The organism is Pontibacter sp. HSC-14F20, assembly GCF_019599265.1.
Classification (GTDB): Bacteria; Bacteroidota; Bacteroidia; order Cytophagales; family Hymenobacteraceae; genus Pontibacter.
This window is the reverse complement of the sequence record NZ_JAHZTC010000020.1, coordinates 1-57,671: the sequence shown is the minus strand read 5'-3', so window position 1 is coordinate 57,671 and position 57,671 is coordinate 1. Positions and strand designations below refer to the sequence as shown.

Annotated in this window: 46 protein-coding genes and 1 tRNA gene (1 of these 47 running past the window's edge); 39 read left to right on the top strand and 8 right to left on the bottom strand. The window is 48.1% G+C overall.

Features of this window, described 5'->3' with window-relative positions:
- The 5 genes from K3G39_RS17230 to K3G39_RS17210 form a co-directional block, all read left to right on the top strand.
- A protein-coding gene (locus K3G39_RS17230) for a hypothetical protein (RefSeq protein WP_220627415.1) crosses the window boundary here: on the top strand, positions 1-9 show its 3' end. Its footprint begins 177 nt before the window's first position; only the last 9 of its 186 coding nucleotides appear in the window; the start codon falls outside the window, past its left edge; its stop codon occupies positions 7-9.
- Positions 10-128: 119 nt separating this feature from the next.
- Entirely contained in the window at positions 129-875 is a 747-nt protein-coding gene (locus K3G39_RS17225; RefSeq protein WP_220627414.1) for a beta-phosphoglucomutase family hydrolase, read from the top strand.
- Positions 876-911: 36 nt separating this feature from the next.
- The gene (gene otsB / locus K3G39_RS17220) at positions 912-1,733 is read left to right on the top strand and encodes a trehalose-phosphatase (RefSeq protein WP_220627413.1); all 822 of its coding nucleotides are present in this window, start codon (positions 912-914) and stop codon (positions 1,731-1,733) included.
- Positions 1,726-4,128, top strand: a complete 2,403-nt coding sequence (locus K3G39_RS17215; protein WP_220627412.1) for a glycoside hydrolase family 65 protein — start codon at positions 1,726-1,728, stop codon at positions 4,126-4,128. The genes otsB and K3G39_RS17215 overlap by 8 nt, the downstream gene beginning before the upstream one ends.
- Before the next feature lie 58 nt (positions 4,129-4,186).
- Positions 4,187-5,125 carry a 1-phosphofructokinase family hexose kinase gene (locus tag K3G39_RS17210; protein WP_220627411.1) on the top strand — a complete coding sequence of 313 codons (939 nt, stop codon included), beginning with the start codon at positions 4,187-4,189 and terminating at the stop codon, positions 5,123-5,125.
- Positions 5,126-5,697: 572 nt separating this feature from the next.
- Here the strand turns inward: K3G39_RS17210 and fbaA are convergent.
- The 3 genes from fbaA to K3G39_RS17195 form a co-directional block, all read right to left on the bottom strand.
- Positions 5,698-6,771 carry a class II fructose-bisphosphate aldolase gene (gene fbaA, locus K3G39_RS17205; protein WP_220627410.1) on the bottom strand — a complete coding sequence of 358 codons (1,074 nt, stop codon included), beginning with the start codon at positions 6,769-6,771 and terminating at the stop codon, positions 5,698-5,700.
- Between the two features lie 106 nt (positions 6,772-6,877).
- Positions 6,878-8,287: an exonuclease domain-containing protein gene (locus tag K3G39_RS17200; protein WP_220627409.1), complete on the bottom strand. Its 1,410-nt coding sequence runs from the start codon at positions 8,285-8,287 to the stop codon at positions 6,878-6,880.
- A gap of 136 nt (positions 8,288-8,423) precedes the next feature.
- Positions 8,424-9,572 carry an AI-2E family transporter gene (locus tag K3G39_RS17195; protein WP_220627408.1) on the bottom strand — a complete coding sequence of 383 codons (1,149 nt, stop codon included), beginning with the start codon at positions 9,570-9,572 and terminating at the stop codon, positions 8,424-8,426.
- 349 nt (positions 9,573-9,921) lie between these two features.
- Here K3G39_RS17195 and K3G39_RS17190 point away from each other — a divergent pair, with 349 nt between their 5' ends.
- The 9 genes from K3G39_RS17190 (at position 9,922) to K3G39_RS17150 (ending at position 21,364) form a co-directional block, all read left to right on the top strand.
- Entirely contained in the window at positions 9,922-11,784 is a 1,863-nt protein-coding gene (locus K3G39_RS17190; RefSeq protein WP_220627407.1) for a DNA topoisomerase IV subunit B, read from the top strand.
- Complete coding sequence (locus K3G39_RS17185) at positions 11,777-14,524, top strand: DNA gyrase/topoisomerase IV subunit A (protein WP_220627406.1); 2,748 nt, start codon at positions 11,777-11,779, stop codon at positions 14,522-14,524. The genes K3G39_RS17190 and K3G39_RS17185 overlap by 8 nt, the downstream gene beginning before the upstream one ends.
- A 61-nt stretch (positions 14,525-14,585) precedes the next feature.
- A complete protein-coding gene (locus K3G39_RS17180) occupies positions 14,586-15,377 on the top strand; it encodes a hypothetical protein (protein WP_220627405.1) in 792 nt (263 codons plus the stop codon).
- Positions 15,378-15,525: 148 nt separating this feature from the next.
- Entirely contained in the window at positions 15,526-16,602 is a 1,077-nt protein-coding gene (locus K3G39_RS17175; protein ID WP_220627404.1) for a lipopolysaccharide assembly protein LapB, read from the top strand.
- Positions 16,603-16,622: 20 nt separating this feature from the next.
- Positions 16,623-18,563, top strand: coding sequence for a threonine--tRNA ligase (gene thrS, locus K3G39_RS17170; RefSeq protein WP_220627403.1), 1,941 nt, complete (start codon positions 16,623-16,625; stop codon positions 18,561-18,563).
- Between the two features lie 119 nt (positions 18,564-18,682).
- A complete protein-coding gene (gene infC / locus K3G39_RS17165; RefSeq protein WP_220627402.1) occupies positions 18,683-19,207 on the top strand; it encodes a translation initiation factor IF-3 in 525 nt (174 codons plus the stop codon).
- A 23-nt stretch (positions 19,208-19,230) separates the two neighbouring features.
- The gene (gene rpmI / locus K3G39_RS17160; protein WP_076666337.1) at positions 19,231-19,425 is read left to right on the top strand and encodes a 50S ribosomal protein L35; all 195 of its coding nucleotides are present in this window, start codon (positions 19,231-19,233) and stop codon (positions 19,423-19,425) included.
- Between the two features lie 97 nt (positions 19,426-19,522).
- A complete protein-coding gene (gene rplT, locus K3G39_RS17155) occupies positions 19,523-19,867 on the top strand; it encodes a 50S ribosomal protein L20 (RefSeq protein ID WP_220627401.1) in 345 nt (114 codons plus the stop codon).
- A gap of 225 nt (positions 19,868-20,092) precedes the next feature.
- Positions 20,093-21,364 carry an alginate export family protein gene (locus K3G39_RS17150; protein WP_220627400.1) on the top strand — a complete coding sequence of 424 codons (1,272 nt, stop codon included), beginning with the start codon at positions 20,093-20,095 and terminating at the stop codon, positions 21,362-21,364.
- 42 nt (positions 21,365-21,406) lie between these two features.
- Here the strand turns inward: K3G39_RS17150 and K3G39_RS17145 are convergent.
- A tRNA-Met gene (locus K3G39_RS17145) sits at positions 21,407-21,480 on the bottom strand.
- A 135-nt stretch (positions 21,481-21,615) separates the two neighbouring features.
- Here K3G39_RS17145 and K3G39_RS17140 point away from each other — a divergent pair.
- The 8 genes from K3G39_RS17140 (at position 21,616) to bshB1 (ending at position 30,304) form a co-directional block, all read left to right on the top strand.
- A complete protein-coding gene (locus K3G39_RS17140) occupies positions 21,616-22,017 on the top strand; it encodes an START-like domain-containing protein (protein ID WP_220627399.1) in 402 nt (133 codons plus the stop codon).
- Positions 22,018-22,117: 100 nt separating this feature from the next.
- Positions 22,118-23,545, top strand: a complete 1,428-nt coding sequence (locus K3G39_RS17135; protein WP_220627398.1) for an LptF/LptG family permease — start codon at positions 22,118-22,120, stop codon at positions 23,543-23,545.
- Positions 23,546-23,662: 117 nt separating this feature from the next.
- The gene (gene rpsO / locus K3G39_RS17130) at positions 23,663-23,938 is read left to right on the top strand and encodes a 30S ribosomal protein S15 (RefSeq protein ID WP_116543530.1); all 276 of its coding nucleotides are present in this window, start codon (positions 23,663-23,665) and stop codon (positions 23,936-23,938) included.
- A gap of 144 nt (positions 23,939-24,082) precedes the next feature.
- Positions 24,083-26,221, top strand: coding sequence for a polyribonucleotide nucleotidyltransferase (gene pnp, locus K3G39_RS17125; RefSeq protein ID WP_220627397.1), 2,139 nt, complete (start codon positions 24,083-24,085; stop codon positions 26,219-26,221).
- Positions 26,222-26,413: 192 nt separating this feature from the next.
- Positions 26,414-27,277: an RNA polymerase sigma factor RpoD/SigA gene (locus K3G39_RS17120; protein ID WP_007656436.1), complete on the top strand. Its 864-nt coding sequence runs from the start codon at positions 26,414-26,416 to the stop codon at positions 27,275-27,277.
- Positions 27,278-27,448: 171 nt separating this feature from the next.
- Positions 27,449-28,387 carry a thioredoxin-disulfide reductase gene (trxB, locus tag K3G39_RS17115; protein ID WP_220627396.1) on the top strand — a complete coding sequence of 313 codons (939 nt, stop codon included), beginning with the start codon at positions 27,449-27,451 and terminating at the stop codon, positions 28,385-28,387.
- Positions 28,388-28,628: 241 nt separating this feature from the next.
- Positions 28,629-29,570, top strand: a complete 942-nt coding sequence (locus K3G39_RS17110; RefSeq protein ID WP_370627276.1) for a peptidoglycan DD-metalloendopeptidase family protein — start codon at positions 28,629-28,631, stop codon at positions 29,568-29,570.
- Positions 29,571-29,584: 14 nt separating this feature from the next.
- Entirely contained in the window at positions 29,585-30,304 is a 720-nt protein-coding gene (gene bshB1 / locus K3G39_RS17105; protein WP_220627433.1) for a bacillithiol biosynthesis deacetylase BshB1, read from the top strand.
- A gap of 80 nt (positions 30,305-30,384) precedes the next feature.
- Here the strand turns inward: bshB1 and accC are convergent, their stop codons facing one another.
- Positions 30,385-31,887 (bottom strand): acetyl-CoA carboxylase biotin carboxylase subunit, encoded by a 1,503-nt coding sequence (gene accC, locus K3G39_RS17100; protein WP_220627394.1) that lies wholly within the window; start codon positions 31,885-31,887, stop codon positions 30,385-30,387.
- Positions 31,888-32,096: 209 nt separating this feature from the next.
- Between accC and K3G39_RS17095 the strand changes: the two genes are divergently transcribed.
- Both K3G39_RS17095 and K3G39_RS17090 read left to right on the top strand, forming a co-directional pair.
- Entirely contained in the window at positions 32,097-33,335 is a 1,239-nt protein-coding gene (locus K3G39_RS17095) for a pyridoxal phosphate-dependent aminotransferase family protein (RefSeq protein WP_220627393.1), read from the top strand.
- Positions 33,336-33,441: 106 nt separating this feature from the next.
- Positions 33,442-33,633, top strand: a complete 192-nt coding sequence (locus tag K3G39_RS17090; RefSeq protein WP_116543523.1) for a histone H1 — start codon at positions 33,442-33,444, stop codon at positions 33,631-33,633.
- A gap of 78 nt (positions 33,634-33,711) precedes the next feature.
- On the opposite strand, the gene tyrS is transcribed toward K3G39_RS17090, so the two are convergent.
- Positions 33,712-35,016 carry a tyrosine--tRNA ligase gene (tyrS, locus tag K3G39_RS17085; protein WP_220627392.1) on the bottom strand — a complete coding sequence of 435 codons (1,305 nt, stop codon included), beginning with the start codon at positions 35,014-35,016 and terminating at the stop codon, positions 33,712-33,714.
- 681 nt (positions 35,017-35,697) lie between these two features.
- Here tyrS and holA point away from each other — a divergent pair.
- The 9 genes from holA to trmB all read left to right on the top strand — a co-directional run bounded on the left by holA (position 35,698) and on the right by trmB (position 46,872).
- Positions 35,698-36,747, top strand: coding sequence for a DNA polymerase III subunit delta (holA, locus tag K3G39_RS17080; protein WP_220627391.1), 1,050 nt, complete (start codon positions 35,698-35,700; stop codon positions 36,745-36,747).
- A 228-nt stretch (positions 36,748-36,975) separates the two neighbouring features.
- On the top strand, positions 36,976-40,026 hold the full coding sequence (locus K3G39_RS17075; protein ID WP_220627390.1) for a tetratricopeptide repeat protein: 3,051 nt from the start codon (positions 36,976-36,978) through the stop codon (positions 40,024-40,026).
- 32 nt (positions 40,027-40,058) lie between these two features.
- Positions 40,059-41,744 (top strand): hypothetical protein, encoded by a 1,686-nt coding sequence (locus K3G39_RS17070; RefSeq protein ID WP_220627389.1) that lies wholly within the window; start codon positions 40,059-40,061, stop codon positions 41,742-41,744.
- 6 nt (positions 41,745-41,750) lie between these two features.
- Positions 41,751-42,875, top strand: a complete 1,125-nt coding sequence (locus tag K3G39_RS17065) for an SPOR domain-containing protein (protein WP_255594446.1) — start codon at positions 41,751-41,753, stop codon at positions 42,873-42,875.
- Positions 42,876-42,927: 52 nt separating this feature from the next.
- Positions 42,928-43,581, top strand: a complete 654-nt coding sequence (locus K3G39_RS17060; RefSeq protein WP_220627432.1) for a MotA/TolQ/ExbB proton channel family protein — start codon at positions 42,928-42,930, stop codon at positions 43,579-43,581.
- Between the two features lie 2 nt (positions 43,582-43,583).
- Positions 43,584-43,979, top strand: a complete 396-nt coding sequence (locus K3G39_RS17055) for a biopolymer transporter ExbD (RefSeq protein WP_220627387.1) — start codon at positions 43,584-43,586, stop codon at positions 43,977-43,979.
- Between the two features lie 12 nt (positions 43,980-43,991).
- A complete protein-coding gene (locus K3G39_RS17050; protein WP_220627386.1) occupies positions 43,992-44,909 on the top strand; it encodes a hypothetical protein in 918 nt (305 codons plus the stop codon).
- A gap of 14 nt (positions 44,910-44,923) precedes the next feature.
- Positions 44,924-46,216: a folylpolyglutamate synthase/dihydrofolate synthase family protein gene (locus K3G39_RS17045; RefSeq protein ID WP_255594445.1), complete on the top strand. Its 1,293-nt coding sequence runs from the start codon at positions 44,924-44,926 to the stop codon at positions 46,214-46,216.
- Between the two features lie 2 nt (positions 46,217-46,218).
- The gene (gene trmB, locus K3G39_RS17040; RefSeq protein ID WP_220627385.1) at positions 46,219-46,872 is read left to right on the top strand and encodes a tRNA (guanosine(46)-N7)-methyltransferase TrmB; all 654 of its coding nucleotides are present in this window, start codon (positions 46,219-46,221) and stop codon (positions 46,870-46,872) included.
- A gap of 203 nt (positions 46,873-47,075) precedes the next feature.
- On the opposite strand, the gene K3G39_RS17035 is transcribed toward trmB, so the two are convergent.
- A complete protein-coding gene (locus K3G39_RS17035) occupies positions 47,076-47,699 on the bottom strand; it encodes a hypothetical protein (protein WP_220627384.1) in 624 nt (207 codons plus the stop codon).
- 230 nt (positions 47,700-47,929) lie between these two features.
- Here K3G39_RS17035 and mnmA point away from each other — a divergent pair, with 230 nt between their 5' ends.
- Genes mnmA through K3G39_RS17010 form a run of 5 tightly spaced genes read left to right on the top strand, consistent with a single transcriptional unit; the run spans position 47,930 to position 54,593 of the window.
- Positions 47,930-49,057 carry a tRNA 2-thiouridine(34) synthase MnmA gene (gene mnmA, locus K3G39_RS17030; protein WP_220627383.1) on the top strand — a complete coding sequence of 376 codons (1,128 nt, stop codon included), beginning with the start codon at positions 47,930-47,932 and terminating at the stop codon, positions 49,055-49,057.
- On the top strand, positions 49,057-49,791 hold the full coding sequence (locus tag K3G39_RS17025) for a hypothetical protein (RefSeq protein ID WP_220627382.1): 735 nt from the start codon (positions 49,057-49,059) through the stop codon (positions 49,789-49,791). Before mnmA ends, K3G39_RS17025 begins: the two co-directional genes overlap by 1 nt.
- 5 nt (positions 49,792-49,796) lie before the next feature.
- Positions 49,797-51,431 carry a S8 family serine peptidase gene (locus K3G39_RS17020; protein ID WP_220627381.1) on the top strand — a complete coding sequence of 545 codons (1,635 nt, stop codon included), beginning with the start codon at positions 49,797-49,799 and terminating at the stop codon, positions 51,429-51,431.
- Positions 51,432-51,488: 57 nt separating this feature from the next.
- Positions 51,489-52,142: a ribulose-phosphate 3-epimerase gene (rpe, locus tag K3G39_RS17015; protein WP_220627380.1), complete on the top strand. Its 654-nt coding sequence runs from the start codon at positions 51,489-51,491 to the stop codon at positions 52,140-52,142.
- A 21-nt stretch (positions 52,143-52,163) separates the two neighbouring features.
- Positions 52,164-54,593, top strand: a complete 2,430-nt coding sequence (locus K3G39_RS17010) for a TonB-dependent receptor (RefSeq protein ID WP_220627379.1) — start codon at positions 52,164-52,166, stop codon at positions 54,591-54,593.
- A 64-nt stretch (positions 54,594-54,657) separates the two neighbouring features.
- On the opposite strand, the gene K3G39_RS17005 is transcribed toward K3G39_RS17010, so the two are convergent.
- Entirely contained in the window at positions 54,658-55,524 is an 867-nt protein-coding gene (locus tag K3G39_RS17005; protein WP_220627378.1) for a DUF2911 domain-containing protein, read from the bottom strand.
- 491 nt (positions 55,525-56,015) lie between these two features.
- On the opposite strand from K3G39_RS17005, the gene K3G39_RS17000 reads away from it, so the two are divergent.
- Positions 56,016-57,671 (top strand): hypothetical protein (locus tag K3G39_RS17000; RefSeq protein WP_220627377.1); only part of this gene is annotated, 1,656 nt, incomplete at its 3' end.

The window sequence follows — 57,671 nt, the reverse complement described above, 5'->3', positions numbered from 1 at the left end:
ATACCTTAAGCGTTTATTCATTTTCTTGTGAGGTACACATGGTTGGTATTGCCAGGTATGTGTACCTCACAGCTGTGCCCGGGCTTTTGGCCCACCCGCTTTCCTGAATGTAAAAACGAATTGAAAACATGGATACCCTTCAGCAATATCTCCAGGAGAATAACATCAAGGCTTTAATTTTTGATCTTGACGGCGTTGTGACGCAAACGGCGCGGGTGCATGCCCAGGCCTGGAAGCGTATGTTCGATGCCTACCTGCAGAAGCGCGGCGAGGAAGAAGGCAAACACTACGAGCCGCTCGACATCGAAACCGATTACCGGGAGTACATTGACGGCATTCCGCGCTACGATGGTGTTCGCAATTTCCTGGAATCCCGCGGCATCACGTTGCCAGAAGGTAGCCCCGAAGACGAAACAGGTCATGAAACAGTAAGTAGCCTCGGAAACCTGAAAAACATGTACTTTCAGGAATTACTCAAGCAGGAGGGAGTGGATGTGTACGATGACACCATTGGCTGGCTGCAAAGAGAGAAGCAAAAGGGGATGCGAACAGCTGTGATCTCGGCGAGTAAAAATTGTGTGGATGTACTGCATGCCGCAGGTATAGAGCAGCTTTTTGAAGAACATGTAGATGGGCTCCAGTCCTCTGAACTTGGTCTTAAAGGCAAGCCTGCTCCGGATATATTCCTGGAAGCTGCCCGCCGGCTAGGTATAGTGCCCGCCGAGACAGCCGTTTTCGAAGACGCCCGCAAAGGGGTGCAGGCTGGTAAAGCCGGTGGTTTTGGACTGGTGGTAGGTATAGACCGTACCCACGATGAAGCCGGCCTCAAAGCAAGTGGGGCTGATCTGGTTTTTCAAAAGTTTCCTTCGATCTAACTCACCTTCTATACCTTACATCCCAAATCCAACCATATGACACAGAAACGTGATGCCCGCGAATTGCCTTCGGCCCTCGAACAACTCAACGAACTAAAAGCACAGTTTCAAGGTAGAACCCCCGCCATCTTCCTCGATTACGACGGCTGCCTGACTCCCATCGTGCAGCGACCCGAATTGGCAATTCTGTCTGACGAAATGCGGAATGCATTGCAGGAACTGGCCGCTGTAACCAAAGTGGCTGTGGTAAGCGGGCGCGACAGGCAGAATGTGGAGCAACTGGTCAAACTTGATAACCTGTACTTTGCCGGTTCACACGGATTCGATATCACCGGCCCGGGAGGTATGGCTTCGGAGCCGGGAGGTGCCAAAGCCGCGCTGCCTGCGCTTGACAAGGCGGCTGTTCTGCTGCAGGAAAAGCTCAAAGATGTGACCGGAAGCCTGGTGGAACGGAAGCGTTATGCGATTGCCGTGCATTACCGCAACGTCGCCGACGAGCAGGTAGAGGAGGTGCGCAAAGTTGTAGATGAAGTGCTGGACGCGATGCCGGAATTGAAGATCGGTCACGGTAAAAAAATCTACGAACTGAAGCCCAATATCGACTGGCACAAAGGCAAAGCGGTATTGTGGCTGATGGATGAGTTGGGCTTGAACAACGGGAAATACATACCGCTCTACATTGGCGATGATATAACGGACGAAGATGCTTTTGCGTCGCTGCAGGGGCAAGGTATAGGTATACTGGTGGGGGAGCACGAAGACAAAACAGCCGCTACATTCAGACTGGAAAGTGTGGACGAGGTACGACTTTACCTGGAAGATCTCACAGACACCATCAAGAAACAAAACCATGGCTGAGTGGAGAATTGTTTACGACCAATGGGTTGCTAAAGAACAAATGCTGCGCGAAGCACTCTGCACCTTAGGCAATGGCTTCATTGCCACCCGCGGTGCCTTTGAAGAAGTTAAAGCAGAGCCTGAATTAAATTACCCGGGTACTTATCTGGCCGGGGGGTATAACAGACTTACCTCCGAAGTAGCCGGCAAGCAAATTGAAAACGAGGACCTGGTGAACTGGCCCAACTGGCTGCCTGTCTCTTTCCGTCATCCGGGTGAGGAGTGGTTTCATATGAGTGGGGTGGAAGTGCTCAAATTCCGGCAGGAGCTCGATATGAAACATGGCTTGTTGCTCCGCTACGTGCATTTCCGCGATATTAAAGGCCGCGAGTCAAAACTCAGTACGCGACGCCTCGTCAGCATGGCCAATCCCCATCTTGCAGCACTGGAATGGAAGCTTACGCCGGTTAACTGGTCTGGTGAAGTAGAATTGCGATCTGCCCTCGACGGACGTGTAGTCAACAGCGGCGTAGCCCGTTACCGTTCACTGGCCAGTCAGCACCTGGAAACACTGTATCAGGGGCAGCACGACGAAGAAACGATGTTTCTTGTGGTGCAGTCCACGCAGTCGAAGACGCATATGGCACAAGTAGCCCGGACGCAGCTATACCTGAATGGTAAAGCCAGAGATGTATTTCCGGGGACCAGGATTGAACAGGGTTATGTAGAACATCAGTTTAAGCTGCAGGCAGTTGAGGGTGAGCCGCTGCGCCTGGAAAAGAGTGTGCTGATCTATACCTCCCGCGACTGGGCCACCTCCGAACCCTTGCTGGAGGCTTGCAAAAACAGCAGCAGACAGGGCATGTTCGAAGAATCTTTGGAAGAGCACAAGCGGGCTTGGCAACGACTCTGGAACCGTTGCGATCTCGACACGGCCTGCAATGAAAAAGTACAATCTGTTCTGCGGCTGCACGTGTTCCATTTGCTGCAATCCGTTTCAGGCCACACTGTCGATCTCGATGTGGGCGTGCCTGCCCGCGGTTGGCATGGAGAAGCCTACAGAGGGCATATATTTTGGGACGAACTCTTCATTTTCCCTTACCTCAACCTGCACCTGCCTGCCATCACCCGAGGCTTGCTGATGTACCGCTTCCGTCGCCTGAATGAGGCTCGCAGCGCTGCCAGAGAAGCTGGTTACAGAGGAGCCATGTTTCCGTGGCAGAGTGGCAGCAACGGACGAGAGGAAAGTCAGGTAATTCACCTCAATCCGCAGTCAGGGCGCTGGCTACCTGACAACACGTACCTGCAGCGGCACATCAGTTCGGCAGTGGCCTACAATGTGTGGCACTACTACGAGGCGACCGAGGACATCGATTTCCTCAGTTATTATGGTGCCGAAATGCTGCTGGATATTGCGCAGTTCTGGTCTACTATCGCTACAATCAACAAGGAAACCGGCCGCTACGAGATACTGCATGTGGTAGGCCCTGACGAATATCATACCGAATATCCGGGCACAACCGAAGTCGGACTGAACAACAACGCCTATACCAATGTGCTCGCTGTCTGGGTTATCCGGAAAGCACTGCACTTACAGCACGTAATCGGCGAATCGCGCTATGATGAACTACTCACCAAGCTGCACATCACCCCGGACGATAAGACGCGTTGGAAAGAGATCAGCAAGCGCATGTATGTGCCTTTTCTGGAAGACACGCATATAATCGCCCAGTTCGACGGCTACGACAAGCTCGAAGAGTTCGACTGGGAGAAGTACAAAGCGAGGCACGGAGAAGCCATGCGCCTTGACCGTATATTGGAGAGCGAAGGCGACAACGTGAACAAGTATAAAGCCAGCAAACAGGCCGATGTGCTGATGCTGTTCTACCTGTTTTCTGCTGAGGAATTGCTCTCTATCTTCGAACAGCTCAACTACGACTTTAAGCCTGAAAGCATACCTGAAAACATTGCTTACTATGAACAGCGGACCTCCCACGGCTCCACACTGAGTAAGATTGTGCATGCGTGGGTACTGGCGCGTTCTGACCGTAAAAAATCATGGGCAAATTTTGAAATAGCCCTTATGAGCGACCTCGAAGATATACAGGGCGGCACTACGGCAGAAGGCATCCACCTCGGTGCCATGGCCGGTACCGTTGATCTGGTTCAGCGCGCCTACACCGGCCTCGAGATACGCGACGATGTGCTTTGGCTCAACCCGGTGCTGCCAGATCAGATGCCTTGCCTGAATATGCAGCTACGCTATCGCGGACACTGGCTGGAACTAAATATTACACGCAATAAATTGATTATCACTTTCGACAGAGGTTGGTCTAAAGAAGTGAAAGTCGGAGTTCGCGGTGAGGTCTATACCTTCAGGACCGGTGATAAAAAAGAGTTCGATATTCGCCGATGAGGTATGTACCAGTACAATGTTTAACGACCTATACCTGAAGCACTCAAACTGATAAAACATGCCGAAAGTCCTCACCATTACCATTAATCCTGCCTTAGACAAAAGCACTCATGTGAAGCGTGTTCTCCCCGAAAAGAAACTCCGCTGCGACGAACCCATTTACGAGCCTGGCGGCGGCGGTATTAACGTCTCGCGCGCCATCCGCAAACTGGGCGGCGACTCTTATGCCTGGCTACTTTCGGGTGGACCCGCCGGAGAAAAGCTTTGCGATTTGCTGAAAAAGGAAGATGTAGAGTACTGGAATGTGCCTACCAAAAGCTGGACCCGCGAAAACCTGATGGTGATGGAAGACAGCACCGGTGACCAGTTTCGCTTCGGCATGCCCGGTCCGAAAATAGACGAGTCGGAGTGGCGACAGGTACTGAAAAAATTGGAAATGCTGGAACAGGTGCCCGAATATGTGGTAGCCAGCGGCAGTCTAGCCCCCGGCGTACCCGATGACTTTTACCTCCAGATAGCCGTGATTGCCCACAAGCGTAATTTCAAATTGATTGTGGATACTTCCGGTGAGGCCTTGGTGAAAGCGGCGGGAGAGGGGCTATACCTGATAAAACCCAACTTGGGCGAACTGGCAAAACTGGCAGGCAAGGAGCATATTTCAGCTTTTGAACAGGAAGAGTTCGCTATGCAGGTACTTGATGAGGGCAAGTGTAAAGTGCTGGTGGTATCGCTTGGCCCTCGCGGCGCCATGCTTGCCTCAAAGGAGTCAGGTATATACTATGTGGTTCCGCCCACGGTAATACAACAGAGTGCCGTCGGTGCCGGGGATAGTATGGTCGCAGGTATGGTAATGGGCTTGCTTCGGGGTTGTTCGCTGGATGATGTCGTGCGCTATGGTGTAGCTTCCGGCACCGCCGCTACTATGACGCCTGGGTCTGAGCTTTGCCGCAAAGAGGATACTGATGAGATTTATCAATGGTTGTTGAAGCATAAGTAGGGTTTGCTTATACTATGTACTATGGCGCGAGCTTCGTCGCGCATGACTGCTATCGTGGGGCCCAGGTATAGGTATAGATATAGGTATAAGGCTTTGAACTGTAGCAACTACAATCACAGGTATAACAACCTGTATTGTTCTATAGCTTCGCCTGTGCGGCGGGCACTCACTTTTTTCCTTGATGGGGTAGGGGCCCTCGATAAAGAAAAAATCAAGGGCCCCTACCCCCACTCGCTGACCGCTCTTGACAGGGGGACCCCTTCACCCCCAACAGTGGAGTGTCATTTAGGTGCATTTGGCAAAGCTATATCTTCGTAGTTTCTGTACAAGGATGTCTTGAGAGACCTGTCAGTGGTACTTTTACGGGTGATACAGGGCTTAAAGCTGTGAGATGGTAGCTACAAAAAATTCCCCTTCAAAGGGGGAAGGAAGTTAATCGTGCACGGATCCTTCTTTTGTTTTAGGTCATGCTGGAATGAGGTACCTCAATCCTGAAAATCCTTTCTAATCCTGATTCAGACAAAAAAAGGGTGAAGCTTTCGCCTCACCCTTTCCTTAATTATCAAGCCTGATTATGAAGCGTTTTTATTCACGCAATTCAAGTCTTCAAAAGCCTCTTTCAATCTGGCAATGAAGTTCTCTTCGCCTTTGCGCAGCCATACGCGTGGGTCGTAGTATTTCTTATTCGGGGAGTCGGCACCATCCGGGTTGCCAAGCTGGCCTTGTAGGTAGTCTTTCTTTGATTCGTAGTAATTTTTCACGCCATCCCAGAATGCCCATTGCATGTCGGTGTCGATATTCATTTTAATAGCACCGTAACCGATCGCTTCTGTGATCTTGGCTTTCTCAGAACCTGAACCGCCGTGGAATACGAAGTTCACCGGGTTGTCGCCTGTTCCGAATTTTTCCTTAATAAAGTCCTGTGAGTTTTTCAGGATCTCAGGGCGCAGCTCAACATTACCTGGCTTGTATACACCATGCACGTTACCGAAAGCAGCTGCGATCGTGAAGCGATCGCTTATCTTTTTCAACTCTTCGTAAGCGTAAGCTACTTCTTCTGGCTGGGTATAGAGTCTTGAGCTGTCTACGCCGGTATTGTCCACTCCATCTTCTTCGCCACCGGTCACCCCGAGTTCGATCTCTACGGTCATACCGATTTTGTTCATGCGCTCCAGGTAGCTGGCGCAGGTCTCGATGTTTTCTTTGATCTCTTCCTCCGAAAGGTCGAGCATGTGTGAGCTGTAGAGGGGCTTGCCATGTTGTTCGTAGTACTTCTCGCCGGCGTCTAGCAGACCGTCGATCCAGGGAAGCAGTTTCTTGGCTGCGTGGTCGGTGTGCAGCACAACCGGTACGCCATAGGCTTCGGCCATCAGGTGCACGTGCTGGGCTCCGGAAACAGCGCCTGCAATGGCGGCTTTTTGGTTGTCGTTCTCAAGGCCTTTGCCAGCAAAGAACGTGGCGCCACCGTGAGAGAACTGAATGATTACTGGTGAGTTAAGTACTTTGGCTGTTTCCAGCACGGCATTAATAGAGTTTGTGCCAATCACGTTGACGGCTGGCAGTGCAAAGTTATTCTCATTGGCATATTTGAACAGCGCTGTTACTTCGTCGCCGAACAATACCCCTGATCTGAAACGTTTTTCCATGAATATTTAAGTTTTATTTCGGTTTGAAATTAAGGATAAAAAATTTCTAAACCGAGAATAGATGATGGGCGCTTCAGAAAAGCGGGTCTATACCTTGCACCTGGGCCTAATCAAACACGAGCACCTTGTCTTTGTGCTTGCCGCGCATGTGGCCGCGTATGATCTGCTGCACGTCTTTGTTGTCGTTGTAGCGCTTTATTTCTGACTTGAAATCGCTGAGTGAACTGGCTGAAAAATACTCGTCCACAAAGCCAAAGCCGAGGTAGGTACCCTGCTCCACAACCACTACTGACTTCTCGCCTAACTCACGTCCCTTTCCTACAATCACAAAACTGTTATGCTCGTAGGTAAACGATTCGATAGCGGCATCCACGCGGGCATTGTACTTCTCGGGAGTCTCCTCACCAATACAGGCGCCTTTGCAGATGTGCACTTGGTAATCGAAGCAGGCACCCGGCGTTTTATAAAGGTCGCACAACTTCTGGCACAGGTTAAACTTTGACACCTTGTGGAACAGAAATCCCTTAGCCTTGAACTGGTTGGAGAGCGCAATGATTGGTGTCATGTTCACATCATCGGCCTTGTTAATGCTGCCAAAGGTCAGTCGCTTATACCCTTTGTCGTCTTCGTAAGTGAAGATGCCGGTATTGAACACACTGCGTCGCTGCTGGCGGTTGTAGTGCGGTTTCATACGCTTGATCTCCGCTGACTCAAACAACAGCGCCACCAGTTCGTTGCCCATCAGCTCGTAAGTGATGTCGGCTATCTGGTTCTTGAACTCAATGGACTTACGGCTTTTGTAGTCGATGTTGAAGTGCTGGATAATGCGCTTCTTGATGTTAATGCTCTTGCCTACATAAATCACCTCGCCCGCTTCATTGTAGAAGTAGTAAACCCCCGGTACTGTTGGCAGTGCGTCCACCTGCTCTCTGCTGATAGCAGGAGGAAGGAGCGAGGCCTTTATTTCATTTTTGAGTTGTTCTGAAGGATCAGCCAGGTGTTGTGCTCCGTCAATGACCGGCCGGTTGATTTTGATCAACTTGTCGAACAGCTTGGCCGTGGCTTCCGCATCGCCGATGGCACGGTGGCGCATTTGCAGGTCAATGTCGATGCTCTTACAAAGTTTCCCGAGCGAGTAAGACGGCAGACCAGGTATAAGTGAACGACTCAGGCGAACGGTGCACAGAGTTTTGCGCTGAAATGTAAAACCCAGATCGGCGAACTCTTTCTTAATAAAAGAATAATCGAAGCGCACATTATGGGCCACGAACACCATACCTTCTGTAAACTGCACGATCTCTTTGGCGACTTCGTAGAACTTTGGTGCGTCCTGCACCATGTCGTCGGTAATGCCGGTCAGTTGGGATATATAATAAGGTATAGGGCGCTGCGGGTTGATCAGGGTGCTATACTTGTCAACGATCTCTTTGCCATCGTGTATGAAAATGGCAATTTCGGTGATCCTGTCCTGAGTGGGCTGACTACCCGTCGTTTCAATGTCTATGATGGCGTACAAGCTGGTTCTCTTTTAGGCTTTTTCTAGCGGCCTTTGATCTGTTCCAAAGGACTATCCTGTAAACCAATATTCTTAGCAATACGTTTCAAATTGCGCCAGTGCTATACCTTGTGCAAACAGAATTAGCAAAGCCTCCTTACTGCTCAACCTCGCGGTCATCTTCGTAGCGCTCCTTTTTTGCCTTTTCGCGCAGTTTGTCAAACATCTTCCGGAAGCGACCTGATTTCTGTTCCTTCACATTGTCTATATCGGCCAGCAAAAAGCCAAAGGGCTGCAGTGGCTCGTAGGCATCGAAAAGCACCTTGAGTATGGCGATCATAGGTATAGAGATGATCATACCTGCCGCACCCCAGATCTCACCACCAATCAACAAGGCCACAATGGCAGCGAATGGGTTGATACTTACCTTAGAACCAACGACATAGGGGGTGATGAAGTTGCCCTCCAGAAACTGCACAAACATAAACACGAGCACCACCAGCACTGCGTCGAACAGACTGCCGGTAGTGGCCAGCGTGAACAGCGCCGGTAGCATAGCCCCAATCAGAATGCCAATGTAAGGTATAATGGTCAGGATGGAGGCAAACACGCCGAAGAAGATCGCATACTTGACGCCCAGGATAAGCAGGCCCGCCGAATTGAGCAGGGCCACGATTACGATCACGATCATCAGGCCGGATATATAGCTCTGCGCCACAACCTGTATGTTATCAATGGTATGGTTCAGGCTGCTGCGACGCTCTTTGGACACAAATTTATACATGAATTGCTCCAGGTGATTGCGGTAGTACAGGAAGCAGAATACGAAAATGGGCACGATTGTGATCATAGTGAGCGCCCCGGTGGTAAGAGAAATCGTGCTGCCGACAAAGGTGGTCGAGATCTCCCGCAGGCCGCCTACCATATTGCGGAACAATTCGCTTTTGTTGGCCGGCTGTATGCCAAAATTATGGTAGAGGTAATCCTGCACCTTCATCAGCAGTGCATCAAAGTTCTTTCCGATCGTATCCAGCTCCGAGGTCAGGCTGATGACCTGCATGGATAAAAACCAGATAACCAGCCCCAGTATAATCACCACCAACACAATACTAATCAGAATGGCCAGCGCCCTTGGGAAACGGAACTTTTCAAGGTCGCGAGTGAGGGGCAGCAGGAGCAGGGCAAACAGCAAGGCAAAAACCAGCGGCATCAAAATCGACTTGAAACTCTGCAGGATCCAGATTACAAGAAAGAGTCCCAGTAAAATGATGACAAACTTAAAATACCGGGGTAATTTAATTTCCATAGGGTGCGTCTGTATGAAGGTATACGGCCTGTGTTTAACCGTAATTAATTAAGCAAATGTAATGCGCAAGTATAGTTATATCTAACTATTTTTATGCTAATAATTTTAGCTAAGTTATGCCTGCGTATTTCTCTTATTTTTGTGAACTGATCGTAATGTGCATTGGTTGTATAGAAGTGGTTGATGATTTCAACTATTTTAGCTATATTTGCTGACTAATATTATTAGCAATAGCCTTCTTTTAAAGATGAATCGGTTAGGCGCCGGAACTATTTGTAGCGTCCGATTTCTTTTATTTTTCTATATTTCCGAGTGATTCCACTAAATCAAATACACTTACGCTTACAGAATGGCAGAGTTAGAGCATAATTACAACGAAGACAGCATTCGCTCGCTGGAGCCCCGCGAACACATCAGGCTACGACCCGGTATGTACATTGGTAAACTGGGAGACGGTTCTTCGGCCGATGATGGTATTTACATTTTGGTGAAAGAAGTAATTGACAATTCCATCGACGAACACGTGATGGGTTTTGGCAAGACCATTGACATCAAGATATCCGACCACAAGGTGCAGGTGCGCGACTACGGCCGCGGTATTCCGCTGGGCAAGGTAATTGACTGCGTGAGCAAGATCAACACAGGGGGTAAGTACGACAGCAAGGCTTTCCAGAAGTCTGTTGGTCTGAACGGCGTGGGTACCAAGGCAGTTAACGCCCTCTCGAGCCAATTCCGCATTCAATCGGTGCGTGACGGGCAAATGAAGGCTGCAGAGTTTGAGCGTGGTGTACTGACAAACGATCTTCCGCTGGAGGCCACCTCGCAGCGCAACGGCACGCTCACGACATTTACGCCGGATGATACTATCTTCAAGAACTACCAGTACAACCCGGATTATCTGGAAAACCAGATATGGAACTACGTATACCTGAACGCTGGTCTGACGATCAACTTCAACGGCAAGAAATTCTACTCCGAAAATGGCCTGCTCGATCTCTTAAGAAACAAAGCCGACGAGGAAAGCATGCGCTACCCGATCATCCACCTGAAAGGGAATGACATTGAGCTGGCCATAACACACGGCAACGACTACGGCGAGGAGTACTATTCTTTTGTGAACGGTCAGTACACGACCATGGGCGGTACGCACCTGGCAGCTTTCCGTACGGCACTGGTTAAAACGATCCGCGACTTTTATAAGAAGGATTACGATGCAGCCGATATTCGGGGCTCCGTTGTCGGTGCCATTTCCCTGCGTGTACAGGAGCCCGTTTTTGAGTCGCAGACCAAGACGAAACTGGGTTCGATCGATATGGGACCTGATGGCCCAGCTGTGAACTCATATATTAATGACTTCATCAAGGAGCACCTTGATAATTATCTCCGCATCAATCAGGCGACGGCCGAGGCGCTGAAGAAACGAATTGAGCAAAGCGAGCGTGAGCGCAAGGACATGGCGGGCGTGAAGAAGCTGGCCAACCAGCGCGCCAAGAAGGCCAACCTGCACAACCGCAAGCTGCGCGACTGCCGTCTGCACTTCAACGAGGACAAGCACGAGAATGCCCTGCTTTCCACGCTCTTCATCACGGAGGGTGACTCGGCAAGTGGTTCTATCACCAAATCCCGCAACGTGGATACTGAGGCCGTATTTAGTTTGAGAGGTAAGCCGCTGAACTGCTTTGGTTTGAAGAAAAAGGTGGTATACGAAAACGAGGAGTTCAACCTATTGCAGCACGCTTTGAATATTGAAGAGGGGCTGGAAGGTCTGCGCTACAACCGTGTCGTAATCGCCACCGATGCCGACGTGGACGGTATGCACATTCGTCTGCTGCTGCTCACTTTCTTTCTGCAGTTTTTCCCTGATCTGGTAAAGAATGGCCACGTGTACATTCTGGAGACTCCGCTTTTCCGGGTGCGCAACAAGAAAGAGACGATCTATTGCTACAACGAGACCGAAAAACAGGCGGCTATTGAGAAACTGGGCAAGCGTCCGGAGATCACCCGCTTCAAAGGTTTGGGTGAAATCTCGCCGGATGAGTTCGGCAAGTTCATTGGCGACAACATCAAATTAAAACCGGTGTTCCTGCAGAAAGACACGACGATACAGAAAATGCTGAGCTACTACATGGGAAAAAACACACCGGAGCGCCAGCAATTCATTATTGAGAATCTGAAGTTTGAGAAAGACATAGTAGAGGAAGTATATGCATAACGACGAACTAAACAACGAAGATAAAGAAAGAGAAGAGGAGCAAGAAGTTGCATTTACAGACGGTGAGGAAGAGGTAATCCATAACGTAACCCCGGTTTCTGGTCTCTACGAGAACTGGTTCCTCGACTATGCTTCTTATGTTATACTGGAGCGTGCCGTACCTGCCATTGAGGATGGTTTGAAGCCGGTGCAACGCCGCATCCTGCATGCAATGAAGGAGATGGACGATGGTCGCTTTAACAAAGTGGCCAACGTCATTGGTCAGACCATGCAGTACCACCCGCACGGTGACGCCTCTATTGGTGACGCGATGGTAAACCTGGGTCAGAAAGATCTATTGATCGAGACGCAGGGTAACTGGGGCGATGTACGTACGGGCGATAGTGCGGCTGCGCCTCGTTACATTGAGGCCCGTTTGTCCAAGTTTGCGCTGGATGTGGTTTTCAATCCGCAGACGACGCTGTGGCAGTTGAGCTACGACGGCCGTAAGAACGAGCCGGTGACTTTACCAGTGAAATTCCCGCTGCTGCTTGCGCAGGGTGTGGAAGGTATAGCCGTAGGTCTCTCGACCAAGATCATGCCGCACAACTTCAAGGATCTGATCAAAGGTTCTATTGATGTGCTGAAAGGCCGCACGACAACTCTGCTGCCTGACTTCCCGAACGGCGGCATGGTAGACGTGACCAACTACAACCATGGTATGCGTGGTGGTAAAATCCGGGTGCGCGCTACAATTGAGAAGGTGGACAAAACCATGCTCATCATCCGTGACGTGCCTTATGGCATCACGACCACAGGCCTGATGGAATCGATTGTAAAGGCGAGTGAGAACAACAAGATCAAGATCAAAAAGGTAGTCGACAACACGGCTGCTGATGTGGAGATACAGGTGCAGTTGCCGCCGGGCGTATCGCCTGACCTGACCATGGACGCGCTCTATGCCTTTACGGACTGTGAAGTGTCCATTTCACCAAATACCTGCGTGATCATCGAAGACAAGCCGCACTTCCTGAGTGTGGACGAGCTGCTGCGCATATCTACGTTTAAGACGGTAGACCTGCTCAAGCGCGAACTTGAGATCCGTAAAGGCGAACTGGAAGATAAGTGGCATTACTCGTCCTTGGAGAAGATTTTCATCGAGAACCGCATTTACCGCGACATCGAGGAGTGTGAAACGTGGGAAGCTGTGCTCCAGGCAATCGACAGAGGCCTGGACCCGTTCAAGAAACTACTGCGCCGCGAAGTAACCCAAGATGACATCATTCGCCTGACTGAGATCAAGATAAAGCGCATTTCTAAATACGACTCCTTTAAAGCTGACGAGTATATTCATAAGCTGGAAGAGGAGATGGCTGAGGTAGATGACAACTTGGCTAACCTGATTCGTTACGCGATTGCCTACTTCGAAGGATTGCTGAAGAAATATGGCCAGGGACGTGACCGTAAAACACAGGTGAAAACCTTTGATGTAATTACAGCACAGAAGGTTGCGATCGCTAACCAGAAGCTTTACATGAATGCCAAGGATGGCTTTATCGGTACGGGCCTGCGTAAAGATGAGTTCGTTTGCGACTGCTCTGACATGGACGATATTATTGTGTTCCGCAAGGATGGCAAGTTTACCGTGTCTAAAGTAGCCGAGAAAACCTTTGTGGGAAAAGACATCATCATGGCCGGCGTTTACAATAAAAACGACGAGCACATGGTCTATAACATGATCTATGTGGACGGCAAGACCGGCGTATCTTTTGCGAAACGTTTTTCTGTAAAGTCGATTACCCGCGACAAGGAGTACGACCTGACCAAGGGTAATAAAAACTCCAAGGTACACTACCTGACCGCCAACCCGAACTCAGAGTCAGAGGTGGTGAGTATCACCCTTTCACCACAGGCCTCGGCCCGTATCAAAACATTCGACTATGACTTTGCCGAACTGATGATAAAAGGCAAAGGATCAAATGGTAATATCGTTACGAAGTACCCAATTAAGAAGGTAGTACAGAAGAGTCTGGGCGAGTCTACGCTAGGTGGGCGCGAGATCTTCTACGACGAAGTGATCGGCCGTCTGAACACCGAAGGCCGTGGCCGTTACCTCGGCTCATTCAATACCGACGACACCATTCTGGTGGTATACGAAGATGGTTCTTACGAGCAGACCACATTTGATCTGGCTAACCACTATACCGTGGAGAAGATCAAAGTCCTGCAGAAGTTCGATCCGGAGCTGGTTGTATCCACTATTTATTATGAAGGGGATAATAAAACCTACTATGTGAAGCGTTTCCGTATCGAGACATCTACAGTAGGCAAGAAATTCAGCTTCATACCGGAGACCAAGAATTCCAGAATGGAAGCTGTTTCAACGCATCCGGTTCCAATGGCCACTGTCAGTTTCAAGCGTTCGCTGCGAGGTGAGAAAGAAACAGAGAAACTGCTACTGAGCGAATTTATTGACGTGAAAGGCTGGAAAGCCATGGGCAATAAGCTCAGTTACTTCAAGATCTACGACGTGAAAGTGCCGAAACTGGAGGAAATGGAGCAGGAGGAAAAGCCGAAAGCTAAAAAAGTTACCACAAAGCGGGAGCCTGTAACATTGCCGACTGAATTGAAAGAGTTGGCAGAGGAAGCCGCCAAAGTCAGTGGGGCTCAACTTGATGCGCTGGATGCCGTAGAAGAACTATCAGAAGACGGCAGTGCAAAAAACGCTTTGAAGAAAAAGAAGCAACTGGATTTATTCTAATTTAAATCCTTTTTTGCATAAGTCGTTTTAAAGCAATATATTAGGTTGCTTATTACAGATTATGCGAATATTTTTCAAAGCTATACCCATTCTGTTCATCATGCTCGGCTTGCTCGTTCGTCCGCTGGACGCACTGGGTGATTCCGGGCATGATGTGCTTTTAAAGAAGGCCTACGAGCTAAAAGAGCAGTATAAAGAAACAGAGGCTCTGGCTGTTTATGAGCAAATTATAGCCGCTGACGAATCAAATTTTGAGGCCCTTTGCCATGCCAGTCTTTTGCACAGCCTGATGGGGAACCGTTTCTCCGATGACAGCCGTAAGATTAGTCACTTCAGCACCGCCAAAGCGTATGCCCACCGTGCCTATCTATTAGATTCTACAGATGCCCGTTCCAATTATGCTATGGCACTTTCACTAGCCTCATTGGCCATGGTTTCGGGGCCGAAGCAGCGGTTGGCTATGATCAGTGAAACAAAGTCATACCTTGACGGGGCTCTGGCAGCTGATGACAAGCACGCGGATGCCTGGCATCTGCTGGGGCGTTGGTATTTTAAAATGGCAAACCTCAACTTTGCCGAAATTACGGCCTATAAAGTCATACTAGGAGGTATGACAGAGAAATCTGCTACTAACAAGGATGCGATTTATGCTATGGAGATGGCTATTTTGCATAATCCAAACAACCTGCGCTATTACTTTGACCTGGCAAATATTTATCAGGAGATGAAAAATAAGGAAGCCTGTGTGTATACGCTGCAGCGTGCCATGGCCCAGAACCTTGAATTGCAAACGAAGGACGAACTGGAGTTAAGCAGGCGCTGTAAAATTATGTTGCAGGAGTATCAGAAGTAACAGGATACAAAGGCAACACAAAGGGCCTGCTTCTTTCCGGAAGCAGGCCCTTTGTGTTGATTCAAAACTATAAGGTGGTCAATTTGTCGGTATTTAGGCAAATTATCTATAATTTAGCGCCAATCTAGATTGTAAGAAAAGACAGCACATGATGTCTCGTTGGGCCTTAAGTTGGGTAGTGGTGATAGTGATGCTTTCCGGTTGCGGCAAAGAAGAAGGTACACGAGAGCGGATGGTCGACCTGGAAGCCGTAGCTGTGGAGGATCCTGCAAAACAACTGGTGAGTCTGAGCAATGCCATTGAGCGGTCGAAGCGAGAGGGTAGTCTGTATGCAAGAAGGGCGATGGTGCTGCTGCGACAGGGAGAGTTGGACAAGGCGTTTAGCGATGTAAACGAAGCCATCCGGCTATCGAAAGAGCCCGCCAACTACTTTGTGAAAGCACAGGTGCTATACCTGATGGGTCGGCGTGAAGCAGCGCTTCCCTTTGCCTTGCGGGCAGAGCGAAACTCCTACGAAAGTTCATCGCTTTATGTACTTCTGACAGAGTTATACCTGGACAATGGCGAATATGAAAAAGCTAGAGGTTTTGCGCGTCAGGCGCTTGAGTTATCGCCTGACGATCCACACGCAGTCTATTACAAGGGTAGGGTGTTAGAAGTGACAGGTGATACAACAGTTGCCATCAGGCAATACCAGAAAGCCCTGGAACTAAAGCCTGACTTTGCGGAAACGCACCGGTCATTGGCGGGGCTATACCTGGCACAGCATGAACTTGCAGAGGCCAGCAAGCACACAAAGCAAGGATTGAAGCTGTTGCCGGAAGATCCACAGCTGTGGCACTTCAAAGGGATGCTTCAACTGCAGACAGCCCGCAAAGACAGTGCCTTGGCCAGCTTTGAGAAAGTGCTCGCTCTGTCTGATACAATGCAGGGAGCTCATTATCAGATGGCACAACTGCAGCATGGATCAGGGGAGTATGAACTGGCTTTGCAGCACCTGGACAAGGCGCCCAGGTATAGCAAATTGCTCCAATACCTGAGTGTGCGGGCAAGCAGTTTGGAGCGACTAGGGGAGAACCTGGCAGCATTACGAACTTACGAGCGTATGCTGGCCATTGAGCCGAAACATACTTACGCCAGACAAAGTGTGTCCCGGCTCCGATACAGATTAGAAAGACCCAGACCCCAGCTCGACAGTATGGCTGTCAGGCAGCGGGGTTTTTAAAACGACACTAATAAAAAAATATGATCAACATCACTTTGCCAGATGGCTCTGTACGCCAGTATCAGAAAGGTGTAACAGGCCTCGAGATCGCCACCAGCATTAGCGAGGGACTTGCCCGCAATGTGCTGGCCGTAAAAGTGAACGGTTCCGTTTGGGATCTGTCACGCCCCATAGAAGAAGATGCCAGCGTGCAACTGCTTACCTGGAACGACGATCTGGGCAAAAATACGTTCTGGCACTCATCTGCTCACTTATTGGCTGAAGCACTCGAAGCGCTATACCCAGGTATAAAATTTGGTATCGGACCGCCAGTTGAGAACGGCTTCTACTACGATGTGGACCTGGGTGAGGGCAAGACGTTTTCGCAGGATGATTTCGCTAAAGTAGAGCAGAAAATGCTGGAACTGGCACGCACTAAGAATGAATATGTGCGTCAGGAAGTTTCTAAGGCCGACGCCATTAAGTACTTCACCGAAAAAGGTGACCAGTACAAGCTGGACTTGCTCCAGGACCTCGAAGACGGTACTATTACCTTCTATACCCAGGGTAACTTTGTAGACCTTTGCCGTGGACCACATATTCCGAATACTGGTTTTATAAAGGCTGCCAAGCTAATGAACGTGGCCGGTGCCTATTGGCGTGGCGACGAAAAGAGCAAGCAGCTGACACGTATTTACGGTATCACCTTCCCGAAACAAAAGGAACTCACAGAATACCTCGAACGTCTGGAGGAAGCCAAAAAACGTGACCACCGCAAGCTGGGCAAAGAGCTGGAGTTATTCGCCTTCTCAGAAAAGGTAGGTATGGGCTTGCCGTTGTGGTTGCCAAAAGGGACACTGCTTCGCGAGCGACTCGAACAGTTTATGCGTAAGGCACAGGTAAAAGCAGGCTATCAGCCGGTGGTTACGCCACACATCGGTAGCAAGGAGTTGTATGTAACATCCGGCCATTACGAGAAGTATGGTGCCGATTCTTTCCAGCCGATCAAGACGCCGAACGAGAACGAAGAATTCTTGCTCAAGCCGATGAACTGCCCGCACCATTGCGAGATTTATAAGACTCGTCCGCGTTCTTACAAAGAGCTGCCGGTTCGTTTTGCTGAATTCGGTACCGTGTACCGCTACGAGCAGAGCGGTGAATTGCACGGCCTGACACGTGTGCGTGGTTTTACACAGGACGATGCGCATATTTTCTGCCGTCCGGATCAGGTGAAGGACGAGTTTATTAAAGTAATCGACCTGGTACTGTACGTGTTCAACGCACTTGGTTTTGAAGACTATACTGCCCAGATTTCACTGCGCGATCCGGAGAACAAGACAAAATACATCGGTACTGATGAGGTATGGGAGAAGGCTGAGAGTGCCATTATCGAAGCCGCTGCCGAGAAAGGACTCACTACTGTAACCGAACTGGGCGAAGCCGCGTTTTACGGACCTAAGCTCGACTTTATGGTGCGTGATGCGCTGGGCCGTAAATGGCAACTGGGAACTATTCAGGTAGATTATAACTTACCAGAAAGGTTCCAGCTCGAGTACATTGGTGCTGATAACGCTAAACACCGTCCTGTGATGATCCACCGTGCGCCTTTTGGCTCGCTGGAACGCTTTGTAGCCGTGTTGATCGAGCATTGTGGTGGCAATTTCCCGTTGTGGCTGAGCCCGGAGCAATTCGCTATTCTGCCTATTTCAGAGAAGTACCAGGACTTTGCTCAGCAGGTATACGACCGACTGCAGCAGGATGATATCCGGGGTTTTGTTGACAACCGTGACGAGAAGATCGGACGTAAAATCCGTGATGCAGAAGTGAGCAAAGTACCTTACATGCTGATCGTAGGCGAGAAGGAACAGGAAAACGGAGCTGTGTCGGTACGTAAGCACGGAGAAGGCGATTTGGGCACGATGACGGTAGATGAGTTCATCGCACTCTTTCAGTCAAAAATTGCAGAGATGCTGAACAATTAGCCCGAGATATTTTTTTCTTGATATAAAATGTGCGATATTTGCACCCTGATTATAGAAACTAAACTTAAGGAGGTAAAACTATAGCTACGCCAAACAAGCGCTACATCCCACGCGGAAAAGTGGAAGAGCCATACAAAGTCAATGATAAAATAACTGCCAGAGAAGTCAGGTTAGTTGGTGACAATGTAGAGCAGGGAGTGTTCTCAACCAGAGATGCTCAGAAAATAGCGAACGAGCAGAATCTTGACCTGGTTGAGATTTCGCCAACTGCTAATCCACCGGTATGCCGTATCATCGACTACTCGAAATTCAAGTACGAGCAGAAGAAGAAAACCCGTGAGATGAAAGCCAAAGCTCAGAAGGTAGTCATCAAGGAGATCCGTTTTGGCCCTAATACAGATGACCACGACTTTGAGTTTAAGCTGAAGCATGCGAAGTCTTTCCTGGAAAGTGGGTTTAAGATCAAATCGTATGTGCACTTTGTCGGTCGTACGATTGTGTTTAAGGAAAGAGGTGAGATTCTCTTGCTCAAATTTGCGCAGGCCCTTGAGGATATCGCCAAAGTGGAGCAACTTCCAAAGTTGGAAGGAAAAAGAATGTTCCTGATCCTCTCTCCGAAAGTAGCACCTCCTGTTAAAAAGTAATCTGTTTAATTAATTATATACACATGCCAAAAGTTAAAACAAAATCTGGTGCAAAGAAGCGTTTTTCTTTGACAGGTACTGGCAAAATTAAGCGTAAGCACGCTTACAAAAGCCACATCCTGACCAAGAAGACGACGAAGCAGAAGCGTAACTTGACTCACACTGGCCTTGTTAGCACAGCTGATATGGACAGAGTGAAACTCATGCTTCAAATCTAATTCCCCGGAGTTAGAACGGTTAATTTTTTAGTACGAACCCGGTGCCTGGTCTTTTGAAGATTAAAACTTAATCACCAGCCGCCAAAACTTTTTAGAAATGCCTAGATCGGTAAACGTTGTCGCAGCGCGACACAGAAGAAAGAAAATGATGAAAATGGCCAAAGGTTACTTTGGCCGTCGCAAGAATGTCTGGACAGTTGCGAAAAACGCAATTGAAAAAGGTTTGCTTTATGCTTACCGCGACAGAAAAGCGAAAAAGAGAGATTTCCGCTCCCTTTGGATCCAGCGTATCAACGCAGGTGCACGTGAGCATGGCATGTCTTACTCTCAACTAATGGGCGCTCTGAAGAAGGCCAACATCGACCTGAACCGCAAAGTACTTGCTGACCTGGCGATGAACCATCCAGAAGCTTTCAAAAGCATCGTTGACAAGGTAAAGTAATTTACTTTCGCTATATGACAAAGAAGGGCCTGACGCAAGTCAGGCCCTTCTTGCGTTTATACCTCCCGCAAACTAACCAAAGTCATCTTTGTGCATGATGTCAGTCATCGCACGAAGGTATGGAGTTGACCTATTTCGCATCGAAGCGGCAGCGTGCACATTAGCTGACAAATTTTGCTTAGTGCGCACCTGCCGGCATTTTTTACTTTATAAAACGATGCGGGTATGAAAATAGAATTTACAAAAAACTTACTGGTGCTCCTGGTGCTTGTGTGGCTGCCGCTGGAAACGGCTCTGGCCCAGTTATACCTGACACCGCAGGTTAGGTCCAGAGCAGAGTGGCGTAATGGCTACCAAAGCCTGCCTGACGGTCCGAATGGTGCTTTCTTTGTGAGCCAACGCTCCAGACTCACACTGGACTATAAACAGGATAACGTACAGATGCGGTTCAGCTTGCAGGACGTCAGGGTATGGGGCGATGAGCCGCACTCAAAAGATATCCCGTCTATGGCCATGCACGAAGCCTGGGGTGAGTTTGCTTTGACAGACAAGATTGCTGTCAGGCTCGGCCGGCAGGAGTTTGTTTACAACAATGACCGTTTGCTGGGCAATGTAGACTGGGTGCAGCAGGCCCGCAGCCATGACGGGCTAGTGCTCAAAGCAAGGTGGCAAGGTATAAGCCTGGATGCCGGCGGAGCTTTCAACCAGGAAAAAGAAACTTTGTTTAACACGCATTATCGCATGAATAATTACAAAGTGTTGGGGTTTCTATGGGCGCAAAAACAGCTGAGCGACCAGTTGTTTGTTTCAGCTATGCACATCAGCGATGGTTTTCAACGGCCTGACACAGTAGGGGGTGTATACTTCCGTCATACCTATGGACTGGACCTGAACTATAAGCAGGAAAGGGTGCAATTAAATGGTGCGTTTTACAGGCAATCGGGCGAACATGGTAGTGGAAAGAAGATCGGGGCTTACCTGGCAGTGGCAGAAGCGGCTTATACTTTCCAGCCATTCCGGTTTACCATTGGCACTAACTATTTGTCAGGTATGGCCGGCCATGAAGGCAAAGTGCGTTCTTTTAACACGCTCTATGCGACCAACCATAAGTACTATGGCTTCATGGATTACTTTATCATTGTTCCGGCTGACACGAGGCAAGGCGGCCTGCACAACAATTACCTAAAGGTCAACTATAGCCCGAAGTCCAGGTATAGCCTTTCGCTGGACTACCACTACTTCGCACTAGCTAAAAACCTGAGTGCAACCGAATCATTTCCTGCTACAGGTAGCCGCTACTTAGGCTCAGAGATCGATGCAGTGCTCCATTACAAGCATTCCGACCAGATGCAGTTTTCGATCGGGTATAGTACTTTATTGGCAAGCAATTCTATGGAAGCGATCAAGCCCGGCCATGCTTCTGCCTACGCTGACTGGGGATGGGTGATGGTGAACATTCAGCCGCGCCTTTTGCTGAAATCATTTGAGAAAGAGTAGAAAGGGCACAAAAAAAGCCCTGGATGTGAATCCAGGGCTCTGTAGCGGGGAGCAGAATCGAACTGCCGACCTCAGGGTTATGAATCCTGCGCTCTAACCATCTGAGCTACCCCGCCGAATTGTGGTGCAAATATAAGGGGTATGATTTTAAAAAAGCAACAATTGGTGCACAAAAAAATATTTTATTTTCTGTATATTTAGCAAATCAGAAATTAATACTATACTTACTCAGTCACTTACAATAACAGATAATGAAAGCAACAAAGACGAAATTTGTGCGTGAGTATCCGATAAATGCATCAGCCCGGTTGCTATACCCATACCTGAGCACTCCAAGTGGCCTTTCACAGTGGTTTTGTGACGATGTTATCATAAACGAGGACAAGGTGTTCAACTTCCATTGGGACGGGCGCAACCATTTTGCTGAGATGACGAGCCACCGTACCAATCGCTCTGTCCGCTTCCTTTTCCTGAATGAGGACAAATCGCATACATCTGATCCATCTTATATCGATTTCTCAATCGAAACAAGTGAACTGACGCAGGAGCAGTATCTGAAAGTGTTGGATTACTCAGAGGAGAACGATGAAGAAGAACTGGAAGAACTGTGGGAGCACTTGATGCAGAAACTTCGCGAAATAGTAGGAGGGTAGCACATCTTATCACCAAAGGCTTATCTTTGCACGATTTTTGAAAGTCCGGTGTTAAAGAAACTAACCGGGTTTTTTGACGCCCGCATGCCAATTGGCCCACATGAAGAAACTAGATAAGCTAATACTTAAATCATTTGCCGGCCCTTTCCTGCTCACGTTTGCCATCGTGGAGTTTATTCTGCTCACGCAGTATATGCTCAAGTACCTCGATGAACTGGTAGGGAAAGACCTGGGGTACGACGTTTTTGCAGAGTTGCTGTTCTATTTCAGCATCAATATGGCGCCTGTAGCATTGCCGCTTGCGGTGCTACTTTCTGCGCTGATGACCTTCGGAACGCTCGGTGAGCACCACGAACTCACTGCCATTAAAACGTCGGGTGTAGCCCTGCCACGTATTTTGCGCCCGGTCGCCTTTTTTGTGGTCGCACTTTCCATTGGAGCCTTTTTCTTCAATAATTATGTTGTTCCGAAGGCAAACCTGAAGGCCTATAGTCTGCTTTGGGATATCAGGCAGAAGAAGCCAGCCATGAACTTTAAGGAAGGTGCTTTTTACAATGGTTTGCCCGGTTATAGCATCAAGATTAACGAAAAGCTGAATGATGGCCGCTCCCTACGCGACATTATGATCTATGATCACTCCAAGGGAGGCAACAATACCACTGTGATACTGGCCGACTCTGGGCAGATGTATACCGAGTACAATGACAATTACCTGATTCTGGAGTTGTTTCGCGGGAATACATACGTCGATCAGAACAACGGGGGATTCCAAAACTCATCGGAACAGTTTGTGCGGGAGAAGTTTGATGCCACCAAGATTATTTTCAGTCTGGCTTCTTTTGAATTGGGCCGTACCCGCGAAGAGCTTTTCTCGGATAACAAAATGATGAAGGACATTGGGCAACTGACAGCTGTAACGGACTCGTTGCGCCGGTCTGGTGCACGTGAACAACGGCTCTACGCCCCCAACGTGGATCCGTTCTATATGTATTTTAAGGCAGATACGGGGCAGGTGAAGAATGGCTTGCCACTTACTAAAACACTGCCAGACACGCTGCACGAGAAAAAGGCCCTGGCCCCGATTTCGGCGGATGTCTTGCTGGCAGCGGCAAATAAAGCCCGTAATGTGAAGAGCTTTACCGGAAGCTACAGAGAACGGGTAACCACCCTCAGTCGTGATGCGAACAACTACGAAATTGAGATCTGGCGAAAGTATACACAGTCCTTTGCCATCATGATCATGTTTCTGATCGGAGCGCCGCTGGGAGCGATTATAAAAAAAGGTGGTTTGGGTGTGCCTGTTATCATTTCCATCATGTTTTTTATCGTGATGTATGTGCTGGGTATACTGGGAGAGAAGTGGGCCAGGGAAGGGCTTATTTCGGTGGAGATGGGGATGTGGGGCGCAAATGCCATTCTGCTGCCCATTGGCATGTTCTTCCTTTACCAGGCACAAAACGATTCCAGCCTGCTGGAAGTAGACTTCTGGCGCAAACTGATGACCCGTTTGAAACGCAGTAAAATATAGCGCTACGACTAAATAACTCGCCGTAAAAAGTTTTTTAATATAGATATTTTATTTAACTTTGCGGCTTATACGGGAAACTATCCACTGATTATAACAGATTGATATTTTTTATACGCAATGAAATTAACTACTGAAGCGAAACAAGAAATTTTTGAAAAGCACAGCCTGAGCAAGTCTAAAACAGACACGGGTTCTGCAGAAGGCCAGATCGCGCTGTTCACTACGCGCATTGCTGATCTGACAGAGCACCTGAAGGTTCATAAGAAAGACTTCGGCACTCGTCTTGGTCTTCTTAAGCTGGTAGGTAAGAGAAGAAGACTTCTGAATTACCTGCAGAAAAATGACATTGAAAGATACAGAGCGATCATCGCCGAACTAGGTATCCGTAAATAAGCTTATAGAAAATTAGGGAATTTCTGACAGGGATTCCCTAATTTTTTCTGCCCCTTTCCTTATTCCCTTCCTCTTTGCCAGTACCCCCAGCAGCGGTTGCAAACGGTAGCCCTGTTCTATTTGATGCTAAAACAATAATTGAAGATGTCACAAAACGCGATCACAAAAACAATCATTCTTCCGGATGGCCGGGAGATCATTATCGAAACTGGTAAATTAGCCAAGCAGGCCGACGGTTCTGTCGTAGTAAAAATGGGTAACACCATGCTACTTGCAGCTGTTGTTTCTAACAAAGAAGCCCGTGAGGGAGTTGACTTTCTTCCCCTTTCAGTAGACTATCAGGAGAAGTTTGCTTCTTCTGGAAAGATCCCTGGAGGCTTCCTTAAGAGAGAGGCACGCCTTTCTGACTACGAAATTCTGATTTCTCGTTTGGTTGACCGCATCCTGCGCCCTATGTTCCCGGGCGACTACCATGCTGAAACACAAATGACTATAAATATGATCTCTGCTGATGCGGAGATTTTGCCGGATGCGCTTGCCGCACTGGCAGCTTCTGCAGCACTTGCAGTTTCTGATATTCCATTCAACGGACCTATTTCTGAAGTACGCGTAGCACGTATCGACGGTCATTTTGTAATCAACCCGCTTGCTTCTGACCTTCAGCGCGCCGATATCGACATGATCGTTGGTGGCTCTATGGACAGCGTGGCCATGGTTGAAGGTGAAATGAACGAGGTGTCTGAAGAAGAGATGCTCGAGGCAATCGCCTTTGCACACGAAGCAATTAAAGTACAGTGCCACGCCCAAATGGACCTTGCCGAAATGGTAGGTAAACTCCAGAAGCGTGAGTACTCGCATGAAACACATCACGACGAACTGCGTCAGAAGGTATACAATGCTACTTACGAGAAGGCCTATGAAGTAGCCAAGCGTGGCCGTGCCAACAAGTCTGAGCGCAAAGAAGGATTCGCTTCTGTGTTGAACGAGTTTGTAGAGTCGCTAGGTGAGGAGCATGGCTATGACATGACGCTTATCAAGACTTACTACCACGATGTGGAGAAGGAAGCTGTTCGTAACATGATCCTGAATGACCGTGTACGTCTGGATGGCCGCCAACTGAACGAAATTCGTCCGATCTGGTCTGAGGTAAACTACCTGCCAGCTACCCACGGTTCTGCTGTGTTCACACGTGGCGAAACTCAGTCTTTGACTACAGTGACGCTGGGTACCAAACTGGATGAGCAGATGATCGACAGTGCCATGGTATCAGGAACGAATAAATTCTTGTTGCACTACAACTTCCCTGCCTTCTCTACTGGTGAGGTGAAGCCAAACAGAGGTCCTGGACGCCGCGAGATTGGTCACGGTAACCTGGCTTTGCGCGCTCTTAAGAAAGTGCTTCCTGCAGACGCTGAGAACCCATACACGATCCGTATCGTGTCAGATATATTGGAGTCAAACGGCTCTTCTTCTATGGCAACCGTATGTGCCGGATCTCTGGCACTGATGGATGCCGGTGTTCCTGTGAAGGATGGCGTATCAGGTATAGCGATGGGTCTGATCACGGACGAGCGTACTGGTAACTTTGCTGTGCTTTCCGATATCCTGGGTGATGAAGACCACCTGGGTGATATGGACTTTAAAGTTGCTGGTACCAGCAAAGGTATCACTGCCTGCCAGATGGACATTAAAGTACAAGGTTTGTCACATGAAGTATTGAGCCAGGCACTTGCACAGGCAAAAGATGGCCGTCTGCACATCCTCAACGAGATGAATAAGACCATTTCTGCTCCTAACGCTGATTACAAGCCGCACACGCCGCGTTCATTTAACATCGTGATCGACAAGGAATTCATCGGTGCTGTAATCGGACCGGGCGGTAAAGTGATTCAGCAGATCCAGAAAGACACGGGTGCCACGATCATCATCGAAGAGAAGAACGAGAAGGGCCATGTGAACATCTTTGCCAGCAACCAAGATTCTATGAACAATGCGGTGAGCAAGATCAAAGCGATCGTTGCACAGCCTGAGATAGGAGAGGTTTACATTGGTAAAGTGAAATCTATCCAGCCTTACGGAGCCTTCGTGGAATTCATGGCAGGTAAAGACGGTTTGCTGCACATTTCCGAGATCAAGCACGAGCGCCTCGAGACCATGGATGGCGTGTTAGAGATCGGCGAAGAAGTGAAAGTGAAACTGATCGACGTGGATAAGAAAACCGGTAAGTTTAAGCTGTCACGCAAGGCTATATTGCCTAAGCCGGGCGCTGAACCACAACAATAATCAAATTAATTTGTACTCCTGATGCCCGTTCCGTATAAGTCGGAGTGGCGTCAGGAGTATTATGTTTTGCCCGCGCGCAAAAGCTTCTTGATTTTATTCTTAAAATGTAAGAACTTTGCGCGATTTTCTAATGTTACCACTCCGAGCCCGGGATTAAGATTTTCACATTTTTTGTAATAACAATATACTCTGATGAGACAACTCAAGATAAGCAAACAGATCACCAACCGCGAAAGCCAGTCGCTGGACAAATACCTTCAGGAGATTGGTAAAGTCGATTTGCTTACGCCAGATGAGGAGGTATCGCTTGCTCAGAGAATCAAAGAGGGAGATCAGTTTGCACTTGAGAAGTTAACCAAAGCTAACCTGCGTTTCGTTGTGTCGGTGGCCAAGCAGTACCAGAACCAGGGCCTGTCGCTAGGCGACCTTATTAACGAAGGGAACCTGGGTCTGATCAAAGCTGCCAAGCGTTTCGATGAAACAAGAGGTTTTAAGTTTATCTCATATGCTGTTTGGTGGATCCGTCAGTCTATTCTGCAGGCTTTGGCCGAGCAGTCTCGTATTGTGCGTCTGCCGCTGAACCGTGTTGGTTCTCTTAACAAGATCTCCAAGTCATTCTCTGAACTGGAGCAGAAATTTGAGCGCGAGCCTTCTCCGGAAGAGATTGCAGAGGTACTTGAACTGACAACCGCTGAGGTGGTTGACACGCTTAAGATCTCTGGCCGCCACGTGTCTGTTGATGCACCATTTGTACAGGGAGAAGAAAACCGTCTGCTGGACGTGCTGGAGAACGAAGACGAAGAATCACCTGACACCGGTTTGATGAACGACTCGCTCCGCAAAGAAGTACAGCGCGCCCTGTCTACCCTTACCAAGCGTGAGGCTGACGTGATTACACTCTACTTTGGACTAAACGGTGAGCATTCACTGACGCTGGAAGAGATTGGGGAGAAGTTCAACCTGACCCGTGAGCGTGTACGCCAGATCAAGGAGAAAGCGATCCGCAGATTGCGTCATACATCCAGAAGCAAAGCCCTGAAGCCTTATTTAGGTTAAGCCAATAGGAACTGACAAAGAGCCCTGTCCGCAAGGTCAGGGCTCTTTGTATTTTGGGCAAAGTATGCTTGCTGTCTGCCGGGTATAAGCTAATTAACATAGGAAGTATGCAGGCAGAGCATCAGATTTTTTGTATACTTGCAACCAATTTCGAATAAGCCTCACATAGACATGGAAATAGAAAAAGTAAAATGCCTGATCATCGGCTCAGGCCCCGCTGGGTATACAGCAGCTATCTATGCTTCCCGTGCCGGACTTACCCCTGTGCTATACCAGGGACTGCAGCCCGGTGGTCAGCTCACCATTACCAATGATGTGGAGAATTATCCCGGTTATCCGGACGGCATCAATGGTCCACAAATGATGGAGGATTTCAAGCGTCAGGCAGAGCGTTTTGGAACAGATGTAAGGTATGGCATTGCGACAGCAGTGGACTTTTCTTCTCAGCCGCATAAAGTAACTATCGATGACCAGAAGGTAATTGAAGCGCATACAGTGATCATCTCTACCGGCGCATCGGCCAAGTGGTTAGGTATGGAGTCGGAGGCCCGCCTGAATGGCAACGGAGTAAGCGCCTGCGCTGTTTGCGATGGTTTCTTTTACCGTGGGCAGGATGTGGCAATTGTAGGCGCCGGTGATACGGCCGCTGAAGAAGCGACTTATCTTTCCAACATCTGCAGCAAGGTATACATGATCGTTCGCCGCGATGAGATGCGTGCCTCCACCATCATGCAGGAGCGTGTTAAAAAAACCAAGAACATCGAAATTCTCTGGAATTCTGTCACGGACGAGATACTGGGTGATGATGTAGTGGATGCGGTGCGCGTGCGCAATGTGCTCACCGATGAGTTGCGTGAAATTCCTGTGAAAGGCTTTTTCGTGGCTATCGGTCATAAGCCGAACTCCGATATTTTTGCTGATTACCTGAACCTGGACGAAAATGGCTATATCCGAACCATACCTGGCTCCAGCAAGACCAACATTGATGGGGTGTTTGCCTGTGGCGACGTGCAGGACTTTACGTACCGTCAGGCTGTAACGGCAGCCGGTTCAGGTTGTATGGCCGCACTTGATGCCGAGCGTTATCTGGCTGCACAGGATTTGCACTAAAAAACACCAATGAGTTATACCTGTCCGTTACAAACTTTTTTGATCAGACAGGAGATGACCACAATAAAATGGCGTTGCTGTAGTTAATTTTGCGACATTGAGCTTCATAAAACTGCGCCGCCTAAGATTCAATATAATGCTAAAGTATAAAGCACCCCTTACGATTGCACTCTTTTTGCTCTGTCTCATTTCCGGGACAGACAGTGCCTTTGCTCAGGGTAAGGTCAAAGATCTTTTTAAGGTGAAGTCGCCAAAGATTGATTATGTACGGCCTGATACCACCATTCTGATTAAGTACGAAGAGTTTCCGGAGGATGAGTCGGATGCTGGGAAGTCGATTTTCTTCAATCCAAAGAAAGAGCTTTCCATTGTCAGCGAAGACACTTCAGAACTTGATTTAGGCGAGCAACATATTGTAGAAGTATCGGAAGAAGTGTTGATCGATTCTACCTGGATCAAGATTGCTGGTTACTACGCCATTTGGGATACGCGAAATATCAATCCCTACCGTATGGATGGCCGTCAGCTGAAAGACACAGTGGATATAACGCTGTATGATCCGAGAGTTAAGCGCGATTATAAAATGCCGCTGGAGAAGACGCTGGTAACAAGTCGTTTCGGACACAGAGGGTATCGCTGGCATTACGGCACAGACATCAACCTTAACACCGGCGACTCTATTTATGCCGCTTTTGACGGAGTGGTGCGCATCAATAAGTGGGATGGCGGCGGTTATGGTAACTACATCGTTTTACGTCACTACAACGGCCTGGAGACGCTTTATGGCCACATGAGTAAAACCATAGCGGAAACCGGCCAGTTTGTGAAAGCTGGCGAAGTAATTGGCTTAGGTGGCAGCACCGGCCGCAGTTCAGGGCCGCACCTGCACTACGAAGTACGCTACCAGGGCAATCCGCTTGATCCGGAGCTGATGTATGACTTCCCGGACTATTTGCTCAAAGGCCAGAGCTTTGTCATTACTTCTGCCTTATTCAATTATTACAACAAATCGAAGAGTAAAAGCAGTGGTTCCCGCAAATCAACCTATCATAAGGTGCGGAGCGGTGACACGTTGTCAGGTATAGCGAAACGCTATGGTGTTTCTGTTAGCCAGATCACTAAACTGAACGGGATTAGCACGCGTACTACCCTGAAGGTTGGGCGTTCGCTCCGAGTAAGATAAGTAAGCAATTAATGATGAAGTTAGATATACTTGCCTTTGCCTCACACCCGGATGATGTAGAACTTGGTTGTGCCGGCACGCTTATAGCCCACATCGCCGCCGGTAAAAAGGCAGGCGTGGTAGATCTGACACGCGGTGAACTCGGGACACGGGGCACACCTGCTGAGCGTGTAGCAGAAGCAGAAGAAGCTGCCAGAATTATGGGGCTTTCGGTGCGTGATAATCTGGGTTTTGCAGATGGCTTTTTCACCAATGACAAAGAGCATCAATTGCAGATTGTGCGCAAAGTGCGGCAGTACCAGCCGGATATCGTATTAATGAACGCTCTGCACGACCGGCATCCGGATCACGGACGGGGTGCGGCAGTAGTCGCGGAGGCCTGTTTCCTGGCCGGACTCAAGATGATCAAGACCCTTGGAGATGATGGTTTGGAGCAGCAGGCGTGGCGCCCGAAGGCAACCTACAATTTTATACAGGACCGTTACATTCAGCCTGACTTCGTGATGGATGTGACTCCTTATTGGGAGAAGAAAATCGAAACCATCCGGGCATTCCGAACTCAGTTTTATAACCCTGATGATACTTCTCCAAACACCTATATTTCATCACCTGAGTTTCTGGATTTTATTGAAGCAAGGGCCCGTGACTATGGGCATGCCATTGGGGTAACCTTTGGGGAGGGCTTTACTTCTGCCAAGCAAGTAGGGGTTCGCAACCTGTTTGATTTGATTTAATCTTTTAAATACGCTTATAAGAACAGAAGAGGCCGGTCAATTGACCGGCCTCTTCTGTTCTTATAAGCGTAGGCTATACCTTATCTTGTTCTGTTATTGCGCCAGTTAGAAGCTGTTCCGTTCTGTGTGTCTGGACCCGTTGTACTTGCTTTGGGCTTATTATTTCCTAGCAACATAGCCGCCAGTACAGCCGAAATTTCTTCAGCATCTGCAGTTGGTTTTGCCTCCAGTACACTTGGCGTAAAGTAACGGTCAATAAATTTCGTGTCGAAGTTGCCGGATACAAAGGCCTCGTGCTGCAGCACAAATTTGCCGAAAGGAAGCGTGGTTTCTATACCTGTGATCTTGTACTCATCAATTGCCCGCAGCATTTTCTCGATGGCTTCCTGGCGATCTTTACCGAACGTTACCAGTTTTGCGATCATCGGGTCATAGTAGATGGGAATATCCATACCTTGCTCAAAGCCATCGTCTACGCGCACGCCTAAACCCTGTGGACGAACATAAGTTTCGAGGCGGCCGATATCAGGCAAAAAGTTATTTGTCGGGTCTTCGGCGTATACCCGAAGTTCCAGCGCATGTCCGTTTATGGTTAGGTCCTCCTGTCGGAAGTTGAGCGGATTGCCCTCCGCGATCAGGATTTGCTCTTTCACCAGGTCCAGGCCGGTGATTTGTTCTGTTACCGGGTGCTCTACCTGCAGGCGGGTGTTCATTTCGAGGAAATAGAAGTTCAGGTTCTCATCAACCAGAAACTCCACTGTGCCAGCACCTACATAATCACAGGCTTTGGCTACGTCTACAGCGCAGCGGCCCATTTCATCACGGAGTTCAGGAGTTAAAACTGCAGAAGGTGCTTCCTCGATCACTTTCTGGTGACGGCGCTGGATAGAACACTCACGCTCAAACAAATGCACGATATTGCCGTGCGTATCGCCCAGTACCTGTATTTCGATGTGGCGGGGAGAACCGATATATTTTTCGATGAAAACCGAGCCGTCGCCAAAGGCAGAAGTCGCCTCGCTGACAGCCAGCTTCATCTGCTCTTCGAACACTTCCACGCTTTCTACCACGCGCATACCTTTACCACCGCCACCGGCGCTTGCCTTGATCAGGATCGGGAAGCCAACGTTAGAGGCAATCACTTTCGCTTCTTCCACATCAGTAATGGCTTCTTCAGTACCTGGTACCATGGGGATCTTATACTTGGCAACAGCTGCCTTGGCAGCCAGCTTGCTACCCATTAGCTCGATGGCCTCCGGGGAAGGACCGATGAAGATCAGGCCAGCCTCCTGCACCTGACGGGCAAAATTAGCATTCTCAGAAAGGAAGCCATAGCCTGGGTGAATCGCATCTACTTGCAGACGTTTGCAAACGTCGAGGATCACATCGCCCCGCAGGTAAGATTCATTTGACTTGGGACCACCTACGCAAACAGCCTCGTCAGCGTAGCGCACATGCAGGGCGTTGCGGTCGGCCTCGCTGTAGACAGCTACCGTACTAATACCCATTTCTTTGGCAGTGCGCATGACACGCAGGGCGATTTCACCGCGGTTGGCTACCAGTATCTTGTTGATTTTTCTCATGCTGCAGCTAAGCTTTATTTTTCTTCAAAGAAACAGTATAACAGGCAAACTTAAAAATGAGCTGCCGAAAAAGGGGAGGGAGGAGTATTAGAAATTGTTTATGAATCTATAAAATCATAAATTTGCAGGCATTATACTCAGAACTGAAAATATAGTATAACTGACTATATCAGAACCTTAAATTATCCCGAAACTTAATTAAACACAAGGTGGATTTATTTGAAAAGTTGTTGACCAACAGAGGTCCGTTAGGCAGCCACTCACATTATGCGCATGGCTATTTCACGTTTCCAAAGCTTGAAGGGGAGATCGCTCCGCGCATGAAGTTCAGGGGCAAGGAAGTACTTACCTGGAGCCTTAACAACTACCTGGGTCTGGCTAACCACCCGGAAGTGCGCAAAGCAGATGCTGAAGCCGCTGCAGAGTGGGGCATGGCTTACCCGATGGGTGCCCGTATTATGTCTGGTAACTCAAACCTGCACGAGAAACTGGAGTCTGATCTGGCTGAATTTGTGCAGAAGCCTGATGCGCTGTTGCTGAACTTCGGTTATCAGGGAGTAGTATCGATTATCGATGCGCTGGTAGACCGCCACGATGTGATCGTGTACGATGCAGAGTCCCACGCTTGTATCATTGACGGTGTGCGCCTGCACCAGGGTAAACGCTTTGTTTATGGGCATAACGATATGGCCAGCCTCGAAAAGCAGCTGGAGCGCGCTACGCGTTGGGCTGAGAATACAGGTGGAGCCATACTGGTGATTACAGAAGGTGTATTCGGTATGTCGGGTAACCTGGGCAAACTGAAAGAAGTGGTAGAACTGAAGAACAAATTCCAGTTCAGACTGATGGTAGACGATGCGCATGGTTTTGGTACAATGGGCAAGACCGGTGCCGGTACAGGTGAGCACTTGGGTGTGCAGGACGGCATTGACGTATACTTCTCTACTTTCGCCAAATCTATGGCCAGCATTGGTGCCTTTGTAGCCGCCGACGAACAAGTGGTCGAGTACCTGCGCTATAACATGCGTTCACAGATCTTCGCCAAGTCTTTGCCAATGCCGCTTACAGTGGGTGCTATCAAACGCCTGGAACTGCTGCGCACCAAGCCAGAACTGAAAGACAATCTGTGGGAAGTAGTAAACGCCCTGCAGACAGGTCTTCGCGAAAAAGGCTTCAATATCGGTACAACTGAGTCACCTGTTACGCCTGTGTTCCTGAACGGTCAGATTCCGGATGCTACCCAGCTGACACTCGATCTTCGCGAAAACTACAACATTTTCTGCTCTATCGTGGTTTATCCGGTTGTACCGAAAGATGTGATCATGCTTCGTCTGATCCCAACGGCGGTGCATACCCTGGGTGACGTGAAAGAGACAATCGACGCTTTTGAAAAGATTGCACAAAAACTAGATAAAGGCCTATACTCAAAGTCCACAGTATCTGTTTAATTTGCTTTAGAGGCATATATTAAAGTTTGCTAATCTTTGCATGTTATCATTTAATGTGTATATTGGAGCAGTAATAACAAATGTTTCACTATAATAAACACCTCAAATGAACAACAACTTTAGCAAACTCAAGGACCTTGTAATGTCTCTTGAAGCTGACTTCGAAAAATTCTACGACAAGAACAATGCAGCTGCTGGTACACGTGTACGTAAAGGTATGCAAGACCTGAAAAACATGGCGCAGGACATCCGTAAGGAAGTTCAGGACATGAAAAACAGCACTCCAGAGAAGAAATAAGCTTCTTAAAGCACAAATGAAACAAAAAAGGTGGTCTGCAAAGACCACCTTTTTTGTTTGTAAACGGTTGTACTTTAGTTAGTTAACAGAAACCAGGTAATAATTTTTCTTTCCTTTTTGAACCACCAGGTATTTGTTCTGCAGCAGTTCGTAGTTCACAGGATCTTCTGTACCTACGATCTTCTGGCGGTTAATACTCACGCCTCCATTTTTAATCATGCGCTTGGCCTCGCCCTTCGATTCGAATATCTGGCCTCCTGTTACTTCAGAAAGCAGATCGCTTACTGTGGCTGCTTCTTCGTAAATGGCTTTGCTTACTTCTATTTGCGGCACTCCCTCGAATACAGATAGCAAAACATCCTCTTTTAAGCCTTTTAAGGTCTCTAAATCGCCTTTTCCAAATAAAATTTCAGAGGCATCGACTGCTGATTTGTAATCTTCTTCTGAATGCACGCGAATTGTAACATCTTTAGCCAGGGCTTTTTGCAATACACGCAAATGCGGCGCTTGTTTGTGCTCTTCAGTTAAACGCTCAATTTCGCTCTGAGGCAACAGAGTGTATACCTTGATCAGCTTTTCAGCCTCTTCATCCGAAAGGTTCAGCCAGAACTGGTAGAATTTATAAGGGGAGGTAAAGGCCGGGTCGAGCCACACGTTACCACCCTCAGACTTGCCAAATTTTGTACCATCCGATTTCGTCACCAGTTTGCCCACCAGAGCGAAGGCTTTGCCATCGTCCATGCGGCGGATCAGTTCGGTGCCGGTTGTGATGTTACCCCACTGGTCGGAGGCGCCCATCTGCAGACGCACGTTTTTGTTCTTATACAGATGGTAGAAGTCGTACCCCTGAATGAGCTGATAAGAGAACTCGGTAAAAGACAGGCCTTCGGCGCGGTTGCCATCTTCGTCGGCGCTGATGCGCTTTTTCACCGAATCTTTGGCCATCATATAATTTACGGTCAGGTGCTTGCCTACCTCGCGGAGGAAGCCCAGGAAACTGAATTCTTTAAACCAGTCGTAGTTGTTCACGATCTCGGCTGCGTTTTCGCCACAGTTGAAGTCCAGAAACTTCTCCAGTTGCTTGCGTATACCTGCCTGGTTGGCCAGTAGACTTGCTTCGTCGAGTAGGTTTCGCTCAGCTGACTTGCCCGAAGGGTCGCCGATCATGCCGGTGGCTCCGCCTACCAGCGCGATGGGTTTATGCCCGGCCCGCTGCAGGTGCACCAGCAGCATAATGGTTGCCAGGTTGCCGATGTGTAGCGAGGAAGCGGTTGGGTCAAAGCCAATGTAGCCGGTTGTCATGCCGGAAGCGAGTTGTTCTTCTGTACCAGGCATGAAATCATGGAGCATGCCTCTCCATCGTAATTCGTCTATCAGATTCATGTAAACCTAAATTCGTCAGTTCAGAGCAAAGATAAAAAAGAGTTGGCATATTCTCGGTCACTAAATCCCTTACATAAAGGCCAGGTATAGGATAGCTCATAAGCAGAAGACGAATCGTTAAATCGGAATCGGCTAATGACTGGTTTTTGGATTTGCCCGAAATGAGCAGCTTCAGTCAGCAATCTAAAGATTGCCCATACCTGCATCAGGTTTTTAATAGGGTTTATACTTAATGTTATCTGCTATACCTATACTTGCTTTAGTTTAGTGGTAGATAATCATATGTCGACTATTACATCTTGCTTTAGTTGAAGGTATAGGATGTTGTGGATAGGGCATAGTGGTTATAGTGCAAATGCTTAAAACCACAAATTGGGCAGGTACAATCTGTAGCACTTTTCCTGTTGCTTTCACTAATTGCTGACAGCTGAATAGTGCCTGTTCTTTTTATAAAGCTCCTGAACTGGCATGTCGTTATCAATCCCGGGTATAGCTAAAAATCAGGGGTATACCTAGGTATGTACTGTCTTTCCTTTCTATTAGGATCAATAGATGGGAGAGGATTGTAGTCTTGTAAGTTTATTCATTTTTGCCCTTTCCGGGTTTCATTTGCAGCGCAGATACCTGTATATTTGATCTCTGTATACCTGAATCGCCACTAATTTATACCTGATCAGCACCATGTCGCAAACCCCTGAGGGCATATTGGAACAATTAAAGAAAAAGCAGTTTGCTCCTGTGTATTTCCTGCAGGGAGAGGAGCCTTTTTACATTGACCAGATAGCAGACTATATCGAAGCAAACGCACTGCAGGAGCACGAAAAGGGATTTAACCAGGTGGTGGTATATGGCAAGGATGTAGACGTGGCTACGGTGCTGTTGCAGGCCAAGCGTTTCCCGATGATGGCCGAGCGGCAGGTTGTGATCGTGAAAGAGGCACAAAGCATTGTGGACCTGGAGCGGGAAGAAGGGATGAAACAGCTGGAAGCCTACCTGCAAAATCCGCTGCCCTCTACCATCCTCGTATTTTGTCACAAGCACAAGACCCTGGATGGGCGCAAAGCGTTAGGTAAAACTGTGCAGAAGCATGCCGTTCTCCTGACTACCAAAAAGTTGTATGACAACCAGATTCCAGCCTGGATTACGGGTTATGTGAAAAGCAAAGGCGTACAGATTAGTCCCAAAGCCGTGCTGCTACTGAGCGAATTTATTGGAGCTGACTTGTCGCGGCAGGCTAACGAGATTGACAAACTGCTGATTAACCTGCAGCCCGGGCAGGCGATAGACGAGCAGGTAGTGCAGGAGAATGTTGGCATCAGCAAGGAGTACAACATTTTTGAGTTGCAGTCGGCGCTCATTGCCCAGGATGTGCTTAAGGCCAACCGGATCATCCAGTACTTTGAAGCAAACCCTAAAAACAACCCGCTCATACCTAACCTCAGCCTGCTCTTTACGTTTTTTACCAAGCTTTTGACCCTGCATCAGTCTGCTGATAAATCAGAGCCGGGCGTGCGGAAGAGCCTGGGCAACCGGGGCTTTCTGGTAAAGGAGTACATGCAGGCGCTGCGCGTGTTTCCGCTCGTGCGCGTGGTCGACATCCTTCACCATATCCGGGTAGCAGACCTGCAGGTGAAGGGTATAAGCGGCGGAGACATGAGTGAATCGGATATTTTAAAAGAACTGGTTTTCAAGGTGCTACACCCGGTTCCGAGAACTTTGCCCTATCAATAAGCACAATTTCATTTGAACTGCACAATATTTGCTACTGCTGCGGCATTGTATAAAGGTGTGAGGTGTTCACTGGCTTCAGGGCCGGATGTTTATCACCTGTGGTTCGTGCGGTTATCGATTTTTAATTAACTTTGAGTTTGCCTTTCAGGCATGGCGTCAACGGGCGCCTATACCTGTTTTATAAGAATAAGCCATAAGAATAGCTCTCAAGCGAGCAGTAAGATACATATGAAGATAGCCTATAAAGTAGCGCTGGCATCGGTTTTGGCTGGAGGAAGCCACATGGCGGTGGCCCAGCACACACAGGTGTTCACCGCAAAAGACAAGCACTACCATGAAGGCGTGGAGTTGTTTGACCGAGCCAAGTACGGAGCAGCTCAGGAAGCCTTCCGCAAGTACATCAACCTGATTGGAGACGATGCCAAGACAGCGGATGCGCAGTATTATTATGCCCTGAGCGGGCTTTACCTGCTGCACCCAGATGCGGAGCAACTAATCCTTAACTTCACCCACAAATTTCCGACCCACCCAAAAACTGCCCTGGCTAATTACGAACTGGGTCTTTTCTATTTTGAGAATAAGGACTACAAAAAGGCGGTAGAGAAGCTGGAGAGTGCCCCGACGCATCTTTTGAGTATCAAGCAAAACAAGGAACTGGAGTTCAAGCTGGGTTATTCTTATTTCGCCAGCAAAGACTTCAAAAATGCCAAGATCTGGTTTGATAAGAACAAGACGACTGGCTTTAGAGAAGACGAACACCGCTTTGCCTATGCGTCTAACTATTACGCCGGTTATATCGCTTACCGTGAGGGTGATTATGACGCAGCGAAAGCCGACCTGCTGATTGCCGAGAAGAATGAGGCTTACGCTCAGATCGTGCCTTACATGATCACGGAGATTCTCTACAAGGAGCTGGATATTTATGAGGTGATCCGCTATGGCGAGGCGGCTTTGGCCAAAACACCAAAAGTACAGCAGGCAGACGAAATTGCGCTGTTAGTAGGGGATGCCTATTACCAGCGTGCCGAGTATAAAAAAGCCGAGGAGTACTTTAACCAGTATGCGCAGGGAAAGCGAAAGCTTGATCCGGTGATCCAATACAAGATCGCCTATACCGATTATAAGAACGGTAACTATAAAAATGCAATTGCCAACTTTAAGGAAGTAGCCAGTAAAAAGGATGCACTTGGTCAGAACGCAGCTTATTACTTAGGTATGAGTTATTTGCGTGAGGACAACAAGCAGTATGCGCTTACAGCTTTCGACCAGGCACGTAAGAATGACAAGGACAAAACGATCACAGAAGCGGCTACCGTAAAGTTTGCACAGGTAAGCTACGAGCTCGGTAATTTCCGTGACGTATTCAACTCACTGCAAAATTTTAACCAGGAGTTTCCTAAGTCCGAGCATGCCGCCGATGTTGACAATCTACTGACAGAAGCATACTTCAACTCCAATAACTACTCTGAGGCGATCCGTCACATCGAGAATATGCCGGACAAGAGCTATAAGATACTGGAGACATATCAGCGTATGACGCACCTGTACGGTGTGAATCTCTATAATGAAGGCAAATTCCCGACGGCAGTTTCCATGCTGGACAAATCGCTGCAGTACCCTTACGACAAGGAGATCACGGCGGCCAGCCACTTTGTAAAAGGAGAGGCTTACTCCATGGGACAGCGTTACGTGGATGCCATTAACAGTTATGCGGCTGTATTCCGTAACAGCGAAGCCCGCAAGTCGGAGTATTATATGAAGTCGCGCTACGGTATTGGCTATGCATACTACAACAGCAAGGAGTATGATAAAGCGATGCCGCACTTCAAGGCTTATGTAGATGGTACGAGCACAAGTGACCCGAACCACTTCGATGCCATGATGCGACTGGCTGACCTGCATTATGTGAACAAGCAGTATGCACCTGCCTTGGCGCTCTACGATAAAGTACTGGCTTCAAATTCCAATGACAAAGACTATGTATACTTCCAGAAAGGGATTGTGCTGAGTTTGATGGGAAACAAAGAAGCAGCGAAGCAGAATCTTCAGACCGTGTACAGCCAGTACCAGAAGTCACGCTATGTGGAACCTGCCATGTACCAGCGTGCCATCATCGAGTTTGAGTCTGGCAACTACCAGTCAGCTGTATCTGGTTTCACGGCGCTCATACAGGGCAGGCCGCAAAGCCGCCTGGTGCCGAATGCGCTTGAGAAGCGAGGTATAGCTTATGCAAACCTGGGCCGTAACGCCGAAGCCGCCGCTGATTACAAGCGGGTACTCGACGAATTCCCGAACTCGCGTTCTGCCAGTGGTTCACTTTATAGTCTGCAAGAGGTACTGGCTACCCAGAACCGAAGCGGTGAATTTGATACCTACGCAGAGAAATTCAGAACGGCAAACCCGGAAAGCAACGCTCTAGAAAGTATTGAATTTGAAGCATCTAAAACGCTTTATTTCAATGAGAAATACGATCAAGCAGTCGCTAAACTTGAGAATTATCTGAAGACTTATCCGAACAGTCCTTATGTGAGCGATGCCAACTATTTCCTGGCGGATTCTTACTTACGGGTGAACCAGATAGAGCAAGGGCTGCAACTGATGAAAGCTGTTGTAGCGGAAAACAAGAGTGAGTACGTGAACCGCGCGATCCAGAAGGTGGCGGATGCTGAGTTTGAGAACAAGAACTACGAAGAGGCGATCAAATATTACAGCCGTCTGCGCGACACAGCTACAAACCGTCGGGAGCAGCAAACAGCCTTGACAGGTTTGATGAAGAGTCACTTCCTGTCGAATGACTATGCTGCATCGAAGCGCATTGCCAACGAGCTGATCAGTCAGGGCAATGCGGCGCTTTATGTCTTCAATACGGCGCAGCTGTACAAAGGCAAAGCAACCTACGCCGAAGGCAATCTGGACCAGGCTTTGAAAGAGCTGCGAGAAGCGGCTTCGTCAGCAACAGATGAAAATGGAGCGGAAGCACATTACCTGGTAGCTGAGATTCTCTACAAGCAGAAAAAATATGCGGAGTCCATTGATGTCGCCTTTGACTTTAACACTAAGTTCTCCAGCTATGATTTCTGGCTAGGGAAGTCTTTCCTGATCATTGCTGACAACTACGTGGCGCAGAACGAAACCTTCCAGGCTACTTCCACACTCAACTCTATTATTGAGCACTCACCGGTGCCTGAGATAGTGGCTGAGGCGAAACAGAAGCTGGCCAAACTGGGTGGCGCGCCGAGCACTGCTCCAGCTGACACAGTGGGGGGAAGAAAAAGATAATGCATCAGATCAAGCTGAAGAGAAACATCAACATGAAGAATAGATTGAAAAAAGCTTCCATAGCAGCGATTGTGCTTTGTGCCGGGTTTAACTTCCTGAACAGCGCCCAGGCTCAGACAACAGGCTGGGGCGAAGGTGCTAAACTGCAGGATGCGGAAGTAGTGGTGGAGAAGGATCGCAAGATTGAGCTGCCAAGAGCATCACGTAACTACCAGAAATTTGCGGTGGTTACTCCGGAGCCGGGTGAGCGCAATGTACGCTACCGTTTCAACGATTACCGCCTCGAAGGTCAGGATGTGGACCTGCAGATGCGTGTGCTCACCATCAAACAGGACGAGCTCACCAAGCTGTATGGTAACTATGTAAAAGCAGGTATAGGCAACTACGGTACGCTATACCTGAAAGGCTACTTCCATAACAAGCGTAGCAACGTGGCTTCTTACGGAGCAGATGTCAGCCATATCACCTCTGCCAGAGGACCGGTGGACGGCAAGAATTCTGCTGTGACCAATTCGGCGATCAACCTGAATGGCGAAACGTACATGCAGGGCCTTACCCTGGGTGGTAAACTAGGCTATGGTCGCGACAAGTACCACTTTTACGGGTATACCATGCCGGAGAACGAAGATCGCGTAACTGCTAGCCAGGTGTTTAACCGCGTGAATGCCGAAGGGTACATGCACAACCATGGCGCTGGTATGCCGCTCCTGTTCAGAGCAGGTTTGAACGTAAATTACCTGAACGACCGATACGACATGCGGGAGACGAACATCGCCGCCAGGCTCAACACCGAGTATGGCCTGGATGATGTATCCGCTTTCAAAGTGGACGCAGACCTCTCACTGGTGTCGCATAAAGATTCTGCTTCTGTCAGCCGTACCTTGTTTAAACTGCATCCGCAGTACGAGCGCCAACTGAATGCCATTCGCCTGACAATCGGTGCTAACGTTGCCTATACCGGCGACACTGTGAACGATGCGCGCAAGTTCAATGTATACCCAACAGTACGGGTAGGAGTAGAGCCAATTAAGGATAACCTGCTGATTTACGCAGGTATAGGTGGCGACTTGCAAAGAGTTACTTTATATCAGCTGACACAGGAGAATCCATACCTGGCACCGAATGTAAGAGTAGCAGACCAGAACAAAGGACTGGAGGTATACGGTGGTATGCAGGCTAACATTGCCAACTTCGTGCACCTGACAGGACGCGTAGCTTACCAGAATTTCCGCAATATGTACTTCTATAACAACTTGGCAAGCGACTCATCCAAGTTTGACCTGTTGTATGATGACGGCGTAACAAATGTTTTGAATATTTATGGAGAAGCTACCTTTAATTATTCTGACGAGCTGCGCATTGGATTAAAGGCTGATTATAATAAGTATAGCACTGCCAGCTTAGAGCAGCCGTTTCACCGACCAGAGTTGATGGCAAGCGTTTTTGCCACCTACAACTTCTATGATAAGATTCTCTTTAATTCAGAACTTTACTATATTGGGAGTTCTTTCGGGCGCATTCACCGACCAGACGGCACATTTGGGCTGCGGGAAACCGATTCGATCGTTGACCTGAACCTGAAGGCGGACTACAGATTCTCCAACAGATTCACAACTTTCCTGATGGTGAATAATTTGTTTGCGCAGAAGTACGAAAGGTTTGTAAATTACCCGAACAAAAGTATCAACCTGATAGGAGGCGTCTCTTATTCATTCTAAGTGCCTATGGTAGAAAAGCACATCAAGCACCTGCTCTATAATCACGACTGCGTGATCATACCTGATTTTGGCGGGTTGATTACGCGCTATGTGCCTGCCCGGATTAACCCGGTGAAGCACACGTTGGTGCCGCCGTCCAAAAAAATTGCTTTCAACGAGAAGCTGGTACTAAACGATGGGCTGCTTATCAGTACCATCGCCTATGCCAACAATACTACAAAAGAAGAGGCCAGACAACTGGTTATCTCTTTTGTGCATGAGGTAAGAACCCGCCTCGATAGCGAGCAACGGTATGAATTGACTGATATCGGCGTGTTCAAATACAACCACGAACAAAAGCTGGTATTTGATTACACAGAAGGTGATAACTTATTAGAGGCAAGCTTCGGCCTGCCCGAGATTGTCGCACGACCGATTCGTCATGAAGAGCCGGCTGTGCTTCGTACCCTGATCAAGGAGCGCCAGCTAGCGGAGCCTGCACCTGCCAGGAAGCCTTTTAAAGCCCGCCTGAAACGCGCCTACCACGTAGCGGCAGGCTTGGCCCTGACAGGTCTGGTCGGAACGGCTCTTTACATGCTTTCCCTTCAAACGGATTATAATCTCAGCAGCCTGAATCCCATCTCGCTCATAAACGGCGACAAGCAAGCTGTTGATGAAAAGATGGCCACTGCTGCTATACCTGTTCAGCAAGAAGCTACACTAGGACAGTCTGCTGCTCTGGGGGCATTCGATGCAACAGAGTCAGGTATAGAGGAAGGCGCGGTCTCTTTAGATGGTACTTCTGGTAATGCTTTTAAACAGGATGCTCAATTTACTGCAGATGAATCTGTTATTAATAGCGAGGACACAATTGAAGAAGTAGCAGCACCAGCTCCGACCACTACTACAGTAAGCGATAAAGATGGCCGTTTTTATATTATTACAGGTGGTTATGCCCGCATGTTGAACGCGGAGTTTAGTCGTCAGGAGATAGCGGAATTTGGCCACGAATCTAAAGTTCTGGAGCCTGGCAAAGGCAGCAGGCTTTTCAAAGTTTCTGTGGCCGACTTTGCCACGGCAGAAGAGGCGCAGGCTGCTATGAACACTTACAGAAAATCATTCGGAGAAAATATTTGGGTTTATAATAATTAACATGACATCTCTCTTCTTACAAATTACAACGACTCCTGCTGACACGACTTCTATGTTGATGGATGGAGCAGAAACAGCGGAAAACTCAGTTTCCTTAATGGACCTGGCGATGGCAGGTGGCTGGGCCATGATCCCGCTGCTGCTTTTGTCGCTGGCTGCCGTTTACATTTTCTTCGAGCGCTACCTGACCCTTATGAAGGCCGCCAAAAACCCGGATGGTTTCAGTGACCGCATAAAGAGCATGGTATTGGCTGGCGACATTAACGGAGCCCGCATGCTGTGTGCTCAGACCAACACGCCGGTAGCCAGAATGTTGGGCAAAGGAGTGAGCCGCATCGGTAATCCGCTTAAAAACATTGAGACTTCTATTGAGAACGTTGGTAAGATCGAAATCAGCAAGCTCGAGCGTAACCTGGCTTCACTGGCAACCATTGCAGGTGCAGCGCCTATGCTGGGCTTCCTTGGTACGGTAACAGGTATGATTCAGGCTTTCATTGCTATTGCTCAGGCCGAGGGTACCATCAGCCCGCAATTGCTATCTGCTGGTATTTACCAGGCGATGGTAACTACGGCTACCGGTCTTATTATCGGTCTGCCTGCCTATGTTGGGTACAACTACCTGGTGTCTAAAATCGACAATATCGTGCACGGGATGGAGTACTCCTCAATTGAGTTTATTGATCTTTTACAGGAACCACAACTTTAAGCATGAATTTACGATCTAAGAATAGGATCAACCCAGAGTTTAATATGTCGTCGATGACCGACATCATATTTCTGTTGCTCATATTTTTCATGCTTACCTCGAACTTTGTGGCACCTACCGGCCTGCCTGTTAGTTTACCTACAAGTAAGTCGTCTACCATTGTCATCCAGAAAATAAGCGTGACTATTACACCCGACTTAAAGTATTACTTGAACGGCAAAGAGATCGGACTTTCTGATCTTGAACCACAATTGGCAACACTTTTGCAGAATGCAGAAGAAGGTGTGGTTGTACTGCACGTTGACAAGAGTGTACCGGTAGAGTATCTGGTAAACGTTGCCAGTGTAGCGGCAGGTCTGAATGCGAAAGTAACGCTGGCCACTACGCCGAATGAATAATTAAGTACTGAGATGGAGATAGCATTAAATAAGGAAGAAGAAAAAAACAGGAAAATTGCGGCAGGTATTAGCATTGCCCTGCACGTGATTATCTTGTTGCTTTTGTTCTACCTGCTGGCATGGAGTGGGGCACCGGGTAAACCGGACAAGGAGATGGGCATTGAGTTGGACTTCGGTATGGATGCAGTGGGCAGCGGAAGTGTGCAGTCCAAAGCTACTCCAAATGAGTCGAAGAACGTGCAGGACAGCAAGCCAGCTCCAACGCAGCCGGAACCGCTTCCGGATCCAAAGCCTGTGGCAGCTGCTACGCCAACTCCTCCAACACCTGCTGAAACACCAAAGGTAGTAACCACTACAGCTGATGCGCCTGTGGTTGTGAAAGAAGAAGCAAAACCTCAGCCGAAGCCACAACCAAAAGAGGAAGTGAAAAAACCGGTAGAGCAGCCTAAAGAAGAAGTGAAGAAGCCAGAACCTGAAAAGCCTCGTTCGCTATACCCTGGCAAACCAACTGAAAGCACCGGTACAGGCAAAAGCGGTACTTCAAACGAAGCAACTGGTAACAACAACGGGGACGACGCCAACAAAGTAGGTGATAAAGGTGACCCGAGAGGTATTATGGGTGCTAAGAACTACGAAGGCACCCCTGGCGGTGGCGGTGGTGGCGATGGCCTGGATATGGCGGGTTGGCGTTATGATATTTCTCCGAAACGTGACCCTTACGAGAACGAAACGGGTTTCGTGAAGTTCCGCATCCGCATCGACGCAGACGGCAACCTGATCGGCATCGACCGATTGGAGAGCACCGTATCTCCGCACGTGGAGAAGTGGTATCGGGAGCAGCTTCAGAAAACAACCTTTAGCCGCACGGGCGGAGGCAGAAGCACAACAGGTGCCACGGGTACCGTTACTTTTGTGATCAGATCACGCTAATTTCTATTGATTTCATGACTTATCAAGAATGTCTTGATTACCTATACCAGCAATTGCCGATGTTTCAACGCATCGGCAATGTTGCTTTTAAGAAGAGCCTCGACAATATTATTGCTCTTTGCGAGGCGCTGGGCAAGCCGCAACTTAAGTTTAAGACAGTACATGTGGCAGGTACCAACGGCAAAGGCAGCAGTTCTCACATGCTGGCTGCGGTGCTGCAAAGCGCTGGCTATAAAACTGGCCTCTATACCTCGCCGCATCTTAAGTCCTTTACTGAAAGAGTGCGTGTAAACGGTGCCGAACTGCCGCAGGGCTATCTGATTTCTTTTGTAGAGCAGCACAGGGGCCTGTTTGAGCAGGTAAAGCCTTCTTTTTTCGAGATGACTGTGGCGCTTGCCTTCCAGTATTTTGCTGATGAGCAAGTAGATGTTGCTGTGATCGAAGTGGGATTGGGCGGCAGACTTGACTCGACAAATATCATTGAGCCGGAACTTTCACTTATCACCAACATCGGCTTTGATCATCAGGCACTGTTGGGCGACACCCTGGCGGAGATAGCAGGAGAGAAGGCCGGCATCATCAAGTCCGGTATACCTGCGGTAATCACTACAAAGCAAGATGAGATCATACAGGTATTTGAGCAGAAGGCAGCAGCTGAACAAGCGCCGCTTTATTTTGCCAACGATAGCTTAACCGTGAAGGTGTTAGAGCAGCAACTGGAAGGACAGGTATACGATGTATACCTGGATGGCAAGCTTTGGATAGCCTCGCTTCAGTCCGATCTGGCAGGCGGGTACCAACAGTATAACCTCCCGGGTGTGCTCCAATCGTTGCTGTTGCTACGTGAGCGGGATTATGCAATCTCAGATGAAGCCATTCGCCAAGGGATAGCTCACACAAAAACAACTACGGGACTAAAAGGTCGCTGGCAGGTGTTGGCCTATTCACCTTTAACTATTTGTGATACAGGACACAATTTAGATGGAATTAAACAAATACTTGTTCAGTTAAAAGCACTTAATCCTAAGCAGGTTCACTTTGTTTTTGGAGCAGTTAATGACAAAGATGTAACGATCATTCTGCAGCTTTTGCCAAAAGATTATACCTATTATTTCTGTCAGGCCCAGATACCGCGCGCTTTGCCTGTATCGGAGCTTCATGAAAAAGCCGTAAGTATGGGATTGCAGGGCGAAGCTTATGCAACTGTAAGTGAAGCCATTGCGGCGGCGAAAGGAAATGCGAAACCGGATGAGGTAATTTTTATAGGAGGTAGTACCTTTGTGGTCGCAGAGATTGACGAACTATAATAATGGGAAGAAGTAAATTAGCCAAGTTTGCCGCCATAGCGGAGCGTGAGAATGTAATAGAACCGGAAGGAGAACTCTACGGTCAGTTGAAAGGCAGGTGGTGTGAAGAGTTTTTTGAAAATGATAATCCTCTGATTCTGGAGATTGGTTGTGGTCGTGGGGAGTACACAGTTGGGATGGCCCGTTTGTTCCCGGAGAAAAATTTCCTGGGGCTCGACATCAAAGGCGCCCGCATCTGGAAAGGCAGTTCGCTGGCGGAAGAGGAAGATTTGGATAATGTCGCTTTCCTGCGCACTTTTATCGAGAACCTGGAAGAGAACTTTGCTGAAGGTGAGGTGGACGAGATCTGGGTTACTTTCCCGGACCCACGTCCGAAGGACCGCGATATCAAACGTCGTCTCACGTCTCCTCGTTTCCTCGATCTGTACGCAAAAATTCTAAAGCCTGGTGGTATCCTGCATCTCAAGACAGATAACCAGATGCTTTTCGAATATACCTTAGAAGTGTTGCAGGAGCGTAATCCGAAAGACCTGCTCTATACCGATAATCTATACCAATCCGATTTACAGGATCATACTATGGGCATCTATACCACCTACGAGAAACGCTATTTAGCTGAGGGAATCACTATTAAATACCTGCAGTTCAAGGTGTAAATTTCCAGGTATAAATGCATCTGATGCAAAACTGAACGGCCCGCAATACACAGGTGTAGCGGGCCGTTTTTATTAGATAAGGACGTATGTTCGGGTCCGGTTCCAGGTATAGCCAATATGGTCTAAGATGGTGAAAGTTCAGTTTTGTGTGATCTGATCTACCGCAGCCTATACCTGCACGAAAGTTTCTACATTCTATCTCCCTAGTTTTCCTCTATTTCTTCGAAGATCTCCTGCAGCTCGTCAAAATCCTTTAGTCCGGGCTTGATCTCGTGACCACCGCGCAACCCGATGCCGGCAGGTTTGATCTCTTTCAGCACAGTATTGATATTGTCACGATGAACTCCAAAACCCAGGTATATCTGAAAACGTTTTGCCAGGTTTTTAAGGAATTTGGTGTTGGTATCGTCGATGTTTTCAAAATCCGATGAATAGATCAGGAAGCTGTCAACAGACGGGCCGTACAATTCCATCATTTCCAGTAATTCGCTTTCTACGGTGTCTTTATTGATGAATACTTTCTGAATAACCGGACGGGTAATTTCTTCAATCTCATCAATCAGGTAGGGGGTATCCAGCTGAATATAGTCGAGGCCGAAGTCGTCGGCATACTGGTTGATGATGTCGGGCTTGGCACGCTCAAACTCGCCGGCCAGTTTCACGCCAGATACCCAGCCCACGATTTCTTTCAGCGTATCAGAAGACATACGCTCCTTATCGTCCAGTTTCAGGTTAAAGCTGATAATATCTACGCCCATGCCAGCGCAATAACGCGCATCACTCAAATTGTTAATACCATTTACTATTACAGAGGTACGTAAGCCCATAGCAATCTATCTTTTAAAAAACCGGGTAGGTTCAGTTTATCTTATTTGAATACCAAAGTAAGTTCCTAATCGGGTACAATGCCATATTTTTTACTATTTTTTTTAATGCAGCATCTCTTAGCAAAATAGTTGTTGCTACAATATTTGCCCGGCTGAATCTTTATTAGTGCCCCGATGTTACTATCTTTGTAGTAAAATTATAGCAAATCGAATTACAATTCTAAAGATAAATGAGTAAGTTAGGAAGGGTATTGGTAGCCATGAGCGGCGGCATAGACAGCTCCGTCGCGGCTGTGATGTTGCATGAGCAAGGCTATGAAGTGGTGGGGATGACCATGAAGACATGGGACTACGCATCGAGCGGCGCCAGTAAGAAAGAGACCGGTTGCTGCAGCCTCGACTCGATCAACGATGCCCGAAATATAGCCGTGCAGCTTGGTTTTCCGCACTATATTATAGACATACGCGAAGAGTTTGGTGACTTTGTAATCAATCACTTTACGGACGAATACATAGCTGGTCGCACGCCTAACCCATGCGTGTTGTGCAATACACACATTAAATGGGATGCCTTGCTGCGTCGTGCCGACCAGTTGGGCTGCGATTTTATCGCTACCGGGCACTATGCCAATATACGCGAAGAAAACGGTCGTTATGTGATCTCCAAAGGTCTGGATGAGAGCAAGGACCAGTCTTATGCGCTGTGGGGGATTTCTCAGAAGAGTCTGGCCCGCACCATATTCCCGCTGGGAGGACTGCGCAAAACCGAAATTCGCCAGATGGCCATGGACCGCGGTTTTACTGAACTGGTGAACAAGCCGGAGTCTTACGAGATCTGCTTTATACCAGACAACGACTACCGTAGCTTCCTGAAGCGTCGGGTAGAGGGTCTGGAAGAGCAGGTTGCCGGAGGAGAGTTTGTACTCGAAGATGGTACTGTGGTGGGCAAGCACGAAGGTTATCCGTTCTATACTATTGGACAGCGCAAAGGCTTAGGTATAGCGCTTGGTTTTCCGGCTTATGTAACCCGCATCGAAAAAGACGCCAACCGTGTGGTGCTGGGTAACTACGAAGATCTGGCCAAAAATGCCATGACTGTGGGCAAGCTCAACATGGTGAAATACGAAAATCTGATAGATCAACCTATACCTACCATTACGAAGGTAAGGTATAACGACCCGGGTACAGAGGCTATTATAGAACAGGAAGGCGATAAAATGAAAGTACACTTTTTGAGAGGTGTGCATGCGATTGCTCCTGGTCAGGCAGCTGTATTCTACGAAGGCAACGACGTGGTGGGCGGCGGCTGGATCGAGTCGAACTATAACTCAGACTATAACCTGAACGTGTTGCAATAATGAGAAGAGCCCTTCTGCTTCTGGTTGTGCTGTCCGCATTTGTGGCTGGCTGCGAAAGTAAATACAAAGACCCCGACCCGCAGGCGATGGGCTACGACTATTATCCGCTGGAAATAGGGCAGTACCGGGTATATGAGGTAGAGGAAACATTTTACTTCGGCGAAACGCCTTCTAATCGGAATTACCAATTGCGGGAGCGTGTAGATACAAGCTTTATCGACCAGACCGGACAGGAGGTTTACAAGATTATTCGCTCTACCCGGCCGAATGCAACGGTTTCATGGCTGGATGACTCGGTGATGACGGTGGCTAAGAATGAGCAAATGGTAATTCTTACTAAAGACAATACCAGGTATATCAAGCTAGTATTCCCTGTAAAGAATGCGCTGGAGTTTGTGGGCGATTTGTACAATGTTCGTCAGGCGTCTGATAACACAAAAGGCAAAGTTCGCGACTCTAAAGAAGTATACACCTACGAAAATGTAGGATCAAGCTATGACTTGGGAGGTCAGGTATACCCAACTACTGCAACGGTAGTTCAGACTTTTCATACCGATGAGACTAAACTAGATAACCGGTATGAAGTATATGCCGAAGGTATAGGCATGATACACCGTGTTTTTGATCGAATAGATTATGAATCTTGTCAAGGTGGGTCCGGTTGTATTGATGGATCTAAGATCAAAAATGGCCACGCACGTGAAGAAATCTTAATTGAACACGGTAAACTGTAAGCCTCATGCGTTTTCTGACCCTGTTTAGCTGCCTTCTTTTTATCGCTCTTTTTGCAGAGGCGCAAGGGAGTGGCGGCGCAGAGCAGAAGCACCTGATCTATTTTACCGACAAAAACGATTCTCCATATACCTTAGAAAAACCAGCGCTATACCTTTCTGCCAAGGCGATTGATCGCCGTAACAAGCAGGGTATAGCGCTTTCTGTTCGTGACCTCCCGGTTAATCCATCCTATGTAAGCGGACTAAAGGCAACAGGTGCGAAAGTGTTCTATACCTCCCGCTGGTTCAATGCGGCGGTCGTGCAGTGTTCCCCTGAAAAATTAGCCGAGTTGCAGACGCTTGCTTACGTAAAAGGAACCCAACAGCTTAACCGTATACCTACTTCTAATAAGAAAGCCACGCAATCAAAGGATAGCCTGACGCTTACCAAGACTTCATTTGATCCCTCTTATTTTGGCCCATCCTTTCACCAGTCTGACATGCTGGGTATACCTGAACTGCATGCAGCTGGCTACCAGGGCGAAAGTATGACAATTGCCGTATTTGATGCAGGTTTTCCAGGTGTCAACAGCATCAATGCTTTCTCACATCTCTTCCAGAATGGTCAACTGAAAGGCACTTACGATTTTGTAGGCAATAAAAAAGACGTTTACGGCCATAGCCAGCATGGCACCTCGGTGCTCTCTACAATGGCTGCTTACGAACCCGGCCGCATCGTGGGCACGGCTCCCAAGGCTAATTATTACTTGTTCCGTACCGAAGACGCTGCTACCGAGCATAACATTGAGGAAGTAAACTGGCTGCTGGCAGCTGAATTTGCCGATAGTGCAGGAGTAGATGTGATCAATTCTTCGCTCGGCTATACCTTGTTTGATGCACCTTCTTACAGCTATACCTACAGCGAACTCAATGGCAACACCACCATCATTACCCGCGCCGCCGACCTGGCTGCTGCCACAGGTATGCTAGTCGTGACGAGTGCCGGCAACGAGGGCAACAAAGCCTGGCGCTATATTTCAGCACCTGCCGATGCCGATTCTGTCCTCACCGTAGGAGCCGTCGATTCGCTCGCGGTGCACGCGCTTTTCAGTTCAGTTGGGCCTACGGCAGATCAAAGGCTAAAGCCGGATGTGGTCGCGATGGGGCAGCAGGTATACGTGTTGTCTTCTTCAGGTAACTTAGGCCGCTCCAGTGGCACCTCTTTCTCAGGACCGATCATGGCAGGTATGGTGGCTTGTATCTGGCAGGCCCGCCCAGCGCTCACCAACATGGAATTGCTGGAGCTGATGCGTCAGCTGGGGAGCCACTACAAAAACCCGAATAACACCATCGGTTACGGCATCCCGACCTTTACCCGACTGGTTACAGGCATGGCGGACGAACTGGCGCCTGGCATCAGCATTACCAACCCGGTAGCGGAAGAGTCTATTTTGTTACGGATGGATGAAAACTGGCAAAAGGAACATGCCCTGGCGCAACTCTATGATGTCTCCGGTAAACTGGTACATACCCAGTTGCTGCCTGCAAATCAAGCGGTGCATACACTCAGAATCAGACCGTCCCGGCTCAAAAAAGGTATATACCTATGCCAGGTGAGCTCCAACAGCAGAAACGCTACCCTGCGTTTTGTCAGACTATAATATTGCCAGGGATGATTTTTATACGATTAAATCTACCTTAATTTCTATATTTGTTTCATGAAACCAATTATCGCTCCCTCTGTACTCGCTTCTGATTTTGCCAATCTGCAGTCTGAAGTTGAAATGCTGAACGAAAGCCAGGCTGACTGGCTGCATATCGATATCATGGACGGCCGTTTTGTGCCTAACATCTCCTTCGGATTTCCGGTGTTGCAGGCCATTCAGCGCCACGCTAAAAAGCCACTGGATGTGCACCTGATGATCGTAGAGCCGGAGCTTTACATTGAGCAGTTCAGAGAGGCAGGAGCCGAGATCATTTCTGTACACCTGGAAGCCTGCAACCACCTGCATCGCACCATCCAGCAAATAAAAGCAACAGGAGCCAAGGCAGGAATAGCCATTAATCCGCATACTTCCGTACAACTGCTCGACGATGTGATTGCTGACGTGGATCTGGTATGTATAATGTCGGTAAACCCGGGCTTTGGCGGACAGAAGTTCATTGAAAACACCTATCGTAAGATCGAGACATTGAAGAACCTGATCATTGCCCGCAACTCCAATGCGCTGATCGAAATAGACGGCGGCGTGAACCAACAAAATGCTCCTTTGCTGCTTGAGAAAGGTGCTGATGCACTGGTAGCTGGTAGTTTCGTTTTCAACTCAGCTGATCCGTTGCAGACCATCGCCAATCTGAAAAACCAGGCTTAATTTATAACCTAATCACCCTCTATGCTCCGATATCTTGCGGTATGGCTTATAATGCTGCTGCCAGCAGGTGTCTATGCACAGCAGGGGACTATAAAGGGTACGGTTCTGGATTCTAATCGCCAGCCACTCGAAATGGCTATGGTCGGAGTGCAGAGCCATACTCTTGGCGTTCAAACTGATGCTCAGGGTAGGTATAGCCTGAAAGTGCCTGCTGCGGAAGAACTGGTCTTGGTTGTACGCTACCTAGGGTATAAGCAGCAGGAGCGGACTGTGCGACTGGAGGCAGAGCAGGAGCTGGTGCTCGACTTTGTGTTAGAGGCAGACCCGCAGCAGTTGCGCCAGGTGAATGTGCGGGGCAAACGCGATGACGATACCCGTGAGCAGGTCAGTGTCACCCGCCTGGACCCGACGCTCACCAAAACCCTTCCGTCCGCTTTCGGGGATTTCAACATGATTCTGGCGACGCTGCCTGGTGTCACCAGCAACAACGAACTTTCCTCGACCTACTCCGTGCGCGGCGGTAACTACGACGAAAACCTGGTTTATGTCAACGGCATCGAGATTTATCGTCCCTTTCTGATCTCAGCGGCTCAGCAGGAAGGCCTGAGCTTTGTCAATCCGGATCTGGTCGCCAATGTCGAGTTCTCCTCAGGCGGCTGGCAACCCAAGTATGGCGATAAACTGTCCTCGGTGCTGAACATCGAGTATAAGCGGCCGACTTCTTTTGCTGGCTCTGTGACCGGAAGTCTGACTGGCGGTGCCATTCACCTGGAGGAAGCCTCGAAGAACAAGCGTGTAACCTACCTGATGGGCCTGCGCCACAAAAACAGCGAGTATATGCTGCAGGGGCTGCAGGTTGACGGGCAATACCGGCCTACTTTTACAGACGGGCAGGTATACCTGAGTTTCGACTTGGGCAAAGAACCAGAGCGCACGACACTGGGATTGTTGGGTAGCTATGCCCGCAATAATTTCCGGGTGAAGCCACAGACCCGCACAACGACCTTTGGTACCCGACAGGCTCCTCTTCGGCTATTGGTAGACTACGATGGACAAGAAAACATGGAGTATGATACCTATCAGGTAGGAGCAAACTTGCGCCATCAGGTATCAGATAATTTATTGACAGAATTTATTGTGTCGGGCGTGCACTCACTGGAGCGTGAATTTCGGGATATAGAGGCAGCTTACCGTCTCTGTGATGTGAACACACTCGGTCGCAATGATATGGGCGAGTGCCTGCGTGACAGAGGTATAGGTAGTCAGTTTGACCATGCCCGCAATGCATTGAAAGCAATGGTACTGGCTGCTGAGAGTCGCAACACCTGGCGTCTGAGTTCGCAGAGCACCGTGCTGGCTGGTGCCAAAGCCAGTCTGGAACGCATCAACGACCGCCTGGCAGAGTACGGTTTTGTGGATTCTTCTGACTTCGTGACCATGGCCTATCAGCTTAATTCGGAGCTGAACCTGCATACGCAGCGCTACAATGGCTATGTGCAGCACACCTACGAACTGGATTCACTCAAGACAATTACCTACGGCATCCGGGCCAGCTACTGGAGCTATAACAACGAGTTGACCATTACACCTCGGATTCAGTATTCCTTCATCACCCGTCGCAATCCTGATCTCTCTTTTAAAGCAGCCGTCGGCCTTTACTACCAACCTCCTTTTTACCGGGAGTTGCGCAACTTCAAGGGAGAACTTAACCCGGATCTGAAAGCACAGCGTTCGCTGCATGCCGTTGTGGGTAGTGACTATCTGTTCAAAGCCTGGGACCGTGACTTCAAATTAACCACTGAGGCTTACTACAAACACATGACCAATGTGGTGCCATACGATCTGGACAATGTGCGGCTGCGTTATTACGGGCAAAACAACGCGAAAGCCTATGCAGCAGGTATAGATGTGCGGGTGAATGGCGAGTTTATAAAAGGAGCGGAGTCCTGGTTGAGTTTAGGGCTGATGCAGACGCGAGAGAATGTACAGGGTGACTCAATGTTAGTGTATAACAGCTCAGGAGAAATAGTCGGAAGCAGGGATCGTGGCTATATGCGTCGGCCGACGGATCAATTGGTGAACCTCGGCGTTTTCTTCCAGGACCATTTGCCTGACAACCCGACCATCCGGATGTACTTGAATGCGGTGTACAGTAGTGGCTTACCTTTTGGTCCGCCAAACCGGCCGGAGTTTCGCAATGCCTTTTCAGGGAAGTCTTATAAGCGGGTAGACATCGGTTTTTCGAAGCTGATTGCCTTGGGGGATGATCTGACTGAGCGCAAGAAAGTGTCGTTGGAAAGCCTTTGGCTAGGCCTGGAGGTCCTCAACATCATCGACGCCCAGAACCGCATTTCCTACAGCTACGTGACTGACGTGAACAACCTGACCTACGCCATACCTAATTTTCTGACAGGCCGTCGACTTAATCTACGCTTCATTGCCCGGTTTTAGGCAAAAAAGAAGCGGGGCTCCGCTTTTCACCGAAACCCCGCATTGATTCTTATTTCTCCCGCTATTACTTGCGTTTCTTCCACTCGTTATACGCCGATTCTATCTCCCGCGCATACGTCTGATAACTTTCCGGCTCATTGGGTCCCAACTGCATAGCTTTGGCACTCAGGTTGGCTGCTACCTGGTATTCTCTGTTCAGGGCATATAACCTTGCTTTCACCCAATTGTTATAGAAATTCTCTTTAATCGCGATGGATTTGTTTACGTATTCCAAAGCCTTCTCGTGCTGGTCTTTGCGTGAAGTCAGGTATTCAGCTGCCTGCGCCCAGGTATACCAATCGTCCGGAGCAGCTTCTTTTAATGCCTTGTCGATGTTTGCCAGCGCCTTTTTCTCAATCTCTGTTTCAATACGGATTGACACCCGAGAGTTTTCCCAACTCAGGTTTAGCGTCCCTGTATTGGTACTGATATCGCTAAACCCAAATTGAAGCGTTTCCTGGAAAGGCACTTTTTCAGGCGTTACCCGCAGGTATGCTACATCATTCAATTCACTATAGCCTTCCAAACCCCAGAGTGTCGTGTCTTTGTTGAGCACAATGTTCCAGTCCGTTTCATTTTCAGGCAATATAAAGAAAGAGTAAGTACCAGCAGGAACCCGCTCGTGGTTCAGGAACAGATCATCCTCGAATGTGATCAGGGTAGCCTCATTGGCGCCCGCCCGCCAGAGTTTGCCATAAGGTACCAGCGTTCCAAATATCTGACGCCCCTTAACACCGGGCGCATGATAGCGCACTTTAATCTCTGTCAGTCCGATGATTTGTTTCACCATCGCTTCCGGGCTAGCCTGAGGTAATTTGATCTGTGCAGCGGCTTGCTGACTAAATGCAAAGCAAAAAACTAGGGCCAATAAACTGAGTAGGTACTTATTCATGATATTTATACGTATGTCGGGTCTTTATTAGTACAAGCTTTGAGAGAAAACTATGCCAGAGCTTAAAAAGTATATATTAAAATTCTGATACAAAGTTAGCTAAAAATAGTGCTGATTTTAAAACGCGTTTTCGCTATTACATTGAATAAACCACCTTAGTACATAACTAATTGGATAAGATGCTTGCTAACATTAGATGAAAGGTTTATAAAGTTTAATATTTTATTAAAATAAGTTAAAAAAATAATTGATGAGTATAACCTTTTGACTGTATTTTTGTATAAAGCTATTAATTAATTAAATTATACGAACTTAGGTGTGATTTCCAAAGAACAAGTCTTCTTTTGTGTTGCTATGCATCAATCAGGAGAACTATGTTCTTTTTTTATGCCCAAGCAAAATTTTCACTTGTCTACTACCGGTTGCATCTTAGTTGAATAAGGTGATATAATTTCAAAAGCATTTAACCCTTAACCCTATATTACTACTTTATGGATGTTATATTTTTACTAAAACAGAAGGCAAAAGAATTTATTGCTTTCCAGCATACACTGCTAGTCATAACCCTCTTGTTGCTAGGAGCCTTGAGTGTGCAGGCCCAAAATACAGCTACTGTCATAACAGATAAGGATGATTACTCACCTGGTCAGTATGTTATAGTTTCAGGAACAGGCTGGGCACCTGGTGAAACAGTTTCTTTTGATTTTCATGAAACACCACAGGTATGCACTTCTGATCACCATGTTCGCAGCACTATTGCAGAGGAGGATGGAAGTATTCTATATGACCAGTTTTTGATAAATGAAAAGCATCTTGGTGTTGCTTTTGTTTTAACAGCTACAGGCCAGAGTTCAGGCCATACTGCCACTACTAATTTTACAGATGCTGGTATAAAAAATGTAGTAGTTAGAAATGACGCAGCGTCTGTAACTTCACTGTGTACAGGTCAAAATATAAATGTAACATTTAGAGCCGTATCAAATGAATTCAACCAATATGGGAATTTTGGTACAGAAAATACCTTTGTTGCAGAATTAAGTAATTCTAATGGTTCATTCTCAAGCCCAATTCTTATTGGTAGTATTAAATCAAGGCATGATAATAATAATGATCAAACAATCAGTGGTTCAATCCCAACAGATTTAATATATGGTACAGGATATAGAATAAGGGTTAGATCAACACAACCTTCTACAAATAATCCTGATAATGGGATAAACCTCACTATTAATACTCAACCAATAGATGCACTTGCTGGAACTGATCAACCCAACATAGCTGGTACTTCAACATCATTAGCCGCCAATACACCTACAGTAGGAGCAGGTGAATGGAGCATTGTAAGTGGTACAAGTGGTTCATTTAGTTCCACTTCCAACCCCACAGCAACATTTACAGGAAATGCGGGTACTTCATATATTTTAAGATGGACAATTACCAATGGTGGCTGTACCTCAGCAGATGATGTAACCATTTCTTTTAGTTCTAGTAACCCAATTCCCGTTTTAACATCAATTTCACCTATAAATAAAGCTGTAGGTGATGCTGCATTTACATTAATAGCTATTGGAAATAATTTCCTTAACAGCTCAATAATATACTTTAATGGAAGCCCTAGGTCAACTATTTTTGTTAGTGGTACCCAACTTACGGCAAGCATTTCAGCTAGTGATTTAGCTACAGCTGGTGTTAATAAAATTACTGTTTTTACACCAACTCCTGGTGGAGGCACCTCCAATGAAGTTGATTTTACAGTGAATCAAGCTCAGCCTGTCATCTCATGGCCGGCTGCTGGTACTATTTCTTATGGGACAACTTTAGAAGGTAAATTAAATGCTTCTGCAAACTATGGAGAAAATTCTGTGGCAGGAACATTTGTATATAGAGCTGATGGTATGGTCATAAATAATTCATCATTACTAAATGCCAAGTATAGTGATTATGTGTTAACCGTAGAGTTTACTCCTACTGATGATCTTAATTATAAATCTGCAAGCAGAACTAATGCAATAAAAGTTAACAAGGCCGCTACAGAAACTGTTGTGACTATCGCTGAAGGTGTCTTCACTTACAATGGTTCAGCTCACACACCAGCTACAGTGAGAGTGACCGGTGCCGGTGGCCTGGATCTGACTCCGGAAGCTGCT

What these genes read in the sequence shown, in the direction of transcription:
- K3G39_RS17225 (WP_220627414.1), top strand. Translation starts at nt 129, where the DNA reads ATGGATACCCTTCAGCAATATCTCCAGGAGAATAACATCAAGGCTTTA.
- otsB (WP_220627413.1), top strand. Translation starts at nt 912, where the DNA reads ATGACACAGAAACGTGATGCCCGCGAATTGCCTTCGGCCCTCGAACAA.
- K3G39_RS17215 (WP_220627412.1), top strand. Translation starts at nt 1,726, where the DNA reads ATGGCTGAGTGGAGAATTGTTTACGACCAATGGGTTGCTAAAGAACAA.
- K3G39_RS17210 (WP_220627411.1), top strand. Translation starts at nt 4,187, where the DNA reads ATGCCGAAAGTCCTCACCATTACCATTAATCCTGCCTTAGACAAAAGC.
- fbaA (WP_220627410.1), bottom strand. Translation starts at nt 6,771, where the DNA reads ATGGAAAAACGTTTCAGATCAGGGGTATTGTTCGGCGACGAAGTAACA.
- K3G39_RS17195 (WP_220627408.1), bottom strand. Translation starts at nt 9,572, where the DNA reads ATGGAAATTAAATTACCCCGGTATTTTAAGTTTGTCATCATTTTACTG.
- K3G39_RS17190 (WP_220627407.1), top strand. Translation starts at nt 9,922, where the DNA reads ATGGCAGAGTTAGAGCATAATTACAACGAAGACAGCATTCGCTCGCTG.
- K3G39_RS17185 (WP_220627406.1), top strand. Translation starts at nt 11,777, where the DNA reads ATGCATAACGACGAACTAAACAACGAAGATAAAGAAAGAGAAGAGGAG.
- K3G39_RS17180 (WP_220627405.1), top strand. Translation starts at nt 14,586, where the DNA reads ATGCGAATATTTTTCAAAGCTATACCCATTCTGTTCATCATGCTCGGC.
- K3G39_RS17175 (WP_220627404.1), top strand. Translation starts at nt 15,526, where the DNA reads ATGATGTCTCGTTGGGCCTTAAGTTGGGTAGTGGTGATAGTGATGCTT.
- thrS (WP_220627403.1), top strand. Translation starts at nt 16,623, where the DNA reads ATGATCAACATCACTTTGCCAGATGGCTCTGTACGCCAGTATCAGAAA.
- rpmI (WP_076666337.1), top strand. Translation starts at nt 19,231, where the DNA reads ATGCCAAAAGTTAAAACAAAATCTGGTGCAAAGAAGCGTTTTTCTTTG.
- rplT (WP_220627401.1), top strand. Translation starts at nt 19,523, where the DNA reads ATGCCTAGATCGGTAAACGTTGTCGCAGCGCGACACAGAAGAAAGAAA.
- K3G39_RS17150 (WP_220627400.1), top strand. Translation starts at nt 20,093, where the DNA reads ATGAAAATAGAATTTACAAAAAACTTACTGGTGCTCCTGGTGCTTGTG.
- K3G39_RS17140 (WP_220627399.1), top strand. Translation starts at nt 21,616, where the DNA reads ATGAAAGCAACAAAGACGAAATTTGTGCGTGAGTATCCGATAAATGCA.
- K3G39_RS17135 (WP_220627398.1), top strand. Translation starts at nt 22,118, where the DNA reads ATGAAGAAACTAGATAAGCTAATACTTAAATCATTTGCCGGCCCTTTC.
- rpsO (WP_116543530.1), top strand. Translation starts at nt 23,663, where the DNA reads ATGAAATTAACTACTGAAGCGAAACAAGAAATTTTTGAAAAGCACAGC.
- pnp (WP_220627397.1), top strand. Translation starts at nt 24,083, where the DNA reads ATGTCACAAAACGCGATCACAAAAACAATCATTCTTCCGGATGGCCGG.
- K3G39_RS17120 (WP_007656436.1), top strand. Translation starts at nt 26,414, where the DNA reads ATGAGACAACTCAAGATAAGCAAACAGATCACCAACCGCGAAAGCCAG.
- trxB (WP_220627396.1), top strand. Translation starts at nt 27,449, where the DNA reads ATGGAAATAGAAAAAGTAAAATGCCTGATCATCGGCTCAGGCCCCGCT.
- bshB1 (WP_220627433.1), top strand. Translation starts at nt 29,585, where the DNA reads ATGAAGTTAGATATACTTGCCTTTGCCTCACACCCGGATGATGTAGAA.
- accC (WP_220627394.1), bottom strand. Translation starts at nt 31,887, where the DNA reads ATGAGAAAAATCAACAAGATACTGGTAGCCAACCGCGGTGAAATCGCC.
- K3G39_RS17090 (WP_116543523.1), top strand. Translation starts at nt 33,442, where the DNA reads ATGAACAACAACTTTAGCAAACTCAAGGACCTTGTAATGTCTCTTGAA.
- tyrS (WP_220627392.1), bottom strand. Translation starts at nt 35,016, where the DNA reads ATGAATCTGATAGACGAATTACGATGGAGAGGCATGCTCCATGATTTC.
- holA (WP_220627391.1), top strand. Translation starts at nt 35,698, where the DNA reads ATGTCGCAAACCCCTGAGGGCATATTGGAACAATTAAAGAAAAAGCAG.
- K3G39_RS17075 (WP_220627390.1), top strand. Translation starts at nt 36,976, where the DNA reads ATGAAGATAGCCTATAAAGTAGCGCTGGCATCGGTTTTGGCTGGAGGA.
- K3G39_RS17070 (WP_220627389.1), top strand. Translation starts at nt 40,059, where the DNA reads ATGAAGAATAGATTGAAAAAAGCTTCCATAGCAGCGATTGTGCTTTGT.
- K3G39_RS17065 (WP_255594446.1), top strand. Translation starts at nt 41,751, where the DNA reads ATGGTAGAAAAGCACATCAAGCACCTGCTCTATAATCACGACTGCGTG.
- K3G39_RS17060 (WP_220627432.1), top strand. Translation starts at nt 42,928, where the DNA reads ATGTTGATGGATGGAGCAGAAACAGCGGAAAACTCAGTTTCCTTAATG.
- K3G39_RS17055 (WP_220627387.1), top strand. Translation starts at nt 43,584, where the DNA reads ATGAATTTACGATCTAAGAATAGGATCAACCCAGAGTTTAATATGTCG.
- K3G39_RS17050 (WP_220627386.1), top strand. Translation starts at nt 43,992, where the DNA reads ATGGAGATAGCATTAAATAAGGAAGAAGAAAAAAACAGGAAAATTGCG.
- K3G39_RS17045 (WP_255594445.1), top strand. Translation starts at nt 44,924, where the DNA reads ATGACTTATCAAGAATGTCTTGATTACCTATACCAGCAATTGCCGATG.
- trmB (WP_220627385.1), top strand. Translation starts at nt 46,219, where the DNA reads ATGGGAAGAAGTAAATTAGCCAAGTTTGCCGCCATAGCGGAGCGTGAG.
- K3G39_RS17035 (WP_220627384.1), bottom strand. Translation starts at nt 47,699, where the DNA reads ATGGGCTTACGTACCTCTGTAATAGTAAATGGTATTAACAATTTGAGT.
- mnmA (WP_220627383.1), top strand. Translation starts at nt 47,930, where the DNA reads ATGAGTAAGTTAGGAAGGGTATTGGTAGCCATGAGCGGCGGCATAGAC.
- K3G39_RS17025 (WP_220627382.1), top strand. Translation starts at nt 49,057, where the DNA reads ATGAGAAGAGCCCTTCTGCTTCTGGTTGTGCTGTCCGCATTTGTGGCT.
- K3G39_RS17020 (WP_220627381.1), top strand. Translation starts at nt 49,797, where the DNA reads ATGCGTTTTCTGACCCTGTTTAGCTGCCTTCTTTTTATCGCTCTTTTT.
- rpe (WP_220627380.1), top strand. Translation starts at nt 51,489, where the DNA reads ATGAAACCAATTATCGCTCCCTCTGTACTCGCTTCTGATTTTGCCAAT.
- K3G39_RS17010 (WP_220627379.1), top strand. Translation starts at nt 52,164, where the DNA reads ATGCTCCGATATCTTGCGGTATGGCTTATAATGCTGCTGCCAGCAGGT.
- K3G39_RS17005 (WP_220627378.1), bottom strand. Translation starts at nt 55,524, where the DNA reads ATGAATAAGTACCTACTCAGTTTATTGGCCCTAGTTTTTTGCTTTGCA.